The sequence below is a fragment of the Dermabacter sp. HFH0086 genome, assembly GCF_000413375.1.
Taxonomy (GTDB): Bacteria; Actinomycetota; Actinomycetes; order Actinomycetales; family Dermabacteraceae; genus Dermabacter; species Dermabacter hominis.
Genome location: NZ_KE340308.1, coordinates 630,024 through 670,536, shown reverse-complemented (window position 1 = coordinate 670,536; position 40,513 = coordinate 630,024). Strand labels below are relative to the sequence as shown.

General features: G+C 61.6%; 28 protein-coding genes and 2 tRNA genes (1 of these 30 running past the window's edge). 13 read left to right on the top strand and 17 right to left on the bottom strand.

The features are described 5' to 3' along the window. On the bottom strand, positions 1-1,895 hold a 1,895-nt coding region (locus HMPREF1484_RS11650; RefSeq protein WP_016663545.1), incomplete at its 3' end, for a YPDG domain-containing protein. Between the two features lie 456 nt (positions 1,896-2,351). After that, positions 2,352-5,222: a Cna B-type domain-containing protein gene (locus HMPREF1484_RS02985; RefSeq protein ID WP_016663544.1), complete on the bottom strand. Its 2,871-nt coding sequence runs from the start codon at positions 5,220-5,222 to the stop codon at positions 2,352-2,354. Positions 5,223-5,648: 426 nt separating this feature from the next. Between HMPREF1484_RS02985 and HMPREF1484_RS02980 the strand changes: the two genes are divergently transcribed. After that, the gene (locus tag HMPREF1484_RS02980; protein ID WP_016663543.1) at positions 5,649-6,026 is read left to right on the top strand and encodes an iron chaperone; all 378 of its coding nucleotides are present in this window, start codon (positions 5,649-5,651) and stop codon (positions 6,024-6,026) included. 73 nt (positions 6,027-6,099) lie between these two features. Here the strand turns inward: HMPREF1484_RS02980 and HMPREF1484_RS02975 are convergent, their stop codons facing one another. Then, positions 6,100-7,737: an ABC-F family ATP-binding cassette domain-containing protein gene (locus HMPREF1484_RS02975; protein ID WP_016663542.1), complete on the bottom strand. Its 1,638-nt coding sequence runs from the start codon at positions 7,735-7,737 to the stop codon at positions 6,100-6,102. A 58-nt stretch (positions 7,738-7,795) separates the two neighbouring features. Here HMPREF1484_RS02975 and HMPREF1484_RS02970 point away from each other — a divergent pair, with 58 nt between their 5' ends. Further along, positions 7,796-9,058 carry a GNAT family N-acetyltransferase gene (locus HMPREF1484_RS02970; RefSeq protein WP_016663541.1) on the top strand — a complete coding sequence of 421 codons (1,263 nt, stop codon included), beginning with the start codon at positions 7,796-7,798 and terminating at the stop codon, positions 9,056-9,058. Between the two features lie 48 nt (positions 9,059-9,106). Here the strand turns inward: HMPREF1484_RS02970 and HMPREF1484_RS11470 are convergent, their stop codons facing one another. From HMPREF1484_RS11470 to HMPREF1484_RS02955, 5 genes are all read right to left on the bottom strand, one after another. Beyond that, on the bottom strand, positions 9,107-9,277 hold the full coding sequence (locus HMPREF1484_RS11470) for a hypothetical protein (protein ID WP_016663540.1): 171 nt from the start codon (positions 9,275-9,277) through the stop codon (positions 9,107-9,109). Positions 9,278-9,321: 44 nt separating this feature from the next. Then, a complete protein-coding gene (locus HMPREF1484_RS02965) occupies positions 9,322-10,602 on the bottom strand; it encodes an ATP-binding protein (protein WP_016663539.1) in 1,281 nt (426 codons plus the stop codon). Positions 10,603-10,797: 195 nt separating this feature from the next. Further along, a tRNA-Ala gene (locus HMPREF1484_RS02960) sits at positions 10,798-10,870 on the bottom strand. 7 nt (positions 10,871-10,877) lie between these two features. Next, positions 10,878-11,006 carry a DLW-39 family protein gene (locus HMPREF1484_RS11760; protein ID WP_016663538.1) on the bottom strand — a complete coding sequence of 43 codons (129 nt, stop codon included), beginning with the start codon at positions 11,004-11,006 and terminating at the stop codon, positions 10,878-10,880. Between the two features lie 19 nt (positions 11,007-11,025). Continuing rightward, a tRNA-Ile gene (locus tag HMPREF1484_RS02955) sits at positions 11,026-11,099 on the bottom strand. A 653-nt stretch (positions 11,100-11,752) separates the two neighbouring features. Here HMPREF1484_RS02955 and HMPREF1484_RS02945 point away from each other — a divergent pair. Together HMPREF1484_RS02945 and HMPREF1484_RS02940 are read left to right on the top strand one after the other, a co-directional pair. Beyond that, positions 11,753-12,202 carry a MarR family transcriptional regulator gene (locus tag HMPREF1484_RS02945; RefSeq protein WP_016663537.1) on the top strand — a complete coding sequence of 150 codons (450 nt, stop codon included), beginning with the start codon at positions 11,753-11,755 and terminating at the stop codon, positions 12,200-12,202. Positions 12,203-12,467: 265 nt separating this feature from the next. Then, on the top strand, positions 12,468-12,905 hold the full coding sequence (locus HMPREF1484_RS02940; protein ID WP_016663536.1) for a hypothetical protein: 438 nt from the start codon (positions 12,468-12,470) through the stop codon (positions 12,903-12,905). Positions 12,906-13,226: 321 nt separating this feature from the next. Here the strand turns inward: HMPREF1484_RS02940 and HMPREF1484_RS11755 are convergent, their stop codons facing one another. From HMPREF1484_RS11755 to HMPREF1484_RS02920, 4 genes are all read right to left on the bottom strand, one after another. After that, positions 13,227-13,979, bottom strand: coding sequence for a DUF3566 domain-containing protein (locus tag HMPREF1484_RS11755; protein WP_016663535.1), 753 nt, complete (start codon positions 13,977-13,979; stop codon positions 13,227-13,229). A 22-nt stretch (positions 13,980-14,001) separates the two neighbouring features. Next, positions 14,002-16,632 (bottom strand): DNA gyrase subunit A, encoded by a 2,631-nt coding sequence (gene gyrA, locus HMPREF1484_RS02930; protein WP_016663534.1) that lies wholly within the window; start codon positions 16,630-16,632, stop codon positions 14,002-14,004. 71 nt (positions 16,633-16,703) lie between these two features. After that, positions 16,704-18,779, bottom strand: coding sequence for a DNA topoisomerase (ATP-hydrolyzing) subunit B (gene gyrB / locus HMPREF1484_RS02925; RefSeq protein ID WP_016663533.1), 2,076 nt, complete (start codon positions 18,777-18,779; stop codon positions 16,704-16,706). Between the two features lie 599 nt (positions 18,780-19,378). Beyond that, positions 19,379-24,649 (bottom strand): S8 family serine peptidase, encoded by a 5,271-nt coding sequence (locus tag HMPREF1484_RS02920; RefSeq protein ID WP_016663532.1) that lies wholly within the window; start codon positions 24,647-24,649, stop codon positions 19,379-19,381. A gap of 320 nt (positions 24,650-24,969) precedes the next feature. Here HMPREF1484_RS02920 and HMPREF1484_RS02915 point away from each other — a divergent pair, with 320 nt between their 5' ends. Beyond that, on the top strand, positions 24,970-27,078 hold the full coding sequence (locus HMPREF1484_RS02915; protein ID WP_016663530.1) for a bifunctional UDP-sugar hydrolase/5'-nucleotidase: 2,109 nt from the start codon (positions 24,970-24,972) through the stop codon (positions 27,076-27,078). A gap of 302 nt (positions 27,079-27,380) precedes the next feature. Here the strand turns inward: HMPREF1484_RS02915 and HMPREF1484_RS02910 are convergent, their stop codons facing one another. The 4 genes from HMPREF1484_RS02910 to dnaA form a co-directional block, all read right to left on the bottom strand. Continuing rightward, a complete protein-coding gene (locus tag HMPREF1484_RS02910) occupies positions 27,381-28,169 on the bottom strand; it encodes a DUF721 domain-containing protein (protein WP_232049683.1) in 789 nt (262 codons plus the stop codon). Next, positions 28,166-29,488, bottom strand: coding sequence for a DNA replication/repair protein RecF (recF, locus tag HMPREF1484_RS02905; protein ID WP_016663528.1), 1,323 nt, complete (start codon positions 29,486-29,488; stop codon positions 28,166-28,168). Before recF ends, HMPREF1484_RS02910 begins: the two co-directional genes overlap by 4 nt. Positions 29,489-29,502: 14 nt before the next feature. Next, positions 29,503-30,621 carry a DNA polymerase III subunit beta gene (gene dnaN / locus HMPREF1484_RS02900; RefSeq protein WP_016663527.1) on the bottom strand — a complete coding sequence of 373 codons (1,119 nt, stop codon included), beginning with the start codon at positions 30,619-30,621 and terminating at the stop codon, positions 29,503-29,505. Between the two features lie 452 nt (positions 30,622-31,073). Continuing rightward, positions 31,074-32,663 carry a chromosomal replication initiator protein DnaA gene (gene dnaA, locus HMPREF1484_RS02895; protein WP_016663526.1) on the bottom strand — a complete coding sequence of 530 codons (1,590 nt, stop codon included), beginning with the start codon at positions 32,661-32,663 and terminating at the stop codon, positions 31,074-31,076. A gap of 343 nt (positions 32,664-33,006) precedes the next feature. Between dnaA and rpmH the strand changes: the two genes are divergently transcribed. From rpmH to HMPREF1484_RS11150, 8 genes are all read left to right on the top strand, one after another. After that, entirely contained in the window at positions 33,007-33,144 is a 138-nt protein-coding gene (rpmH, locus tag HMPREF1484_RS02890; RefSeq protein ID WP_016663525.1) for a 50S ribosomal protein L34, read from the top strand. Positions 33,145-33,157: 13 nt separating this feature from the next. Beyond that, a complete protein-coding gene (gene rnpA / locus HMPREF1484_RS02885) occupies positions 33,158-33,550 on the top strand; it encodes a ribonuclease P protein component (RefSeq protein ID WP_016663524.1) in 393 nt (130 codons plus the stop codon). Beyond that, positions 33,547-33,828, top strand: coding sequence for a membrane protein insertion efficiency factor YidD (gene yidD / locus HMPREF1484_RS02880; protein WP_016663523.1), 282 nt, complete (start codon positions 33,547-33,549; stop codon positions 33,826-33,828). The genes rnpA and yidD overlap by 4 nt, the downstream gene beginning before the upstream one ends. Before the next feature lie 81 nt (positions 33,829-33,909). Then, a complete protein-coding gene (yidC, locus tag HMPREF1484_RS02875) occupies positions 33,910-35,007 on the top strand; it encodes a membrane protein insertase YidC (protein ID WP_016663522.1) in 1,098 nt (365 codons plus the stop codon). Positions 35,008-35,016: 9 nt separating this feature from the next. Next, complete coding sequence (locus tag HMPREF1484_RS02870) at positions 35,017-35,541, top strand: R3H domain-containing nucleic acid-binding protein (RefSeq protein ID WP_016663521.1); 525 nt, start codon at positions 35,017-35,019, stop codon at positions 35,539-35,541. Then, a complete protein-coding gene (gene rsmG / locus HMPREF1484_RS02865) occupies positions 35,541-36,215 on the top strand; it encodes a 16S rRNA (guanine(527)-N(7))-methyltransferase RsmG (protein WP_016663520.1) in 675 nt (224 codons plus the stop codon). The genes HMPREF1484_RS02870 and rsmG overlap by 1 nt, the downstream gene beginning before the upstream one ends. Positions 36,216-36,249: 34 nt before the next feature. Beyond that, positions 36,250-37,119, top strand: a complete 870-nt coding sequence (locus HMPREF1484_RS02860; RefSeq protein ID WP_051120681.1) for a ParA family protein — start codon at positions 36,250-36,252, stop codon at positions 37,117-37,119. Between the two features lie 12 nt (positions 37,120-37,131). Further along, positions 37,132-38,526 carry a ParB/RepB/Spo0J family partition protein gene (locus tag HMPREF1484_RS11150; protein WP_016663518.1) on the top strand — a complete coding sequence of 465 codons (1,395 nt, stop codon included), beginning with the start codon at positions 37,132-37,134 and terminating at the stop codon, positions 38,524-38,526. Between the two features lie 1,787 nt (positions 38,527-40,313). Here the strand turns inward: HMPREF1484_RS11150 and HMPREF1484_RS02850 are convergent. Beyond that, positions 40,314-40,513, bottom strand: the 3' portion of a protein-coding gene (locus tag HMPREF1484_RS02850) for a hypothetical protein (protein WP_016663516.1). Its footprint extends 145 nt past the window's final position; 200 of the gene's 345 nt are visible here — the last part of the coding sequence; its start codon lies off the right edge, out of view — the gene reads right to left on this strand; its stop codon occupies positions 40,314-40,316.

Below are 40,513 nucleotides of genomic sequence, written 5' to 3'. Positions count from 1 at the left end.
TTCGACTTATCCGGGAACTTAACGGAGATCTCACCGGTGTTCTCATCAATCTTGACCTCATAGCCCTCAGGAGCAGTGAAGCCGTCAGTGATCTTAAACTCCGAACCCTCAGGAGCCTTAGCCGAGCTACCGTCCTTGCCAGTGAACGACGGGGACGACTTGGTCTCCTTGCCAGGAACAACCAGCTTGTCCTCATACGCAGGCTCGTAAATGTCTGCGTCGGGGTTCTTGTCGGTCACGAGGACGGACCATGCGGCGACATCGTTTCCGCCCGAGACTACGACGACGTTGAAGATATCGCCCTTCTTTGCATCCGCGGGGATGCCGAAGGTGCACGCCGCAACCTGAGCTTTAACGCTCTTGGACTGATCGAGATCGCAGGTCTTGACAACCTTGCCGTTCTTATCGCGCCACTCAATCTTCGACGGCAGATCCGACAGGTCACCTTTGAACTCAGGGGTCACCGTGGTGCCCGGGGCAGCCGGCTTGTCGATTGCGTTGTAGTCCGCCGTGATCGACACCGGGCTATACGGCATGAGCGCGTAGTTGACGTTGTAAATCCTGTTTCGCGAGATATCCGGGGTAAGAACGTTCGGCGCAGGAACCGCTGAAGGACGGAAGTTGCCACCCGCTGTGAACCGCTGGAAGACCGGAGTGTGGAAGCCGGTGTAACCGTGCTGAACAACACCATCCTTGTTTTCCACCCACAGGAACATATGGTCAACGTTGAGGTTATCCCTCGACTGCTGTGTGGCGGTCTGACCATCATTGAATCGCAGCGTATAGCGACCTTCCGCGTCCGTTGTGCCAGAAACGGTCTTGAGGATGTACTCGGGGTGGTCCTCGAGCATCTTCTTGGTGGCCTCAGCCAGCTTGTCCGGGTCGTTCTTGTACTGCTCGTGCAGTTTCTGGTTCGCCGCTGCACCATCCTTGGTGAGGGTGGACGCGTACACGGTGTAGCCGTCAGCGGCTGGGTCGGCAGTGTTCTTGCTCGGTCCCGTGGCCACAATGCCCTTGTCCAGGCCACCCGTTTCGAGCCACACGCGACCTGAAACAGAGTTCCACGGATTTTGACCATCGATGAACCCGTTCGAGTCATGCTCGATTTTCGCGGCTCCGGTTTCATCACGGGCGACCATATACGAGTTTTCGTGGCTCGGAGCGGCTTCCTGCAGGAACGCCGCCATCAGCTGGATGTTGCCGTCAGCCGCAGCAAACGAGCCGAGCGGGGCTTCCACCAAACCATTGAAAGAACCGGGCACGAAACCGTTGGCCTGGCGGAACATCTCGACACGGTTGCCGCGTTTGTTGGTGAAAGGCTCAACCCAGATGCGGTGCTTCTGGTCAGTACGTGCGGCCCAGGTGTGCTCTTTGCCGAACTTATCGGTCCAGGTGATGCCCTTATTGCCCGTACCGAAAGCGAAGGTGCCCTTACCGCCGTTACCGCCGACAACACCGGGGAGGGTGTGGGTCTTCGCACTGAAGATCGGCGAGTAGGAGCCGTCCTTGTCGCGGAACTGCGCGTAGACCGTGACGCCATCCATCGGGATGTTGCCGTTGTCGATGGTCGAGCCAGGGTTGCCCTTGGGGCTGGTCAGGTAAACGTGACCCGAGATGAGACCCTTGCCAACACCGTGAGCGTCGGTAAGGTTGGCAGCCTTGGTGACGCGACCGCTTTCGATCATGTCAGCATCAATGATCTGGTCCTGTGCAGGCTCATTGGCCATCGGGGCGAAGCTCGGTGCAGTCTGAGCCGGCTGTGCGGCCATGGCACGGTCGAGACCGCTAGCGGTGAAGCTCGGCGCCATGCTGGTCACCAGAGCCAGGGTCAGAGCAGCTGATCCAATACGCAAGGGCTTGCGATAAAAAGCCTCGTGCGACTTTCGTTCAACCATGAGTGAGGGGTCCTCTCGTGATTTCTCAAGGGATTTAAGAGCATGAGATTGGCTCCGTAACGAGAAGCAAGAACGAGCACGCAGAAGTACATCGCAAAACGTCGCCCGCAACTCAATAACGAATGTTACTCATATGAAACGCTCGAGGTGAGCCTATAACGCCGTAGGAGCGCGCCGCAAACATATTCTACTTTTGCAGTACCTGCTGGTGGCGGTCCGGTCCGCCCAAGCCACGTGTACTCGAGGAGAGCCTCGACGGTGGTGGGAGTCGCACGCTCGATGCCGAGGCATCGCCTCACTATCCGGCACAACACCTACCGTAAAGGATTTCGCCGCTCGCAATTGCGCCACTCCAGCCAAGCGCGACACGTCCCAGGGAAAATACGCAAATGGCCCCCGGGACTCATGTGAGTTCCGGGAGCCACGTGCGTTCAGAACGCTATACACCCACTGGTTTTAAGCCTTCCGACGCTCGACCAGCACCACGCCGATTCCCATGAAGACCAATGCCAGGGCCGCGACTACGCCTACCTCAACACCCGTGCGAGGCAGTGGCAGACGAGGCTCCCCGGGCGTTGCCTGCGCGGGCGGTGTTGACGGCGGCTCCGGCGGCGTGACCGGTGGTGTGGGAGGCGTCGACGGTGGTGTGGGAGGGGTCGACGGAGGCGGGGTCTGCGTATTCGTGATCGTGAAACCACTTGCCGCATCGCCCATCACCTTCGAGGTGAAGCCCTCAACATTCAGCTCTTCAACCGAATAAGTGACATCAACCTTCTTGCCGTCAACAAGCTTCCACTGCGGAAGATCGTTAAACGAATACTTCCAGCCGTTCTCCGCATTCAGCTCAACAGGATCACCCACCGGCGACTTCTCACCGACAGTCGACTCCAAGAGCTGCACCTTCACCGGCACCGTGGAATCCGCATCAAGCACACTGCCATCGGCGGACTTCCACACCTTCGTCGCATCAACCGACGTGACGGGCGGCGGTGTCTGAGTGTTCGTGATCGTGAAGCCCTTCTCAGCGTCACCAGTCACCTTCGACGTGAAACCGTCGACCTCAAGCTCCTCAACCGAGTAGGCGATGTCAACCTTCTTACCGTCCACAAGCTGCCACTCAGGCAAATCCTTGAACGTATGCGTCCACCCGCTTTCGGCATTCAACTCGACCGGCTCGCCAACGGGGCTTGTCTTCCCGTCAACGGTCTTCGTCAACTGAACCTTCACCGGCATCGTCAACACCGGATCAAGATCCTCACCATCAAACGACTTCCAAACCTTGTTCACCGAGACCTCGGTCGTGGGCGGTGTCGGCGGAGTCTGCGTATTCGTGATCGTGAAGCCCTTCTCAGCGTCACCAGTCACCTTCGAGGTGAAGCCCTCAACCGCTACTTCCTCAACGGTGTACGAGACGGGAACTTGCTCACCGTCAACGGTCTTTGACTTCGGCAGATCCGTGAACGTGTACTTCCACTCGTTCTCGCCGTTCAACGTGACGGGGTGGCCCACGGGGAACTTCTCGCCATCAACCGAAGCCCAAAGCTGGACCTTGACCGGAACCGTAGACTCACTCGCAAGCTGGCTACCGTCGGACCCCTTCCACTCTTTCTTCACCTCAATAGTGGTGGATTCCGGGGTGCCGAAAACCACGCCACCGTTTGACCCGATTCCGCCCCCGCGTGGAGCCTTATTCTTCGAAATGGTGAGTCGCGCCCACGACCGTGCGGCATCCTTCGCTTGAGCGTTCGCGACTGTCTTCAAACCTTCGTTCGAGATCGACGTTCGGTAGTCGCTCGAATCATCAGAATCCCGCGCGGTCCCGTCAAACACCTGCTTCTTCCCGGGGTTCTCGGGATCGAAGCGATCGGACGAGTACGAACCATCCTTGTAGTACGCGGGAATTCCGCCACCAAGCATGCGCGAATCCAAGCGCACACCGGCCTTGCTTGCGGTCCCGTAGTTGTCATGGGCAATGTCATCGCCCCATTGGTCACTGGCTCGCTCCCGGCTCGCAATGTTCTCAAACACCGCGGCGCCGTTCGTCACGTGCATCGTCAGATTGCCGGTTGGGCAAAGCCAAATACCGCCGCCAAAGGCCACTCCCCTATCCGAAGTTGCCTCGTTCTCGGTGATAAGAGCGTCCTTGAAATGAGCGGCATACGACTTGGTCGCAATGTAGACGCCACCGCCCTGCTGCCTTGCCTCATTGCCTTCGATGAGGCCCGCGTTCACGTGCACGCCGTTTGACACCACGTTGATGCCGCCCCCGGTACGAGAGGCAGTATTGCCCGTGATTGAGCCGCCGTTCATCGTGAAGCTGCCCGGTGAGACCTTCGTCCATTCCTCGGGAGTAAAACCGCAAGCTTTTCCGTCACCAGCAACTTCAGCCCAGGTACCGCTCGCTCCCCACACATACAAATCCATGGCGTTTACGCCGCCACCGTTCGATGCGTAGTTATCTTTGATGGTGCCACCATTCATCGTGACGTCGGCGTTGCCAAAGACATTGATGCCGCCGCCACCGAACGCGGCGCTGCCGTTGGAGATTTCACCGCCATTAATATCGACGCGTGCGCGCGTTGCCGCAGTGTCCTCCTTAGAGCACACGGACTGCTGCCAATTGAAGGCGTTGATATTGCCAACCCAGCCGTGATTGTCAGTAATTTTCCCGCCGTTCACGGTCAGGTGAGCGCCATCGAAAACGCCGATGCCACCCGTTTCGCCGTAGGCGTCAGAGGTTTCCGTTCGGCCCTTGGAGATCTCTCCCCCGTTCATGACCATCGTCGCGCCCTTGTAAAGTGCCACGTTCGCGGCACCGTACTGCGTGGAGGATGCGGAACCGAGTTTTCGCTGGTTGTCCGTGACCGAACCACCGTTGAGGGTAAATTTCGCGTCTTCACCCGTGACGGTGACCGCGCCTTCATAACTCCCCGTAAGCTTTCGCGCCCCCGTGATGCTTCCTTCGTTCATCACAAGTTCGCCGCGCACATCCACAGTAGGGGCGAACGACGAGCCTTTGACCACGTGTTCATACTGGGCACGCGAGTCGATAATGAGTCGCTCATCGTTGCTACTCGGATCTTGCGAAAGCGTGAGCTTCGCGCCCTTTTCCACCCTAATAAGGCTGCCGGTGAAAGACCCATCGGCACGGATGATTCTCGAATCACCGAAGGGGAGCCGAAGAGTATTCACAAACTCGATGTCCGCCCCCGCCGGGATCACGAGCGTCTTCGATAGTTCAACGTCAGCGCCATTGCCGATCTCAATCCGCGACGGGATCGTGCCCGCTTCTTCCACTAGCGCCCGGAGCTGCCCCTCCTCGCACATGTGGGAGCGCCCCTCCACATAACACTTCAATACTTGCCGGTTCACGGCTTGCGGCTCCCCCACCGCCGCCGACGGAAAGCTCACCATCCCCGCCAACATCAACAACAAAGTTAGACACGCTGCCACAAAAGGCGCCCCAGGGTGGGCGCGAAGTTCGCTCTTCAAGGCTCCAACTCTCTAGGCAAGGCGCTGATGACCCGCGACCGGGCAGCCGCGCCGTAAAGAATAATGCTGTCATTAACAGTACGCCCAGGTCAGCGAGACTTCAGGGCCCTTAGGCCATAGCAGGTAAGGAACCGTCAGGCCCTGCGGCGCGCACATGCGCGGCACTCCCTCACGTGGCGGGGCCGAGCCACGCGTGTTGCCGATCGCAAGAGGCGCAACGGTGTGGCACGTCGATACTGCGTCCCCCACTAGGGTGGAGGCATGGCGATCACAACCTTGACGGAATTCCTCGAGACGGTGCCCGAGGGTCCTAAGCGCGATCGCATGGTCGAAGTGCTCGACTGGGTTGAGAACACCTACCCCGAGCTCGAGAGGCGAATCGCGTGGAGCACGCCCATGTTCACGCATCACGGCACGTTCATCGTGGGATTCTCGGCAGCAAAACTGCACATGTCGGTCTCCCCCGAAAAAGCCACGATGGAACACTTCGAAGAGTTCATGGAAAAGCGCGACACCGACCGCACCGCAATGCTCGCCCGCCAGCCGTGGAATAAACCTTTCGATTACAAGCTGCTCGCAAAGTTCATCGACTACCAAATCGCCACGAAAGCGAACGTGAAGAGCTTCTGGCGGCCCTAGCGCGTGGATCTTAGCTCGAGGCTGAAAACGCGCGAGGCCAACGAAGGCGGCATCGGGTCGGGCGTCCTCAGACTCATGCTTGCGCAGAGTGAAGCTCGAGGCGCCGCCCCTCCCAATGGTCGATGAGCCAGCGGTCGTGGCTCGCGATGATGAGCGTCCCCGTCCATTCGCTCAAGGCTCGCTCGAGCGCTTCAATGGTGTCGAGGTCGAGGTAGTTTGTGGGCTCGTCGATCACGAGGAACGACGGCGCCTCGTGAAGCGCGAGGGCAAGCTGCGCACGGCGTTGATTTCCGGCGGAGAGCTCGTTGACGCGCGTGCGCCACATGGAGGGGTGCAGCATTCCCGATCCGCGCTCCCCGATCCCCTCGGTCCACACCTCGCGCGTGAAGCCTGGATCGCCCATGCGCGGCAGGCGTTGCGGCACGAATCCCACGGGCCGATCACACGACACGGAACCGTGTGCACTCGCGCTCGCAGGCGGCTCGCCCGTGGCAATCCAGGTGAGGAGCGTTGATTTGCCGGCGCCGTTACCGCCCGTGACGAGCAAGTGCTCGCCGCGAGACAAGTCGAGGGTGAGCGGCGCCAAGCGGCCTTCAACGGCGGCGGCGCGTGTGGAAAGGGCAAGGCCAGCGGCGTTCTGCGTGGGCGCGAGCGGGAACGTCAAGTCGTAAGAACGGGGCCGACGCACCTCTCGCTCCTCAAGCGCCTCAAGTCTCATGTCGTCGTTGCGCGTGCGCCGAGTTGAGGTGGCTTGCGCGCGATCGGCAAAGAACTTCTTTGCCTTACCGCTCGCCTCTGCAAGACGCACCCCTCCGCTCGCGATCGCCCCCGCCGCGTGCCGGTGCTCGCCAATCTCTCGCTTTTCGCTTTGCTGCGCCGCGTGAATCTGCGCATGTGCCTCGCGGGCCTTGTGCTTCGCCTCCAGGAACTTCGAATACGAGCCCGAGGTTCGATACACGCCGTGAAGCTCGTGCCCCTCGGCCGTCGCGAGCGCCTGCCACGTCGCAACGTCGAGGTCATAAATCGCCGTCGCAGTGTCCTCGATGAACGCGCGGTCATGGCTCGCTATAAGAACAGGCCCCTCCCACTGGCGCACGGTGCGCGCGAGAAAAGCCACGCCCTCCGCGTCGAGATGGTTCGTGGGCTCGTCGAGAATGAGCGCCTCGGGTCGCGCGATGAGCATCGCCGCGAGCGGGAGCTTCCCGCGCTGACCGGGGGAAAGTGTTACCACTTCACGTTCGCGGCCCTCCCCAGCGAGCATCGGAAGGCCGAGCCCCGCAAGCACTTCATCGATGCGTGACTCAAGCGACCACACTTCGCGCGCGGTCATTTCCGCGAGCAGCGCGTCATATTCGCGCACGTCACCGGAGCTTTCACCCGCAGCTTCCGCCATGTGCGCTGTAACTTGCTCGAATCTCGCAGAAAGGGCACGAACGGGCGCGAGTGCCTCATCGAAATACTCGCTTACGCGCCCCGTGAAGTTTTCTGCCGACGGAGGCTGGCAAGCGTCGGACCCCATTCCTTCCCACGTGACCGCACCACCTTCGGGCGATAGTTCCCCGAGTGCGAGCCGAAGAAGGGTCGTTTTGCCGCACCCGTTCGGACCCACGAGGCACGCGCGCTCCCCCGAACCCACGCGAAAGCTCACGCGCTCAAGAAGCGGACGCGAGGAAAACGAGAATGAGACGGAATCAAAAACTAAAGCAGCCATGACACCTCCCGTTTTTGGCCTCAGATCCTCCAAACCCTACTTTGCTAGTGTCACTCGCGTGAATCTCAAGTATGAAACCCATCACGTCACGAGCTCGAATCCCGACGACCACCCCTGGTATCCCGCCTGGCTCACCGCCGTCCAGCAGGGATTCCACGACCCCTACCCCTCGCAGAAGTTCCTCGAACACCAGCTGAAAATCGACGCGGAACGCAAGGCGACCGCCCGCACGGTTCTCGACGACGACCGCCGCAAGTACGGTCTCGGCAAGGATGTTCCCGTTGCGACCTTCATGGATTACACGGGCGAACTCAACGTGGGCGGCAAGGTCATCGACTGCCACCAGATCAGCGAAGTCACCGTGCTCGCCTCCCACCGCCGCCAGGGCATCGCGACGACCCTCATGACCGAGTCGCTCGCCGAGGCGAAGAAGAAGGGCCTCGCCGTTGCCGCCCTCACCGCGACCGAAGCCGCGATCTACGGGCGCTTCGGCTTCGGCCCCGCAATCTTCAGCACGTCGGTTGAACTGCATGCCGGCTCGGGCTTCAGCGTTTCCGCGCCCATCACCGGCACGTGTGAATACATCGACGTCACGCAGCTCGCCGAAGCCTCCCGCTTCGTGTTCGACAAGTTCCACGCGCGCCAAACCGGTTCAATCAATCGCTGCGCGCCCGAAATGGAGATCCGCAACGGCTCGATCGACAAGCCCACGCGCGAGCCCAACAACAAGACCCGCGCGATCGGCCACTGGAACGAGAAAGGTGAGCTCGACGGCTACGCGACGTGGCGCCTTGAAAGCCGCGGCGGCGCCCTCGACGTGATCGACTTCGTGCCCTGCAACACCGACGCGAGCATCGCGATGTGGGCGTTCCTCGGCTCGCTCGACCTCGTGCGCCGCGTGCGCTTCAACAACGCCCGCAACGACGAGCACCTCCCCTGGGCCCTCGCCGATCGCCGCCGCTACCAGATCAACGAGCACAACGACTTCCTGTGGCTGCGCGTGATCGATCCGAAGGCGCTGCTCGAGGCCCGCAACTACTACACCGAGGGCGACGTCACCTTCCGCGTGGTGGACTCGATGGGGTTTGCCGACGGCACCTGGCGCCTCACCGTGAAGGACGGCAAGGGCACGTGCGAGCCTTACGAGGGCGAGCCGCAGGTCGAGATCGATGTTCCGGCTCTCGGCTCGACTCTCCTCGGCGGCGTCAACATCCAGGCCCTCGAAACGGTGGGTTGGGTGCGCGGTGACGAGGACGCGGTCGACAAGCTCGGCATTCTCCTGCAGCGCCGCCGTGAGCCGTGGTGCGTGACCTACTTCTAATTGAGATGCATCCCGCCTGATGCTGCGGTGCAAAAGCCCTGGCGTACCTTAGCGACCGTTGGTCAGCTTATGCGCCAGGGCTTTGTCTTCAAGCTCCGCGGCGATACCGGTCGCACGGTCGAGATTCACGCGCGAGTTCCCCATATCAAAGCGCGAAAACGTCGGCTCCGGGGCGGCTGCGGTTGCGCTCCGCTGCTCGTCGTTCTGATTCGTAATCATGGGGTAATCCTATGTAGGGGCTTCTCGTGGCGAAATGGGCTGTTTTAAGGATGCTGCCAAAGACTCGAAACCGGCAGAACGTGGAGGGGGACTCCTCCGTTTTTCATGGTGACTGCGCGCGTTCCCGAGTACAGCACCACGCGCGCCGCGACTCGATCCTTGAAGGGAGCTGATCCCACATCAAGGTTTTTCCACGCGCGTTCCGTCACGGTTTCCGCCGCCTTCACTTCGATAAGAATCAACCGAGAATCGGCAAGTTCAACAACAATGTCGATCTCCTTATCCCGTTCGCGATAGTGGTGGAGGCTGAATCGCTCCCGTGACCAGGTCGATTGCGCTCGAAGCTGCGTCCCTACGAAAGATTCAAGCGTGGCCCCAAAAAGCTCCGCGCCGCCCGCGACGCGCGCCTTTTCGGGCGTGAGGCCAGACAAGAAGGCAGCAAGACCGGAATCGGCCACGGCGATCTTCGGGCGCTTGACCACGCGATTCGTGAAACCCACCCCCCAGCCGGGCGTGACATCAAGAAGGTACATGCGTTCAACGAGTGCCAGATATTCCCCAAGTGCCGTCTCGCCGATTCCGAAAGCCCGTGCGGTTTTCGCCTTCACGAGTTCCGATTGCCCCTGCTCCGCGACGTGCCGCAAGAGTGCTCGCAACTGGGAAGGGAACTGGCCTCCAGCGAGCTGAGGTGCATCATGCTCGACAAGCGAAGTGACATACGAATCGAACCACCGCGCTTTGCGACGCTCCCCTTCACGCTGCACGGGAACCGGGTAGCCACCAGCGAGGACCATGCCTCGAAGCTCATCGCCCCCGGAGTACGAGACGTTGCCGGCATTTGCTCCCGCCGCGTCATCAAGAATCCACGAGACCCAATCCTCGGGCTCTGGCCGTTCCATAATTTCGCCCGGCGTAAGCGGATACACGCGAAGAAACTCCGCGCGACCCGCGAGAGAATCAGAGACACCAGGGGTGCGCAGCAAATCGGACGACCCGGTGATCGCGAATCGTCCCGGGCGCCGGTCGGCATCGATCGTGCGTTTCAACTCAAGTGCGAGCGCCGGAACGCGCTGCGCCTCATCGACTACAAGGGTCTTACCTTGCGCCTGTTGTAAAAACGCTGCCGGGTCCGCTTCCGCGAACGCTCGCTCAAGTGGATCATCGAGGGTGACCATATGAGCGCGTTGTGGATCAACAGCCTGCCCCACGAGCGTTGATTTCCCCACCTGACGCGCACCCTGCACAACGAGCAGAGGCGAGTCCTCGAGGATCTCCCGCGCAATCGACACCGCGTGCCGGGGAATGTGGGTGTTTACCGAGTTCATGCGCCTATTCTATGCGCCTCCATGCAGAAAAAGCGAGGATTTGCCAACCTATTTCCGGGGATTCGCCACTCTCTATACGGGGATTTGCCACCCAATTTCCGAGGATTTACCACCTCGGTTTGGCACCACCGGTCACGCGTATCAAGGCATGAAGAAACCCCAGGCCGGCTCTAGGCCTTCCTGGGGTTTTATTTGTGGAGCTAACGGGACTCGAACCCGTAACCCCCTGCTTGCAAAGCAGGTGCGCTACCAATTGCGCCATAGCCCCCGGTATGTCAGCGGGTCTGCTCCTCGGCGTCTTGCCAAAGATCATCCCTCAACTGTTTTTCTTCAACTTTCCGCCAGGCGAAGAGGCCAACGGCGGTGGAGGCGATGAGCATGAGAAGTGCGCGTAGATACTTCACGGTGCCTCCGTTCGTTGAGTGGGCCTAGCTGGACTTGAACCAGCGACCTCTGTCTTATCAGGACAGCGCTCTAACCGACTGAGCTATAGGCCCTCCTGGAGCAACTTGCGCAACTCCAACGAAGAAACACTCTAACCCAGTTCAGGCCCCTCACACAAACGCTTAGTGGCACGTGTAGGGCATGCCACACGACGCGACCGACGGGGCACCGACGGTCAGGCGCGTTTACGTTCAGGATCAGCGTTCGCGCGGATAACACGGAGGATTCGGCTCCCGCCGTCAAACACGGAAAACCCCGCGAGGTCACGCAGGCGCACTCGGCCGAGTTCGAGCATTGGGAGGATGACGTCCACCTACCAGTCATCTCCGGCGACATCCTCGAGCAGATCGGCGCGGGCGACGACGAGGGGGAGGCTGGTACGGCCAAGCAGGCCCGACGCTTGCCTTGCTTAGCAGGTCGCCAAGTGTGAGCGCGTCGTGGGGGTCTTCGGCACTGAGGTCGTTCAACATATCAATGCCGCGCCCGAGCGCCACGCGATGCTCGAAAATGGGCTGGGTAGGCGATTTTGAAGAGATCCTTCGACGGTTTGTCGGTTTCGGCTGAAGAATTCGAAGTTACTGCGAAGACACTGTTCATTTTCTTGCCCACTACATACGTACCCCGTCCACCTGATGAAGCACGAGCGCTTGACAAAGGGGCAGCCTAACACCAAGATATAAGTACACTAATATTTCGGAGGTGGGGCATGCCATCAGTACTCGAATCCGTTGCACGCGCCCGGGGCATGCAGCACCTAGCCGATCTCGACTTCAAGCGAAGTGTGCTCATCGCTAAATCGCAGGGGAAGACCCAGGCGGAGATTGCGCGCGCAGCCCGCATGTCGCAATCGGCCGTCTCGCAGCACCTCAAGCAGATGCGCGACATCGCGTTCCCACCCGGCGGTTTCGCCGGCGCATCGCCGCTGGAAATCTGCGAACGTTACGCCGCCGGTCAAATCTCCAGCGAAGACCTCAAATCCCAACTCGTGGCGTGGAACTTCACCCCGTTCCCGCAACCGTCGGATATTTTCGATGACGGTCCCCTTCCTCCACCAGGAACCTGGGCCGAAGTGGAGGAAGCTCTTTCGTACGGCTACCTCAGCGAAGAGCTGTACGAAGCAATCCTCGACGAGCGCGAAGCTCGCGGGCTGGACTAACCACCACGCCGAGAGGATCCGACGGACCCCCAAGAGCAAATGGACCCGGTGGGGAGGAACGCAGTGCGCTCGCCAAAGTTGCCGATGTGGCCGCTGGCCACTACTAAGCCACTCGCCAAGCGCAGCTAAATCTCTAACATCACCAGCTTCACGTCCCGCACGAGCGTCTTGTCCCTCCAACCGGCACATCGACGCCACCGAAATCCTTGCGCGTGCGCCAGCCGTCTCCTAAAATATAGACAAACCTATATTGGGGGTGGGTTTCATGAATGCTCGTCAGAGAATTAGACGAGCGCGCATCGCGCGCGACATCGCAGAACTCGACCTTCAACGCGCCCTCATCCAAGCTGCACAAGACGGCGTGAGACAAGTCGATATGGCAGCAGCAGCCCAAATGGCGCAGCCATCAGTGTCGACCCGTCTTGCACACGCATCGCGGGCGCCACAAGCCACCAAGGGCTTCAGCGGAGCTGACCCTTACGAAATCGCCCAGCGCTACCACCTCGGATACATCAGCGAAGGACAGCTCATGGATGAACTCTCGCGATGGGAGTACCTGCCAGAGCCCGAACCTGAGCACATTTTCGACGATGGCGGCCCCAACCCTCCCGGAACCTGGGACGATGTCGTGAGAGCACATCGAAACAAGCTCATTAGCGACGAACAGTACAACAAACTCCTCAAGCTCGACGACGAAGCGTAGCCTTCCCTCGACAGGCTTAGGGACAGACATGGCCATGCGCCTCAATCAGGACCGCCAGGTAAATCGTTAGCGACCACCCGAGTAACGATGTAACTGAACTTCCCGCCACGTGGATCCGGAAACTCCATCCGGTCGCCTTCGTAGACCGTGTTCTCGGTACCTAAGCTCGATTGGACTATCAGTGAAGCGTGCTTTCCGCTCGGCATTGTCCTGAAGATCATCCAGGCGCCGCAAAAACAGCAGGTACGCGAGGGCGATCCGCGCGACCCATTGCAAAAGGGCCAGGCTCCGAAAAGCCTGGCCCTTTCCTCACGACAGGAATTAATTATCCGTCAGCGTGACCTTCAAGCCGCCGAGCAGCGAGGCCACGATGTTGTACAGAAACGCAAACAGCGTACCGAGCGCGGTAATGAGGATGACGTTGAGGACGGCCACGATCACCGAGTACGAAAGCATCTTGGAGAACTCGAAGTACTCCAAGAACGGCAGCGGCTTGCCGCTGTTGAAGTCAGTACCGATCTGGTTGATCTGATCCCACAAGCCGATCGCATCGACGATCTGCCACAGAAGAGCCACCGCGACCACGAGCGCAATACCGAACGCAATCGCCACGAGGAACGACAGCTTCATGACGCTCCACGGATCAAGCTGCGAAAGCGTGAGCTTAACGCGGCGACCTCCCTGGCGCGGCACCTCTTGCGCCTGCGCGGCGTCATGGGCGCCGGGAACGGGTCGGCCGGCAGGCTGGTGGGTCGTGCGGCTACGCGGCGCCGGCTGGGCGCCCATCGGCGCACCGTTCGGCTGACCGGGGTTCGCGCCACGGTTCTGGCCGGCGGATTTTCCGCCATAGCTCTGCCCGCCACCTACGTGTGCCTCCTGGGCACCGGGTGCCTGGGCATTCTTCTTGGTGCGAGAGGTCGACTTCGGCGCTTCGCCTTCGCCGCTCTTGATCGCGTCGATGCGGCTCGTGACGCCCTCCGAAAGCGCGTCGGTGGCATTGCGGGACTCGGCGCTCTGTTCGAGCCCGCCCTGCTTCGCGATCGGCTGGGTCTTATCGTCGCTAGTGGAACTCACGGTGTTCTCCTCGCTCATTCGATCAGTCCGAGACTACGGCATCGCCGGCATCATCACTGCCAGCTTCGTCGGCCTCGTCGTCATCCGGCTCACTTTCCTTGAACACGTTGACGAGGATGATCGAGTCTTTCTGGTCGGGCTTTGCGAAGACAACGCCCATGGTGTCACGGCCCTTGGACGGCACGCCCGCGACGGAGGACCGCACGACCTTGCCCTTCTCCATGAGCACGAATACTTCATCGGTTTCTTCAACGATCGCGGCGCCCACGAGGTGACCGCGGTCGTTGGGGAGCTTCGCCACCTTAATGCCAAGGCCACCGCGGCCCTGCACGCGGTACTCGTCGATCGAGGAACGCTTCGCGAAACCGGAATCGGTCACGGTAAACACGAACGTGTCGGGGTGAGCGACATCCATCGCGAGAAGCTCATCATCGCCACGGAACTTCATGCCGGTCACGCCGCCCGTGACGCGGCCCATCGGGCGCAAAACGTCGTCGGAAGCGGGGAACCGCACGCTCTGGCCGTTCTTCGAGACGAGCAACAGGTGATCGTCACTGTTGACCGCGCGAGCCGCCACAAGCTCATCGGTGACGAGGGAACCGTCGGGCCCCTCAAACTCACGCAGGTTGATCGCGATCAGGCCGGCGCTGCGGTTCGAATCAAACGCGCTCATCGCGGTCTTCTTCACGATGCCGTGCTTCGTGGCGAGCACGAGATATTCGGCTTCGTCGTAGCCGCCGATCACGAGCACGGAGCGGATCGTCTCATCAGGCTGGAATTCGAGAAGGTTCGCGATGTGCTGGCCCTTCGAGTCGCGCGGCGCCTCGGGAAGCTCGTAGCCCTTGATGCGGTACACGCGGCCGAAGTTCGTGAAGAACAACAACCACTTGTGGGTCGTGGTCGTGAAGAAGTGATCCACGACGTCGTTCTCGCGCAGGCTCGCACCGCGCACGCCCTTGCCGCCACGCTTTTGCGCACGGTATTCGTCGGTCTTGGTCCGCTTGACCCAGCCGCCGCGCGTGATAGTGACGACCATGTCCTCTTCGGGGATGAGATCCTCAACGGACACATCGCCATCGAACGGCACGATCTGGGTGCGGCGCTCATCGCCGTACTTCTCGACGATCGCCTCAAGCTCCTCGCTCACGATTTCGCGCTGGCGCTGCTCGCTGCCAAGGATCTCTTCGTACTCGAGGATGAGCGCGGCGAGACGATCGTGCTCCTCCGTGATCTTCTGACGCTCGAGGGCAGCCAGTCGACGAAGCTGAAGCGCAAGGATCGCATTCGCCTGGATCTCGTCGATGTCCAGAAGCGCGATAAGGGCCGTACGAGCCTCGTCCACGTCAGGCGAGCGGCGAATGGTCGCGATGACCTCGTCGAGGGCATCGAGCGCCTTGAGGTAACCGCGGTAGATGTGGATCTGCTCTTCCGCCTTGCGCAGGCGGAAGCGGGTGCGGCGCACGATGACGTCGATCTGGTGCTTCGTCCACTCACGCACGAACGAGTCGATCGAGAGGGTTCGCGGCACGTCGTTGACGATCGCGAGCATGTTCGCGGAGAAGTTCTCCTGAAGCTGCGTCTGCTTATACAGGTTGTTGAGCACAACCTTCGCCACAGCATCACGCTTAAGGGTGAGCACGAGGCGCTGGCCGGTCTTACCGGAGGTTTCATCGGTGATGTCGGCGATGCCCTGGAGGCGGCCGGCCTTGACGAGCTCCGCAATCTTGCGCGCGAGGTTGTCGGGATTGACCTGGTAGGGAAGCTCGGTCACGACGAGCGCGAGACGCCCGTTGATCTCCTCGGTCTTGACGACGGCACGCTGCGTGATCGAGCCGCGACCCGTGCGGTACGCCTCCTCGATCCCCTTACGACCCGTGATCGTCGCGCCATTCGGGAAATCGGGGCCCTGGATACGCTCGATACACGCCTCGAGAAGCTCTTCCTTCGTGGCCTCAGGATTCGTGAGCAGCCACTGAACGGCAGAGGCCACCTCGCGCAGGTTGTGCGGCGGGATGTTCGTGGCCATACCCACGGCGATACCGGCCGAGCCGTTCACGAGAAGGTTCGGGAAACGCGCCGGCAAAATCACGGGCTCGTCGACGGTGTTGTCGTAGTTGCCCGTCATGTCGACGGTGTCTTCGTTGATGTCGCGCACGAGCTCGAGGGCGAGCGGCGACATCTTGCACTCGGTGTACCTCGAGGCGGCGGCGCCGTCGTCACCCGCGGAGCCAAAGTTACCCTGGCCAAGGATGAGCGGATAGCGCATGTTCCACGGCTGCACGAGGCGCACCATCGCGTCATAGATCGCGGAGTCGCCGTGCGGGTGGTAATTACCCATAACCTCGCCAACGACCTTCGCGCACTTGCTGAAGGAACGCTCGGGGCGGTAGCCGCCGTCGTACATGCCGTACACAATGCGGCGGTGCACGGGTTTGAGGCCGTCGCGCACATCGGGAAGTGCACGCCCCACGATCACGCTCATCGCGTAATCGAGGTAGCTCTTTTGCATCTCCTTGTTCAGATCAACCTGGAAGATCTGATCGCCCTCATCCTCGTCGATCGCGTCGACGGTGGTGGTGAGGCCCTGCGGGATCGCGTGTTCGAGATCCTCGGCGCTCTTCGGGCCCTGGTCCTCGATGTTCTCGTCGCTCATGTCCTTCTCCCCTACTCTTCCTCGCGTGAATGCTCTCTCAATAACCGCTGCTTACCCCTCGGGGCACCGGTTTAGATATCGAGGAAGCGCACGTCCTTCGCGTTTTCCTGAATGAACCGGCGACGCGCATCGACGTCGTCACCCATAAGCACGCTGAACACCGCGTCGGCGTCGGCGGCCTCGTCCATCGTCACCTGCTTGAGGGTGCGAAGGTCCCGGTCCATCGTGGTGGTTTGCAGCTCGCGCCAGTCCATCTCGCCGAGACCCTTGTAGCGCTGGATGCCGTTGTCCTTCGGGATGCGCTTACCGGCCGCGCGGCCCTCTTCGAGCTTGCGGTCGCGCTCCGCATCGCTGAACACGTACTCGTGTGGCGCGTTCGTCCACTTGAGGCGGTACAGCGGCGGCATCGCGATGAAGACGTGCCCGAGCTCGATGAGCGGGCGCATGTACCGGAACAGCAGCGTGAGCAGAAGCGTGCAAATGTGCTGGCCGTCAACGTCGGCATCCGCCATGAGGATGATCTTGTGGTAGCGCAGCTTCGTGGGATCGAAATCCTCACCAATGCCCGTGCCGAACGCCGTAATGAGCGAACGCACCTCCGCGTTGTCGAGAGCGCGATCAAGCCGCGCCTTTTCGACATTAAGGATCTTGCCGCGGATCGGGAGGATCGCCTGGGTCTTCGGGTCGCGGCCCGAAACCGCCGAACCGCCTGCCGAGTCACCCTCGACGATAAAGATTTCGCTGATCGCGGGGTTGCGGCTCGAGCAGTCGCGAAGCTTGCCGGGCATCCCGCCCGTTTCAAGCGGCGACTTGCGGCGGGTCGCATCGCGCGCCTTGCGGGCTGCCTCGCGGGCCGCGGCCGCCGACTGCGCCTTCGTGACGATCGTCTTCATCTCATTCGGGTGGGCCGACGCCCAGTCCGCGAGCTTGTCGGTCATCACCTTCGACACGAACGTGCGCGCGATCGTGTTACCGAGCTTGGTCTTCGTCTGGCCCTCGAACTGAGGCTCGCCGAGCTTGACGGACACAACGGCCGTGAGGCCCTCGCGGATGTCTTCGCCCGTGAGGTTCGCGTCCTTTTCCTTCATGAGGTTGTTCGCTCGCGCGTAGCGGTTGATCACGCCGGTGAGCGCGCTGCGGAAGCCTTCTTCGTGCGTGCCACCCTCGTGCGTGTTAATCGTGTTCGCGTACGTGTGCACCGATTCCGAATACGCGGAGGTCCACTGCATCGCGATCTCCACGGAGATCATGTGGTCGGTGTCTTCGCTCTCGAAGCTGATGATCTCCGGGTGGATCACCTCGGCACGCTTCTGCTTGTTGATGTACTTGACGAAATCCTCAAGGCCCTGCTCGTACAGGAACGTCACGGACTTCGTCTTGGGCTTCTCCGCGGTGTCGGCGCCAGCCTCGGTGGGGCGCGCCGCATCGTTGATGCCATCGTTTTCGTCGACATCCTGGTCGAGATTGTCGAGATCGGGAAGATCATCGTCAACGGGATCCTCGACCGGGCGGTGATCGGTGAGCGTGATCTTGAGGCCCTTGTTGAGGAAGGCCATCTGCTGGAAACGCTTACGCAGCGTCTCGAACTCGTACTCGGTGGTCTCGAAAATGTCACCGTCGGCCCAGAACGTCACGCTCGTGCCGGTCTCGGTGGTTTCCTCACCCTTTTCGAGCGGGGCGTTCGGCACGCCGTGCGTGTACTGCTGGCGCCACACGTAACCGTCACGCTTAATTTCGACCTCGAGGCGCTTCGAAAGCGCGTTCACGACGGACGAGCCCACGCCGTGCAGACCGCCCGAGACCGCGTAGCCGCCGCCACCGAACTTGCCGCCCGCGTGGAGCACCGTCAGCACGAGCTCAACGGCGGGCTTCTTCTCGGTGGGGTGCATCGCCACGGGAATACCGCGACCATCGTCGATCACGCGCACGCCGCCGTCCTCGAGGACGTCCACGGTGATCTCACTCGCGTAGCCCGCGAGCGCCTCATCAACCGAGTTGTCGACGATTTCGTACACGAGGTGGTGCAGGCCGCGCTCGCCAGTCGAACCGATGTACATGCCTGGGCGTTTACGAACCGCCTCGAGGCCTTCGAGGACGGTGATGTCCGAGGCGTCGTAATGCGGTGCGTTTTCCTGGGCTTCGCTCACGAAGGAATCTCCTTGATGGTCAACGCCGGGTCGGTTGAGCCCGGGTGTGAGGATCGAGGGCCCGTAAACCACGACGACCCCTGTGTAGGGGACCAGGCCCACCGTGGGGGCCCGTGGCCTCTCAGGGCCGTTTGCGGGCCGCTGAGCGAGTCTCGACCACTCTCAACCCTCAAATTTTACCGCACAGCATCGGTGAAAGTGCGTTCATGCGTACAGATCGAGGTGGCGTGTGTCGGGCGGCACAACCCCTCCCCCCTTGAATTGCATAGGGGTTGTGGGGGTTTGGGCGACCGACAACTTCGAATTGCATAGGGCTAACGGGGGTTTGAACCACCCGGCGGTGCGGAGTGGGCCGGGGCGGACCGGAGCAGGACGGGGCGGAGCGGACCGGGCCAGACCGAAATAACCCCCACAACCCCTATGCAATCCAAAGGGGCGGGGCGGAATAACCCCCACAACCCCTATGCAATTCAAAGGGAAAAAGGTGGGGTGCGGAGTCCGACGCTTGCCGGCCTCCAGCACCCCACCATTTCTCGGCCCGTTTCCGAGCCACATCAGGGCCTTACACCATCACAGCCCTGTTCTCCATTCGCTGCTCCCTACTTGCCGCCTCTGCGGCGAGCAACAACGACGGCCACCACGCCACCGAGCACGATGAGCGCCGCAACACCCGCGGTAGCCGCGATCTCCGCACCCGTGCGCGGCATATGCGAACCGCGATGAGAGGAGGCATCCTTCGACGGAATCCTCGACGGACCTTCGGCCGAGGAACCGTCGGGCTTACCCGGGGCCTGAGAACCCTCGCTGCCACCCTTCACGGGCGGCTTACCGGGGTTCCTCCCGCCATCGGTATCCGGGTTCGCGGGGCGCTCGGGAGCGTCATCGCCCGGGTTCGCCGGGTTCTCCGGAGTGCTGGGCTCGGGCGCCTTCTGCTTCTCGGTAATGGTCACCGTCACGACTCGCACAACCGAGCGGCCGTCGGCATCCGTCGCGACGAGCGTGACCTTCTGCTCGCCTGGCACGAGAACCGTGCCGGGAGCGAGCGCGAGAGTCGTGTCGCCGTCCTTGAACGCCGAGCCGTCGTCGGTCACCGTGAAGTGGCTGAGCACCGTCTTCGCGGCGGCTGCCTGGTCAGCGAGCGCACCGTGCTCGACCTCGAAGGCCACCGTGTCGGGTCCTTCGATCACGGCATCGTCGTCGACGATAAACGTCGTGGTGTGCGTCGTGACGTTGCCGGCAAGATCCGTCGCCTTCACGCTTGCCGTGTAGAAACCAACCGGAAGATCGGCCGTCTTGATTCTCGTGCCGAGCCGGGTTTGCGCGGTGCTTGTCTCGGTGCCATCCACGACGGTCGTCGGCTCAGGCACGCTCCTATCGCCTGCATCGGAAGCCGCCTCTTCAGCATTCACGCTGTTCGGGGCGACCTCGCCAGCATTATCGCCGTCGGTCGTCTCGGGCGGCGCGAGCACGCCGTCGATCGTTGCGGCCTTGCTCGTCAGCTCGGTGTCCTCGTTGTAGATCTCCTTCCCGTTGAGGCTCACCGCGACGTTGGCGAGGTTTGGATCCTCGCCCCACGCTTCGAGCTCGCGCTGGTCGCGGATCACCTCCATGTCCTTGACGGTGTCGATGCCAACGGTGGGAGCCTCTTTGTCGACAACGACGGGAATGATCGCAACGAGTTCATTGCCCATCGAGTCGTTCGAGTACACGAGGAGCTTGTCGCCGTCGCGGACGGTGACGAGGTGCTCGAACTCCTGGCGATTAACCTCCTCACCGGGGTGGTTGTGCCGCACGAAGTCGGTCAGGTACTCGTTGTTGATCGCAAGGTAGTGACCCCAACCGTCATCGCTGATCGATCCCTTGAAGGTGACGTCATCGGTGTTCGTGTAGAGCGTGCCGCCCACGAGGCCAGGCTCCGTGAAGTGGAGGCTCGGCGGCTTGATATCCACCCATAGGCGGAACGAGCCACTGAACTGCTCCTCACCCTTGTCGTCCTTCACGATCTGGTGGAAATCGATGATTCCCACGTCGATCGGGAGGTCAACGCTGAACGTGTCGCCCTCGATCGTTGCGGCAATCGGCTCGTTCCTCGTGATCGTGCCGTCCTTCGCACGCGACGTCGGGATGAATTCGATCGAGCTCACGGGATCCTGGATCTTGCCGGTGAGGTGGAGAGTCTTTCCATCCTCACTTACGCCCTCGCTCTTCGAGCTGATATCGCACCAGTTCTCTTCCGCATTGCACGTCTCGATGTCGTAGGTCGGGCGAGCAAAGCCGTTGTCCTCGGGCTTCTCCTCGGGGGCGGGCGCCTCGCGGCCCTCGATCTCGACATCGAGGGTGCCCTCAGTGGCGCCATCGCTCGCCACCACGGTCACGACGGGAACACTCGGATCGACCTTCTCGGTGTACGTGAAGGTGCCATCCGGCTTGACCTCGACAGGTTCGTTGAAGATCCACGCCTTCAGGTTGGCATTCTCGCGCTCATCGGTAATCGTGCCGGAGAGCGTGAAGCTGCCGTCCTCGCCCACAACGAGCTTGCCATTGTCGTTGAGCGCGCTCTTGTCGATCGTGATGGTGGGCGCTTGCGCGTCCTGCTCGACCGTGATCGTGCGCCGTGCGACCTCCTTGCCGGAAGCGTCGTAGGCGATGACCTCGAGCGTGTACGGGTTCGGGCCCTTGTAGGCCTTATCGACGTACTCGAACGTGCCATCGGTAATCTTCGCGTCCTCACCATTCACGGTGACGCGGGAAACCTCGCCCTGGACAACGCCCGACACTTCGAGGGCACCGTCGGAATCCTTACCCACGTACGCGCTCTCCCCCTCGGGGATGCTGTGCCCGTTCACGTTGACGAACAAAGGCGCATCGCTGAACGTGACGATAGTGGAGGCCTCGTTGAAGCCGCGATCGACGGCGCCCACCGTGACGTACGGGGTTGCCGGATCGAACGTGGCGACGAAGCTGCCGTCGGCCTGCTTTTCGACCGTAAGCTGCTCCCCGCTCGCGTCGAGCACGATCGGATCGTCGAGGATGCCCGTGCCGCCCTGATTATCGACGGCCGTGAAATGCACGCGGCCCGGCTCCTTGTCGAGAATGTCGATCGTGGGTGCCGCGGTGTCCACCGTGAACGGCAGGTCCGTGATCTGCGGCTCGTAACCCTCGGCGATGCGTGCCTTGAGGCGGAACGTATAGGAGCCGTCGGCAAAGGGCGTTTGCTTACCCGTCGACTTATCCCACAGCGTGCCGTCGAACGAACGGCCCATGAACGTGAGGTCGCCGTCGAACGCGGTCGGCACCTTCGAGCCGATCATGCGTCGCAGCATCTCATCCTTGCCGAGGCTCGCGATAACCTTGCCGTTCGCGTCGAGAATCTCGTATTCGACCTCATCCGCGTTACGCATGAGCAGCATGCCCGGGGTCACCGTGTCGAGAACGCCGTCGCCGTTCGGGGAGAGCGCGAGCGGCTTCTCATCGGGGTTGTTGAGCTGGGTTGTGGCCTCACCGAGGGAACCCACGAGGTTCGTGTTGTCGGCGGGGCCATCCTCGATCCACGGCTTGCCCGGCTCCTGGATGATGTTCTCCTCATTCCAGTCACCCACGAAACCGAGGTAGGGAACGGCAATGTCAAGCGCGCCATTCTCGCCCTTGAACTGGGCCCAGCCCTCGATGAAGTGATTACCCGCAGCGGTGTGCGGGGTGAGGGTGAACTGCACCGTGGCGGTTCCGCCCGCGGGCACGGTCACGTTCGAGGCCGACGCCGCCAGGCTCTCATTCGAGACCGTGGCAAGAGTGGGCTTTCCCGCCTCATTCGTTTCCCCGAGCACCTTTTGTGCGGGGATGCTGAACGTGCGGTCCTGATCGCCGCGGTTCGTGAGCGTGACCGTGAAGGTCGTCGGCCCGTTGATCTGCTTCAGTGCGACGGCTGCCTCGCCGTCGACGGTAGCGGTGACGTCAGTTGCGAGCGCGCGATCGACCTCCGCGAGACCCGCACCGATCTGGCGAGGGAGGTACGGGGTGCCGTCCTCGTTTTCGAGGATCTTCGCGGTGTTCATGAGTGACGTTTCGATGAGCTCAACGCGTTCCTTGCCCGTGATGTCCGGGAAGCGCTCCTCGAACTTCTGCGTGAGAAGCGCGCTGAGGCCCGCGACATTCGGGGTCGCCATCGACGTGCCGCTCATGTTCTCGTACTCGTTTTCGCCGACGGTCGAGTACACGTTGCCGCCGATACCCGCGAGCTGCGGCTTGAATGACAGGTCGTTCGGGGTTCCCCACGAGGTAAACGAACTCGGCTCGAGACCGTCGGGAGCCGGATCCTGCTTGATCTGGTCCGTGAAGGTGACCGTCGCGTTCGGGTCTGCTTTAAGGGCGTCGATCAGCTGGTGGCCCTGCTCGTTCGTGAGGGCCGCACCGAAGGTCTTGAACTTGTCGATGCCCGCCATGCCGCGGTACCCCTCTTCGCCATCGCTGTTGAACACCATGACGCCTTCCGCGCCGTGGTCAAGGGCGTACTGGAACTTTTCCGCGAACGAAATCTCGCCGCGCGAAATGAGCGCGTACTTGCCCTTGAGGTCGATGCCGTCCTTGTAGTCCTCCGGGCGGCCGAGACCCACGTACTGATACGGGTGAGGCTTCGCGTCAGGCTCACCCACGCCCTCGAGGTAGCCGATATCGGTGCGCTCGCCGTTCGCCTCGAAATAAACAAGCGGAACACTCAGCGTCGAGTTATTCACCGAGGCGATCGAGAACGCGGAATCATTCGTCGAGGGGCTGCCCGCCGTACCGTCATCGAGGCGACCAAGCACGTCGTCCGGCCCACCTTCGAGCGAGAAGTTCTGCCCCTCATTACCGGCGGCCACGAGCGTGATCACACCCTCTTCGCGGGCCTTCTTCATGGCCTCATAGGCGCCGTCGGAAAGATCCGGGACACCGTTCGGGCTGCCAAGAGACATATTGATGACATCGGCCTTGAGCTTCACCGAGTCCTCGATCGCGGCGATGATGTCGCCATCATTCGCCCCCGAGGACTTCTTCGGGTCGTTCGAAAAGACCTTCATCGCAAGCAACTGCGCATTGGGTGCTGCGCCATCGATACGGCCCGTCGAGGCAAAGTCAGGGGTGTCCCCCTCGGAGCCATTCGCCGCGGTAATACCCGCGACGTGCTGGCCGTGCTGCGAATCGGTGAGGTCCATGACCTCGAAGTTGTCGTCCGCGTAGTTGTAGCCCGTCGGCACCTTCTCATTGAACTTGCCGGCCGCTTCGGGGTTGATGCTCGTGATCTTTGCGTTCTTGAAGACACCGTCGTCAAGGCGCATATCCGGGTGCTGGGCGTACACACCCGAGTCGATGATCGAGATCACCGTGCCCTCGCCGTCAACGCCGAAGTCCTTGTACGCCTGGGCAACACCCTGGAGCTCACGCGCCGAGTACTCGCTCTGGTAGTACACGCGCTCGCGGCGCACCGAGGCGACCTGCTTCTCGGTCGCGAGGTTTTGGATCTTGCCCTCGGGCATTTCGGCGCTGAAGCCATTGACGAGATACCCGAACTGTCGATCCACCTTCAGGCCGTACTTCGCCTTCCACGACTCAAGCAACTTTGCCTGGTTCGAAAGGCGGCTCTTCTCGCCGGATTCGCTCGGGGCCGACGGCTGCTCCTTCAGCATGACGACGACGCGCACGCGTTCGTTAGACACGGGGCGGGTGCCCCGCTTCTCACGCTGTTTCTGAATCGCCGCGCGCTGAATCTGCGAGATCGCCGACGCTGATTCGTGGTCATCGGTAGGTGCAGCGAGCGCTGCCGGGACGGCAAAACCCGCGGCGACAGCACTCACCGACAACGCGGCAAGAACTTTGCGCATAAAGCCTGGGGACACAGTGTTCTCCTTTGAATAAAACTGCGAGGAATCAAACCGAGAACACCGGGATCTGCAACGCGCCGGGCCGGGGCCAAGGGAAGAACGAGAAGCGGCTCTGTGACTCAGTTATCACAGAAGCCTAGACACATTGCGGGACTTAAGTGGCCGGTTGCTCAAAAAATGACACGGAAAAAACGAAAGGCCTGGTCATCCGTCGGAACCCTCCGGCCCTGCCAAAACGACTCCATGCCGTGCTCCGCCATTCACCCACCCGTAACTTTCTGCGCTTAAATTCTGAAAAGCCCGTTATTGTCCCCCCACCCTCTCCAGGAGATCCCATGCGCAAAGCAACGGCAGCTGCGCTCACAGGCCTACTCCTTTTGACCGCGGGCGCCCCCGCGTTCGCGGCCGACGGCGACCGAACCGACATCAAAGACATCACGATTCTTGCGACGACCGACACCCACGGCACGGCGCTGAACTACAACTACTTCACGGGCAAGCCTTTCGGCACGCCAGAGGACCCGAAGAACCTTCGCGGCATGGACCACCTCGCAACCGCGATCACGGAGATCCGCAAGGACAAGGGCGAGAGCGCTGTTGCTCTCCTCGACAACGGCGACGCGAACCAGGGGTCCTCCCTCGAGACGGTCTACAAGCGCGACCACGCCAAGGGTGACGTTGACCCGATCGCGACGATCTACAACTACCTCGAGTACGACGCCGGCGTTGTGGGCAACCACGAGTTCAACTACGGCCTCGACGAACTCCAGGACTACAAGGGCGCTCTCGACTTCCCGCTCCTCGGCGCTAACGTCACCGATAAAAAGACCGGCAAGCCCTACCTCGAGCCCTACACCTTCGTGAACAAGAAGACTGCCGATGGCCACGACGTGAAGATCGCCGTGATCGGCGTCGTCACGCCCGGCATCCCCGGCTGGGACGGCAAGAAGGTTGAGTCCCTTAACTTCGGCGACCAGGTCGAGGCCGTCCAGAAGTACGTTCCCGAGGTCAAGGAGAAGGGCGCGGATGTCGTCGTCGTTCTCGCCCACACCGGCCTCGACCCGGAGGGCTACGAGTGGAAGGCCGCTGACCTCCAGGAGAATGCCGCGCGCTCGATCGCCGAGAACACCTCCGGCGTCGACGTCGTGATCGGCGGCCACTCGCACCAGACCGATCAGGTGCAGAACTACTACACCAACAAGGACGGTCACGAGGTTCTCTTCACGCAGCCTGGCTACCACGGGCGTTTCCTTTCGAACGTGACGATCCCACTGAGCCTCGACAATGACAAGGTTGTTGTCGACTGGAACGAGAAGGAGAAGCCGAGCGCCGAAGCCGTCAAGGCCGCGGATTACGCGGCCGATCCGGAGATTGAAAAGCTCATTTCCGATTGGCACGAGAAGACCAAGAAATGGGTCGAGACGGTCGTCGCCAAGGCCACCGAGGACATGCCCGCCGCCACTTCGGCCTGGGAAGACACCGCGATCCTCGACTTCATCAACTACGTGCAGACCGAAGAGATCAAGCGCGCGATGAAGGGCACAAAGAACGAAGGCCTGCCGATCGTTGCTGAAGCCTCGCCGTTCTCACGCGAGGCCGTGTTCAAGAAGGGCGATGTCACGATCGCCGATATGGCTTCGCTCTACATCTACGACAACACCCTCTTGGGCGTGAAGATGAATGGCACTCAGCTCAAGGAATATCTCGAGCACTCGGCTCGCTACTACAAGCAGCAGGAGGAGGGCGCGAAGATCGACGATTGGTCGACCGTCACGAACGCCCAGTACGACGGCATGACCCGCGGCATTCCCGACTACTCCTACGACGTGCTCTCGGGCGTGAGCTACCACATCAACATCTCCAAGCCCGTTGGAGAGCGCATCGAGAACCTCACGTGGCCCGACGGCACCCCCGTGAAAGATAACGACGAGTTCATCCTCGCGCTCAACAACTATCGACAGTCGGGCGGCTCGGGTTACCCGGCCGTCAAGGAGGCCGAGGTTGTCTATGACGAGCAGGTGGCGATCCGCGATCTCATGATCGAATGGGCGACCAAGAACAAGACGATCGACCCGGCGAACTTCTTTGCGAAGAACTGGGACGTGAGCACCTCGGCTGCTCCCGCGGTTGATCTTCCCGCCGACGATGAGGTGGCGCAGCCTTCCGGTGACTCGGGCACTCTCGTGGACGAGCCGAACGACGGGGCTTCCGCTGATGGGGATGCTGACGGAGAAACTGATGATTCCGCTGATGATTCCGATGGCGGCGAGACGATTCCGATCAACGATTCGGACGACGATGCCGATCACTCGAAGCCCTCTGCTCCCTCGCGGGCGCGCGGCCCGCTCCCGCGCACGGGCGCGGAAAGCCTCGCCGTTGCAGGTGTGGCATTCTCGCTCCTTGCGGCGGGTGGCGCGATGATCGCTCGCAGGCGTCGGGCCTGATCTCATAGGTGCCCCGTAAAAAGGAGGGCCGGAGCCGGGTGGCTTCGGCCCTTCTTTGCGCCTCACACACCCCAGCACCGCCAGCACCACCCCTGACTCCTCCCTCCTCACCAGCCTTCACCCCCTCCCTTACCACTCCCCTACACCCCCTAACCCTTCCCTAATTTCCCCCGCTCCGCCTCACTTGCCCCTCACCCACTTCACACATCACCACCCCGATCACGAAAGTGGTGAAAAAGAGCCAAAAAGCGCCATCTACCTACGTGAGGGGGCGATTTTTCACCACTTTCACCGCGGCTGCACTACCCGTAGGTATCGCGCGGACCGCGCCACGTCACCGTGCGGCGCCCCTTTTTCCACGATTGCGTACTCGGTCCAGCAACCTTGATTTCGCTCACGACCTGCGCACCCACCCGTTCGTGGATTCGCGTAATGATCTGCGGGCCGAGCATTCGAAGCTGCGCCGCCCACGCGGAGGAATCCGTGCTCACGACGAGCACGCCCTCCTCGAAACTTTCGATGTGGCAATGCTGCGCGATAGCGGGCCCCACGATGTCGTCCCATTCGGCTAGCACACGCCCCGCACTCAGGCCCCGATCCCACCCGAGGTTCACGAGCATCTTTTCGAGCACGGTGTTCAGGCGCTGAGGATCGCGCGGATCGGGCCGCGCCCCCGAATACCCCGCTCCCTGCGATCTCTCGCCGCGCGGATCGCCCTTGGGGCGCGTCAGCCTACTCGCACGCGGCCGGTATCCGTGCTTTTTGGCGGCGGCGCGAGCCTGGTTGAGGGCGCGCCGGCCGAGCTCTTCGGGGCGCGCGAAGTCTCGGGGCCTCGCATCGGGGTCGGGCGCGAGTTCCTCGCTCAGCTCCGTTCCGACGCTTTCCTCGCCCTCCGGGATCCCACGTTTCTCATGGTGCGGCCGCGCTTCACTGCCGTTGCTCGCCGCGACGCCTAACGGAACTGGGCGACCGGTCTGCTCGTCAGGGTGTCCCGGCTCCGGGCGACCCTGCTCGGGGTAGCCCTGCTCGGGGCGGCGTTGCCACGTCCCGAGCGCGTAGGGGTTGAGGGATGCACGGTTATCGCCGTTCACCACGTGGCCCCCTGACTACTCGCCCCTCGAGGTCCGTCGTCACGCGCGGTGGCGGAACCCTTGACCACGTCAATGACGTGCACGTCGTCGCCGATGGAACGGGGGATGTCGGCGTCGTTGGCGGTTGTGATGAGCACTTGCGCGGCGCCTTTGATGATGCGCCCGAGGCGTTCGCGGCGGTGGGCATCGAGTTCACTGAAGACATCGTCAAGGATGAGGATCGGTTCGCCGTCGCCGAGGTCGCCTTCTTCGATCGTGAGGAGGTCGTAGGAGCCGAGTCGGAGAGCGAGGGCGAGCGACCATGATTCGCCGTGGCTCGCGTACCCCTTGGCGGGGAAGTCACTGAGGCGGATCTCGAGGTCGTCGCGGTGGGGGCCCACGAGGCTTACGCCTCGCTCGATTTCGTCGTCGCGGCGTTCGGCGATGTGGGCGAGGAGGGCGTCGTGGAGCTGCTGGAGGCTCGGCAGCGGAGGTTCGTCGCGCGTCGTTTCGGCGTCGCTCGCGGCGGCGAGGTCACCCTCGAGAATGGTCGAGGTGTAGCGGATGTTCGCGGGGCTCGTGACGGCGCCGCGGCCGTCGGGGCCGAGACCGAGGTTAGGGTCGGCGCCTTCATCGCTTGAAACCCGCAGGTAGGAGTATCCAACGTGGGGTCGCAAGCGATTCACGAGGTGGAGGCGCGCGCGCATGAGTTCAGCTCCGCGACGCGCGAGCTGCTCATCCCAAACGGCGAGGGTCGATTCGGCGGCTTCGCGCGGGTCCATGCCGCCAATGTCGGAGGGCCCGTGTGTGCCGCCTCGCCCCCTGTTCATCGCCCGCATCTGTTTCAGAAGGTGGTTGCGCTGGCGCAGAACCTTGTCGTAATCCGATTTGATGCTCGCAAAGCGCGGGGCGATTTCGAAGAGGATCTCGTCGAGGAAGCGCCGGCGACCTTCGGGCTCGCCCTTGACGAGGGCGAGATCTTCGGGAGAGAACATCACGGCGCGAACCTGCCCGAGGACCTCGCGGGCGCGTGCGAGTGGTTGCGAATGTAGGCGCACTTCGTTGGGGCGGCCGGGGGCGATCTGCATGTCGATGCGCACGTCGCGGCCGGAGCGTTCGCACATCGCGCGGATGATTGCGGTCTTCTCGCCTCGCCGCACGAGGGCCGCGTCATGGGCGACTCGGTGCGAAGAGAGGGTCGCGAGGTACCAGAGGGCCTCGACGATGTTCGTTTTGCCCTGGCCGTTCGCACCCACAAACACGGTGATCCCGGGCGTGAAGCGAAGGAGGGTGTGTGCGTAGGAGCGGTAGTTGAGGAGTTCGAGCGCCTTGAGGTGCATCGAGAATCAGGAACTCAGATGCGCATGGGCATGAGGAGGTAGCGGTAGTGCTCCTCCGGCGCCGCTTCGAGCGACTCCTGGCCACGCAGCACGGTTGGCTTGACCGAATCGGGAAGCGAGAAGTGCGTGAAATCGGTGCCGAGTGCGCCGAGGCCATCGAGGAGGAAGCCCGAGTTGTAGCCGACGACCAAGTCGCCGCCATCGACCTGTGCTTCGAGGACTTCGCTCGCCTGTGCGTCGTCGCCGTCGCCCGCTTCGAGGGCAACCTGCCCCTCGCTGAAGGTGAGGCGAACAGGGGTGTTGCGCTCGGCGACAAGGCTCACGCGCTTGACGGCCTCGATCAGGGGCGCTGTCGCGACACTCACGGTGTACGGCGTGACGTCCGGGAACAGGCGCAGCACGGGCGGGTAATCGCCGTCGACGAGGGTCGAGGTCGTGCGGCGGCCAGAGGATTCGAAACCGATAAGGTTTGCCGTCTCGCCTTCATTGAGCGCAATCTCGACGTTGCCGCCGCTGAGCGATCGCGCCACCTCGGTAAGGGTTCGTGATCGCACGAGGGCACTCAGTTCGCTCGAGGGGCTCGCGGGGTTCCACGTGAACTCGCGCACGGCGAGGCGGTAGCGGTCGGTCGCGGCCATCATGACTTTTTCGCCGTCGATCGTGACCTTAACGCCGGTGAGCAGGGGAACGACGTCGTCTTTGCTCGCGGCGATTGACACCTGCGAGATGGCCCGCGCGAACGTTCCCGAGTCGACGGTGCCCACTACGGGTGGCATCTCCGGAAGCACGGGGTATTCCGCAACGGGGAGCGTCGCGAGTGAGAACCGCGAGGAACCACACAGGATTTCGACCTTGGGGCCCTCGTGCGTGACGGACACGGTTTTGTGGGGCAGCGCCCGCACAATGTCGTTGAGCATCTTGCCCTGGACGAGTACCTCACCTGGTTCGTCGATGTCAGCTTCGACTGAAATATGGGCACTGACTTCGTAGTCGAAGGTCGAAAACTTCAGTTCACCTTCTTCGGCAACGATCCTCACGCCCTGAAGGATGGGCATTGCGGGGCGCTGCGGGAGTGTGCGGGTTGCCCACGAAACGGCATCGCTCAGCACGTCCCGATCAAGATGAAATTTCACGCCTCGGCTCCTTTACAAAAAAGCTTGCCGCGCCCTCGCGCGTACTTCCCAACTTTAGCCAAATTCTTGGCTTCGCGCCCGGGTCAAAATTACACGCTTGTCATTCTCATCCCCAAGGATTCCACATCGTCGAGGCTCGAGCGTGCGCTGTCACGCGACTTTTCCCCATTACCCGCATCTCAAGTTTAAACAACCCTCTTAATTACGTCTGTTGACGCTGTGGATAACCACTATTATTGCAGGTCAGAGCGAGAACTACACGTTTCGGATTCGGTGTGAGGATCGACGAGGAACTGTTGATGCATTGGGTATAACTGTCATTTTCGCAAGTGTTTGCGCGCCGTCAACTCACAAAAGGCAAGCCGTGCGTGCACATTCTCCACAAAGTTTTCCACAATTCTGGAAACTGTGGGCCTGACCAGGAGCGTTGCGCGGCCCGCAACCGTCGGACCTCAGCGCCTCCCCTGCTCCTGCGCGTTCGCCTTCACTCGCGCCGTAAGTTCCGTGACCTGGTTAAACAGGGCGCGACGCTCTTTCATGAGGGTCGAAACTTTCTTGTAGGCATGGATCACAGTCGTGTGATCGCGCCCGCCGAACGCGTCACCGATGGCCATGAGCGGCATCTCGGTGAGCTCACGGCACAGATACATCGCACATTGGCGGGCCGTGACCAGTGCGCGCGTGCGCGCGGTGCCCTTGATTTCATCGACACCGAAGCCAAAGTACGACGCCGTTTCCGCGATGATGAGGTTCGGCGTGATTTCAGCGCTGCCATCGTGCGTGAGCAGGTCTTTCAGCACGTTTTGCGCGAGCTCGACGTCCATGGGCTGCTTCGAGAGCGAGTGCAGGGCCTGGACGCGGATGAGCGCACCCTCGAGCTCCCGAATATTGGTGGAGATGTTCTCCGCGATGTATTCGAGCACCTCGCGCGGCACTTCTTCGGTGTTTTCGGCCGCGACTTTCTTGCGCAAAATCGCGATGCGGGTTTCGAGGTCCGGCGGTTGCACGTCCGTCATGAGGCCCATCTCGAATCGCGAGCGCATGCGATCTTCGAGGCCGCCGAGGAGCTTCGGTGGGAGATCCGAGGTGATGACGATCTGCTTGTTCGCGTTGTGCAGGGTGTTGAACGTGTGAAAGAACGCCTCGAGGGTTTCGGGCGCGCGCTGAAGGAACTGGATGTCGTCGATCAGGAGAATGTCGATGTCGCGGTAGCGCCGCTGAAACTCCTGGGCCTTACCGAACTGACCCGACTGCACCGAGTTGATGAAGTCGTTCGTGAATTCCTCGGAATTTACGTACCTGACCTGGATGTTTGGGTGCAGCTGCTTGGCGTAGTGACCTGTCGCGTGCAGGAGGTGGGTCTTGCCGAGGCCCGATCCGCCATAGATGAACAGGGGGTTGTAGGCGAGTGCGGGCTGTTCGGCGACCGCGTAGGCGGCAGCCTGAGCGAAGCGGTTTGAGGCGCCCACGACGAACGTGGCGAACGTGTACTTCGGGTTGAGCCGCGAATCGTTTCCGAGTGACGAGGAGGTGGGGAGGTCGCTGGAGCTGGCCGGTGCCTCGGCTCGGTCGGTTCCCTCGGCGGGCGTGTAGGGGGAATAGGGCGTGAGGTCCGACGGTTGCTGGGACCACGGCGATGCCACATTCACAGAGTTATCCCCATCGTGACGTGGGGTGACGGGGATTGATCCCGATGAATTCACAGAGTTATCCACAACGTTGTCCACCGGGGCGGTGCTCGATGGGGCGCTCGGTTCTGGCTCGTCGTCGAGGCCCAGCGTGGGGTCGATCGTCACCGCGAACGTCACGGGTTTGCCCATCGCCTGCGAGAGCGACGAACGAAGCTGATCGGGGATCCGCATCTCGAAAAGGTCCTTGACCGTTGCATTTGGCACCGCAATGAGGGCCGTGTCCTCGAGAAATCCTCGCAAACTGGAGAGGGTCACGTAGGCGAGGTGGCGATTCGACACCGAGTCATCGGCGCGCAGGATCTGCTGGCACTCGGCCCACAGCGCGTCGCGATCGAGTGCGGTCTCGTCCATTCGGGGGCTCCTCGTGGGAATCGGGGGTGCGGCGGACGTCCATAATTATCCACCATGTTTTCCACATTTATGCCCAATGACGTGGAAGAAGGCGCACACCCTGTTAAATCGTTGGGGATAACCATGAGATTCTAGGCACACTTCGCTGAATCGAGGCTCGTTCCATTGACCGGCTAGCCGCGCGATTCTAGACTCGATCAGTCTGTGTTCACGGAACCGACGCGTTCGGTTTCGCGCACACACCCGAAACCATTGGCCCCACGGGCCGTCTTTAACCGGGCCCTCCGGCCGCCACGCGGTTCCTTCCCGGAGACGAGGGCCCCGATTTATTTGGAGAGAAAAGATGACCAAGCGTACGTTCCAGCCGAACAACCGCCGCCGCGCCAAGAAGCACGGCTTCCGCGCACGCATGAGCACCCGCGCGGGCCGCGCCATCATCAACGCGCGCCGCTCGAAGGGCCGCGCGTCCCTCTCGGCCTGAGCCGCGGCGTGACGTGCGGGCAGCGAGCCGCCTACGTCACAACGACGACTTCCGCCTGACCACCCGCCAGGGAGTGTCAGCGGCCCGATCCCACGTGGTCGTGCACCTCGCGATCCTTTCCTCACCGGAGGTCAAAAGGATCCAGGAGGAGCCGCGCGTGGGATTTGTCGTGTCAAAAAAGGTCGGCAACTCTGTCGTCCGCAGCCGCACCAAGCGCAGGCTGCGGGAAATCATGAGAGCCCGCCTCGATCGCCTACCCGCGTACGCAACCGTCGTTGTGCGCACGCGCGCCGGCATCAACGACATCGGGCACGACACGCTCGTCAGCGAAGTCGATTCCGCACTCACCTCCGCCCTCGGCAAGCTCGCGAAGCGCAACGCCACGCATGAGGGAACACGGGGATGAAGGCAACCGTCGGAATCATTCGCGCGTACCAGCGAGGGATTTCCCCGTACCTGCCGGCCGCGTGCATGTTTACGCCCGTGTGCTCGCAATACGCACTCGACTCGATCCGCCGCCACGGAGCTCTCAAGGGGCTCCTTCTCACCGCGTGGCGGATCCTGCGGTGCAACCCCCTGAGCGGAGGCGGGATCGACCCAACCCCCGCACCCGGCATGTGGACGAACCCGAAACCCGCTCCCGAACGGGACACTGAAAGTACCGAGTTCGCCCACACCCACTAGGCTTGACCCGAACACCCGACCTCGCGCCGCTCATCGCATGACCGTCATGCGCATGCGAGCGGCAGGAAGAAAAGGCCGAAGTTGAACATTCTTTACCCCATCGAGTGGGTCGTCGTCTGGATCATGGTCCAGGCCCACAAACTGCTGTCCTTCGTCATGGACCCGGATTCGGGTTGGACCTGGCTGCTGTCGATCGTGCTTCTCACGGTCGTGGTCCGCATCATCATCTTCCCGCTTTTCGTCAAGCAGATTAAGAGCTCCCGCGGCATGCAAATGGCCGCCCCCGAGCTCAAGGCGATCCAGCAGAAGTACAAGGGCAAGACCGACCCCGAGTCCCGTCAGGCCATGGCCAACGAGACGATGCAGGTCTACAAGGAGCACGACGCCAACCCCGTGGGCTCGTGCCTTCCTGTCCTCATTCAGATGCCGATCTTCTTCGCGCTTTTCCGCGTGCTTTTCTACAAGCTGCCGGAGGCCGCAAAGAGCAACAAGAGCTTCGGCATCCTCACGCCCGAGCTAGCCGATAGCGCCCACAACGCGCGCATCTTCGGTGGTACGACGATCTCCGATTCGTTCCTCACTGGCGACATGTCCGCGAAGATCATCGCGGGCGTCATCATCGCACTCATGGTGCTCGTGACGTTCCTGACGCAGAAGGAACTGACGATGCGCAACATGCCGCCGTCGGCTCTCGAAGGCCCGATGGCGTCCACGCAGAAGATGATGCTCTATATGCTCCCGTTCATCTACGTGATCTCGGGTCCCGGTATGCCGATCGGTGTGCTCGGGTACTGGCTCACGACCAACGTGTGGACGTTCGGCCAGCAGTGGTGGATGATCTCGAAGAACCCGACCCCCGGTTCCGCCGCTGAAAAGGCTCGCCACGAGCGCATCAACAAGAAGCGTGAGAAGCAGGGTCTTGAGCCGCTTGACTTCACGCCGAAGAAGTCCAAGCGCGTGCAGGAGATGGAAGCGGCCAAAGCCGAGAGCATCCGCGTGCAGCCGAAGCGGTACGAAAACGGCCGGAAGCTGAGCGATGAAGAAATGCTCCAGCGTGCCCGCGAAAAGCGAGCGAAGGCCATCGAAGAGCGCCGCAAGAAGGCCGCTCAAAACGGTGCACAGAAGGCGGGCGGCTCGAAGCAGAGCAACGCCCTCGGCAAGAAGCGCAAGAAGAAGTAAGGATTCCCGATGAGCGAGAACGACACTTTTGACAACGAAGCGGTGGACACCCAGACGTCCGCCGACGAGCGCCTCGCGCGCCTCGAAGAGGAGGGCGACTTCGCCGCCGACTACCTCGAAGAACTCATGGACATCGCCGATCTCGATGGCGATATCGACATTGACGTCGACGGCGATCGCGCATCCGTGGAGATCCGCGGCGCCGCCGAGCTGAGCGCCCTCAACGAGCCGAAGGGTGAACTCCTCGAAGCCCTCCAGGAGCTCACGCGGCTCGCCGTTCAAACGAAGACGGGCGTGCGCTCGCGCCTCATGCTGGACATCGGTGGTTTCCGCGCAAGCCACAAGAGTGAGCTTGAGGAACTTGCCGAGAAGGCTGTCGAACAGGCCAAGAACGGCGAGGTTCCCGTTCCCCTTCGGCCCATGAACCCGTTCGAGCGCAAGGTCGTGCACGATGTTGCAAAGCGCCACGGCCTGCACTCGGAATCCGACGGTGAGGGCAAGACCCGCCACGTCGTGATCTACCCCGAAGACTGATGCTTCCCGCTCCCGCACACCTCGACTCTCTCGCTCGCGACCTCTTCGGTGAACGTCTTGCACTTGCCGAGCAGTACGCGGAGATTCTGCGTACCCGCGGAGCGGAAGAAGGCCTCATTGGGCCCCGCGAAGTCGATCGCATTTGGGAGCGGCACGTCATCAATTGCGCCCTCATGGTGCGTGCCCTCGGGCCCGCGGGCCTCGTCGAATCGCTCGCGGATGTAGGTTCGGGTGCCGGCCTTCCGGGGCTCGTCATCGCGATTGCCCGCGAGGATATTGACGTGACCCTCATCGAGACGATGCAGCGCCGTGTGGACTTCCTTGAGCGAGCGGTCGAGGAGCTGAATCTCGTCAATGTCGAGGTTGTGCGCGCTCGCGCTGAGGACCTTCATGGTGAGCGTGAGTTCGATGCGGTGACCGCGCGTGCCGTGGCGGCGCTCGATAAGCTCGCGAAGTGGACCGTTCCGCTTGTGCGCATCGGCGGCGAGCTCGTGGTGATGAAGGGCAGGAGCGCGCGTGACGAAGTCGTGAAGGCAGAAAAGACCCTCGCCCGTCTTGGCGCATGCGATGTTCGCGTTGAGGAATTCGGAGATCCATCCGTGGAGGTTCCTACTACAGTGGTACGAGCACACGTTCGTGAGGTATCGGGGCGAAAGGGGCCGCGTCGTGGCTGAGAAGAAGAAGAACTCTCTCGATGAAACACCGCTCATGCGGCAGCTTCGTAACGACATGGAGCTTCGCAAGCGCCTCGAGAAGGCGACCTTCGCCGCGCCAGAACACACCCGCATCATGGCCGTCGCGAATCAGAAGGGCGGCGTCGGTAAAACGTCGAGCGCCGTCAACGTTGCGGTCGCGCTCGCCAAGGGCGGTCTCAATGTTCTCGTTATCGATTCGGACCCTCAGGGCAACGCTTCGACGGCTCTCGGCATCCCGCACGATCCCGAAATCGCCTCGCTTTACGACGTGCTCATCGAGGATGAGCCGCTTTCGGCGATCGTGACCCCCTCTCCCGAAGCGGACACCCTCGAGTGCGCCCCCGCGACGATCGACCTTTCGGGTGCCGAGATCGAACTTGTTCCGATGGTGGCGCGCGAATCCAGGCTCAAGAACGCGCTTGCCGACTACTTCGAGGAACGCGAGCAAAAGGGCCTTCCTCGCCTCGACTACGTTCTCATCGATTGCCCGCCTTCGCTTGGGCTTTTGACGATTAATGCCCTTGTGGCCGCGCGCGAGGTGTTCATGCCGATCCAGGCCGAGTACTACGCGCTCGAGGGCATCGCGATGCTGTGGAAGAACATCGACCTCATCCGCAAGCACCTCAACCCTGACCTTGTGGTCTCGACGATCCTGCTCACGATGTATGACGCCCGCACCCGCCTCGCGGCCCAGGTGGCCGAGGATGTGCGTGCGCACTTCCCCACGCAAACCCTCGATACCGTCATCCCCCGGTCGGTGCGCATTTCGGAAGCCCCGAGCTACGCGCAAACCGTCTTGAATTACGATCCCAACAGCACGGGTGCTCTCGCGTACCGCGCCGCTGCGCACGAGATTTCCCGTCGCCCCGAGCCTAAGAACTGAAACGAGGAGATCATGGCGAAGAAACGTGGCCTTGGTCGGGGTATCGGTGCACTGATCCCCAGCTCCGAGCCTGCCGCAACCGAGAAGCCCGAGGCGAAGGACACGCCCACGCCCGAGCCTTCCGCGAAGTCGGCCGGCACGAAGGCGCCCACCTCGGCACAGCGCTCCGGCGCCTCCTCGAAGTCTGCTGCGCCCAAGCCTGCCGCGTCCTCCTCACCCTCGAAGAAGGCGTCCGACGCTACTCCCGCCCCTGCTGAGCCCAAGGCTTCCGCGTCGAAGCCAGCCGGCACACGCGGCGCCGACATGTTCTTTAGCTCCGAATCTGAATCCACTGATAAGTCGAGCGAGCGTCGGCGCGCAGCCGATCTTGAGCTCGCTGACTCGTGGGCACGCGATGCACGCTCGAAGCGCCGAAACGGCAAGAAGGCCGCAGCTAAGCCCGCAGCGGCAGCGCGTAAGACCGGTGACGAGGGCGCATCGAAAACCTCCGCGACCGCTCCGGTTGAGGTGCCCTCGGAAGGAGATGCGCAGGTTGCTGCTGCGACCGCACAGCCGTCCCACGACGGTCTCGTGCCCGTGCCGGGCGCCGAGTTTGTCGAGGTGCCGATCGCCGAGATCCGCGAAAATCCCCGCAACCCGCGAACTGTTTTTGACGAGGATGAACTCGACGAGCTCGCCTATTCGCTCCGTGAAGTCGGTGTTCTTCAGCCGATTGTTGTTCGTCCCGTTACCGACTCCGTCGATGGCGAATCCTTTGAGATCGTCATGGGTGAGCGCCGTTGGCGGGCCGCGAAACGCGCTGGTCTCAAGTCGATTCCCGCGATCGTGCGTTCGACCGCCGACGACGATCTTCTTCGTGATGCGCTTCTCGAAAACCTGCACCGCTCGCAGCTGAATCCCCTGGAAGAGGCAGCCGCCTATGGCCAGCTCCTCGAGGACTTCAACTGCACCCAGGATGAGCTCGCCGATCGCATTGGGCGCTCGCGCCCGCAGATCTCCAATACCCTGCGCTTGCTTCGCCTTCCTCCCCTCGTGCAGCGTCGACTCCAGTCCGGCGCGCTTTCTGCGGGACACGCCCGCGCGCTTCTGGGCCTCGATGATGTCCAGCTTCAGGAGGAGCTTGCCCAGCGCATCGTGAGCGAAGGCCTGAGCGTTCGCGCTGTTGAGCGCCTTATTGCGAATGGTGTTGAATCCTCGTCGGCAACCCGCACGGTGACTCGACGTAGTTCGTACAACCCGCGCGTTGTATCCCTGACCTCGCAGCTGTCGACGAAGCTTGAGGCACCGGTGCGCATCGATGTCGGTAAGCGCAAAGGTAAAGTCACGCTCGAGTTCACGAACCTCGACGATCTCGAACGGATCGTGGCGAAGCTCGGCCTCGAGGACGTCGAGCTCCCGCAGGACTGAGCCTGACGGGTCCCAGACGACTTCCCTTAGTCGTCGAATATTTGTGGAACTGTTTTCCGGGAACCTTCGCTAACGCTTGCTGCGGTCGCATATTGAAACGTGCACGCCTTTTTGCGGAAGCCTCTCGTGTTTGGCCCCTGGGTTCCAGGGCGGCCATCGTTGTAATTGCACGTCAACCCGCGCTGCTTTTGCAGAATAGCTGGTGCCGGGAGGCCAACCGCCCTTAACCACATCTCCGTTGTGGTCTTGAGCTCCCGGCAGGCTCCTGCGCTCTCCCATGCGTACCTATGGATCGTAGATAAGCCGTATTTGTATGCCCGAGTTCCCAGCCGTTTCGTCATACTCTTCCGTGTTTCACGTGGAACGCGGTTTCGCCGAAAAGACCTCGCCCTGCTTCGACTCAGTATCAGCGCGGATTCACGTTTCACGTGAAACCGCTACCACCTGCAGCCACTCGCGAGACCCTTACCAATCATGTGGAGTATTTGTCGGCTTGGCCACGGCACCTCGGTTCACGTGAAACTCTACTGATGGGCTGTTGGTTGGATTACGAGGCTCGGCCAAATTCCCAGTATTGCTCGAATGGTCAGCTATTCGAGAAGTAGCGTCAACCGTTTCACGTGAAACAGGTTGCTCTTTCTTCGATACGAAGTCACTCGCTATTTCGTCATCTTGAGAGTTCCCCGAGAGAACGCGTTGGACTAATGAAAGAAAAGACATCGTTTCACGTGAAACATACACAGCTAACTACCTCGTTGCGTTCTGCTACCGTCGTTGGCTGGTATGCGTTTCACGTGAAACAACACTTCGAGGAGAAGAGAACTTTGAGTCGCTTGGTTTCGGTAGTTCGGGCGCGCGTCGCTGCAACTCAAAAGAGTTTCACGTGAAACAAGCGCGCTGCTCACTTAGCCGCGGCGCTCTACCGCTGTATGTGTCCGTTAAGGAGGGTTTGGCGTATCGATCCTGAGGTGTTCCACGTGAAACTCCCTAGTTTGCTTTCCGCAACTTTGGCTCGACGAACTTTAAGGCCCACGGGTTGGTCATCCTCCGCTACGCCAACGTTTGATTTTGTTCTCTAGTTTTAAGGACTGCGTTTCACGTGAAACTTCGTGCGCTCCGCAGAGCACGGACTTAGATCGATGGGAGGTCTTCTGTATGCGTCGAGTGGGATCAAAGCGGTTCGGGTCTATTGGCACGTGGGGCGGCTGCGGGTGCTGATATAGCCCATCAGTGGTGTTTCACGTGAAATGTCGTGTATTGGCGTCAGGACGTGCTTACTAGGACGCTCGAGGCTATTCGCGAGTTCCCTCAGCTTAAGAACTGTTCTTGACGCAGGAGAGCTCGCTGATAATCGTTACTCGCACATTGCGGGGTTTCACGGGAAACAGCCCTACGGGTCCTACCGCGGGTTCTGGAATCTATCCACAACTGATGCGTGCGGCGGACAGTGTGGACCGAGGCAGCGGGGTAGCGACGGAGGTGTGTGGGATAGGCGCTGGGACGCGACAGAGGGGTTCCACGTGTAGCTAGGCAAGTTAGCTCACATATGTGAAGAGGTGTGTGGATAACGTGGGAGACGTAGCCCGCTAGCCAGGAATGCGCGTGCCAAGGCAGGCGTCGCAAGGCCCACCATGAACGGTAAAACTGCAGGTCAGGGCGTCATTCGTTACTTGTCCACAATGGGCTGCAGCACCCGTGAAAAGAGTGTGGATAAATATGGGGATAACCCTGTGATGCAGGCCACGGTGACGACGATCGGGTGAATGTCTCCGGTGGGACGTGCAGTGTTAGCAGACAGTGGCGCGCCGCAGATCCTCGAGCGCATCGCGCACGACAAACTTCGGGCTCGCACCTTCGAGCACTCGTTCGCCCACTACCTCGGAACCGCGAAGCGCAACGATGCGCCACGAGGGAAGTACGCGAGGCGAAAATTGCGGCGCTTGTTGCTCAGGATCGTCCGCAACCGAAACGTCATGAACAACAACGT

What these genes read in the sequence shown, in the direction of transcription:
- HMPREF1484_RS02985 (WP_016663544.1), bottom strand. Translation starts at nt 5,222, where the DNA reads ATGTGCGAGGAGGGGCAGCTCCGGGCGCTAGTGGAAGAAGCGGGCACG.
- HMPREF1484_RS02980 (WP_016663543.1), top strand. Translation starts at nt 5,649, where the DNA reads ATGGCGATCACAACCTTGACGGAATTCCTCGAGACGGTGCCCGAGGGT.
- HMPREF1484_RS02975 (WP_016663542.1), bottom strand. Translation starts at nt 7,737, where the DNA reads ATGGCTGCTTTAGTTTTTGATTCCGTCTCATTCTCGTTTTCCTCGCGT.
- HMPREF1484_RS11470 (WP_016663540.1), bottom strand. Translation starts at nt 9,277, where the DNA reads ATGATTACGAATCAGAACGACGAGCAGCGGAGCGCAACCGCAGCCGCC.
- HMPREF1484_RS02965 (WP_016663539.1), bottom strand. Translation starts at nt 10,602, where the DNA reads ATGAACTCGGTAAACACCCACATTCCCCGGCACGCGGTGTCGATTGCG.
- HMPREF1484_RS02945 (WP_016663537.1), top strand. Translation starts at nt 11,753, where the DNA reads ATGCCATCAGTACTCGAATCCGTTGCACGCGCCCGGGGCATGCAGCAC.
- HMPREF1484_RS02940 (WP_016663536.1), top strand. Translation starts at nt 12,468, where the DNA reads ATGAATGCTCGTCAGAGAATTAGACGAGCGCGCATCGCGCGCGACATC.
- gyrA (WP_016663534.1), bottom strand. Translation starts at nt 16,632, where the DNA reads ATGAGCGACGAGAACATCGAGGACCAGGGCCCGAAGAGCGCCGAGGAT.
- HMPREF1484_RS02915 (WP_016663530.1), top strand. Translation starts at nt 24,970, where the DNA reads ATGCGCAAAGCAACGGCAGCTGCGCTCACAGGCCTACTCCTTTTGACC.
- recF (WP_016663528.1), bottom strand. Translation starts at nt 29,488, where the DNA reads ATGCACCTCAAGGCGCTCGAACTCCTCAACTACCGCTCCTACGCACAC.
- dnaA (WP_016663526.1), bottom strand. Translation starts at nt 32,663, where the DNA reads ATGGACGAGACCGCACTCGATCGCGACGCGCTGTGGGCCGAGTGCCAG.
- rpmH (WP_016663525.1), top strand. Translation starts at nt 33,007, where the DNA reads ATGACCAAGCGTACGTTCCAGCCGAACAACCGCCGCCGCGCCAAGAAG.
- yidD (WP_016663523.1), top strand. Translation starts at nt 33,547, where the DNA reads ATGAAGGCAACCGTCGGAATCATTCGCGCGTACCAGCGAGGGATTTCC.
- HMPREF1484_RS02870 (WP_016663521.1), top strand. Translation starts at nt 35,017, where the DNA reads ATGAGCGAGAACGACACTTTTGACAACGAAGCGGTGGACACCCAGACG.
- rsmG (WP_016663520.1), top strand. Translation starts at nt 35,541, where the DNA reads ATGCTTCCCGCTCCCGCACACCTCGACTCTCTCGCTCGCGACCTCTTC.
- HMPREF1484_RS02860 (WP_051120681.1), top strand. Translation starts at nt 36,250, where the DNA reads ATGCGGCAGCTTCGTAACGACATGGAGCTTCGCAAGCGCCTCGAGAAG.
- HMPREF1484_RS11150 (WP_016663518.1), top strand. Translation starts at nt 37,132, where the DNA reads ATGGCGAAGAAACGTGGCCTTGGTCGGGGTATCGGTGCACTGATCCCC.